The 54,029-nt window shown below is 48.7% G+C and carries 50 protein-coding genes, 1 tRNA gene and 1 pseudogene (1 of these 52 only partly in view); 40 read left to right on the top strand and 12 right to left on the bottom strand.

Annotation, left to right across the window (positions count from 1 at the left end; genetic code table 11):
* The 7 genes from flgG to FDX14_RS06910 form a co-directional block, all read left to right on the top strand.
* On the top strand, nt 1–766 hold the 3' portion of the coding sequence (gene flgG / locus FDX14_RS06880; protein ID WP_042310416.1) for a flagellar basal-body rod protein FlgG. It extends 20 nt beyond the left edge of the window; the window shows 766 of its 786 coding nt (coding positions 21–786); its start codon lies beyond the left edge, outside the window; it ends in the stop codon at nt 764–766.
* Between the two features lie 56 nt (nt 767–822).
* Entirely contained in the window at nt 823–1,488 is a 666-nt protein-coding gene (gene flgH / locus FDX14_RS06885; protein WP_038643004.1) for a flagellar basal body L-ring protein FlgH, read from the top strand.
* Between the two features lie 14 nt (nt 1,489–1,502).
* Nucleotides 1,503–2,624, top strand: a complete 1,122-nt coding sequence (locus FDX14_RS06890; protein WP_137349257.1) for a flagellar basal body P-ring protein FlgI — start codon at nt 1,503–1,505, stop codon at nt 2,622–2,624.
* Between the two features lie 8 nt (nt 2,625–2,632).
* Nucleotides 2,633–2,935 (top strand): rod-binding protein, encoded by a 303-nt coding sequence (locus FDX14_RS06895; RefSeq protein ID WP_094301070.1) that lies wholly within the window; start codon nt 2,633–2,635, stop codon nt 2,933–2,935.
* Nucleotides 2,936–3,033: 98 nt separating this feature from the next.
* Entirely contained in the window at nt 3,034–4,410 is a 1,377-nt protein-coding gene (gene flgK / locus FDX14_RS06900; protein WP_042310409.1) for a flagellar hook-associated protein FlgK, read from the top strand.
* Between the two features lie 17 nt (nt 4,411–4,427).
* Nucleotides 4,428–5,357, top strand: a complete 930-nt coding sequence (flgL, locus tag FDX14_RS06905) for a flagellar hook-associated protein FlgL (RefSeq protein WP_042310408.1) — start codon at nt 4,428–4,430, stop codon at nt 5,355–5,357.
* A 25-nt stretch (nt 5,358–5,382) separates the two neighbouring features.
* Complete coding sequence (locus tag FDX14_RS06910; RefSeq protein ID WP_042310407.1) at nt 5,383–6,384, top strand: hypothetical protein; 1,002 nt, start codon at nt 5,383–5,385, stop codon at nt 6,382–6,384.
* Here FDX14_RS06910 and FDX14_RS06915 read toward each other — a convergent pair.
* Entirely contained in the window at nt 6,381–6,860 is a 480-nt protein-coding gene (locus FDX14_RS06915) for a hypothetical protein (protein ID WP_079225392.1), read from the bottom strand. The genes FDX14_RS06910 and FDX14_RS06915 overlap by 4 nt on opposite strands.
* Nucleotides 6,838–7,788: a transcriptional regulator gene (locus FDX14_RS06920; protein ID WP_061383074.1), complete on the bottom strand. Its 951-nt coding sequence runs from the start codon at nt 7,786–7,788 to the stop codon at nt 6,838–6,840. Before FDX14_RS06920 ends, FDX14_RS06915 begins: the two co-directional genes overlap by 23 nt.
* 543 nt (nt 7,789–8,331) lie before the next feature.
* Here FDX14_RS06920 and lafA point away from each other — a divergent pair.
* From lafA to dinB, 11 genes are all read left to right on the top strand, one after another.
* Complete coding sequence (gene lafA / locus FDX14_RS06925) at nt 8,332–9,237, top strand: lateral flagellin LafA (protein WP_042310403.1); 906 nt, start codon at nt 8,332–8,334, stop codon at nt 9,235–9,237.
* A 195-nt stretch (nt 9,238–9,432) separates the two neighbouring features.
* The gene (fliD, locus tag FDX14_RS06930) at nt 9,433–10,758 is read left to right on the top strand and encodes a flagellar filament capping protein FliD (RefSeq protein WP_079225389.1); all 1,326 of its coding nucleotides are present in this window, start codon (nt 9,433–9,435) and stop codon (nt 10,756–10,758) included.
* A 33-nt stretch (nt 10,759–10,791) separates the two neighbouring features.
* Entirely contained in the window at nt 10,792–11,184 is a 393-nt protein-coding gene (fliS, locus tag FDX14_RS06935) for a flagellar export chaperone FliS (protein WP_003843794.1), read from the top strand.
* A 4-nt stretch (nt 11,185–11,188) separates the two neighbouring features.
* Nucleotides 11,189–11,506 (top strand): flagellar protein FliT, encoded by a 318-nt coding sequence (locus tag FDX14_RS06940; protein ID WP_079225387.1) that lies wholly within the window; start codon nt 11,189–11,191, stop codon nt 11,504–11,506.
* Nucleotides 11,503–12,678, top strand: coding sequence for a flagellar hook-length control protein FliK (locus tag FDX14_RS06945; protein WP_137349258.1), 1,176 nt, complete (start codon nt 11,503–11,505; stop codon nt 12,676–12,678). The genes FDX14_RS06940 and FDX14_RS06945 overlap by 4 nt, the downstream gene beginning before the upstream one ends.
* 7 nt (nt 12,679–12,685) lie before the next feature.
* Nucleotides 12,686–13,156, top strand: coding sequence for a flagellar basal body-associated FliL family protein (locus tag FDX14_RS06950; protein ID WP_061383066.1), 471 nt, complete (start codon nt 12,686–12,688; stop codon nt 13,154–13,156).
* A 20-nt stretch (nt 13,157–13,176) separates the two neighbouring features.
* Nucleotides 13,177–13,893, top strand: a complete 717-nt coding sequence (locus FDX14_RS06955) for a FliA/WhiG family RNA polymerase sigma factor (RefSeq protein ID WP_006685924.1) — start codon at nt 13,177–13,179, stop codon at nt 13,891–13,893.
* 29 nt (nt 13,894–13,922) lie between these two features.
* A complete protein-coding gene (motA, locus tag FDX14_RS06960; RefSeq protein WP_006685923.1) occupies nt 13,923–14,786 on the top strand; it encodes a flagellar motor stator protein MotA in 864 nt (287 codons plus the stop codon).
* Between the two features lie 2 nt (nt 14,787–14,788).
* A complete protein-coding gene (gene lafU / locus FDX14_RS06965; RefSeq protein WP_042310392.1) occupies nt 14,789–15,787 on the top strand; it encodes a putative lateral flagellar export/assembly protein LafU in 999 nt (332 codons plus the stop codon).
* A 56-nt stretch (nt 15,788–15,843) separates the two neighbouring features.
* Nucleotides 15,844–16,485, top strand: coding sequence for a DNA primase (locus tag FDX14_RS06970; RefSeq protein ID WP_137349259.1), 642 nt, complete (start codon nt 15,844–15,846; stop codon nt 16,483–16,485).
* A 66-nt stretch (nt 16,486–16,551) separates the two neighbouring features.
* Nucleotides 16,552–17,607 (top strand): DNA polymerase IV, encoded by a 1,056-nt coding sequence (dinB, locus tag FDX14_RS06975; RefSeq protein WP_061383063.1) that lies wholly within the window; start codon nt 16,552–16,554, stop codon nt 17,605–17,607.
* Nucleotides 17,608–17,709: 102 nt separating this feature from the next.
* Here dinB and pepD read toward each other — a convergent pair whose 3' ends face one another.
* Nucleotides 17,710–19,167: a cytosol nonspecific dipeptidase gene (gene pepD, locus FDX14_RS06980; protein WP_137349260.1), complete on the bottom strand. Its 1,458-nt coding sequence runs from the start codon at nt 19,165–19,167 to the stop codon at nt 17,710–17,712.
* A gap of 261 nt (nt 19,168–19,428) precedes the next feature.
* Between pepD and gpt the strand changes: the two genes are divergently transcribed.
* The 3 genes from gpt (at nt 19,429) to crl (ending at nt 21,691) form a co-directional block, all read left to right on the top strand.
* Entirely contained in the window at nt 19,429–19,887 is a 459-nt protein-coding gene (gene gpt / locus FDX14_RS06985; RefSeq protein ID WP_038637683.1) for a xanthine phosphoribosyltransferase, read from the top strand.
* 100 nt (nt 19,888–19,987) lie between these two features.
* Nucleotides 19,988–21,232 (top strand): esterase FrsA, encoded by a 1,245-nt coding sequence (gene frsA / locus FDX14_RS06990; RefSeq protein WP_079225374.1) that lies wholly within the window; start codon nt 19,988–19,990, stop codon nt 21,230–21,232.
* 57 nt (nt 21,233–21,289) lie between these two features.
* Complete coding sequence (crl, locus tag FDX14_RS06995; RefSeq protein WP_061383058.1) at nt 21,290–21,691, top strand: sigma factor-binding protein Crl; 402 nt, start codon at nt 21,290–21,292, stop codon at nt 21,689–21,691.
* 57 nt (nt 21,692–21,748) lie between these two features.
* Here the strand turns inward: crl and phoE are convergent, their stop codons facing one another.
* Nucleotides 21,749–22,804: a phosphoporin PhoE gene (gene phoE / locus FDX14_RS07000; RefSeq protein ID WP_137349261.1), complete on the bottom strand. Its 1,056-nt coding sequence runs from the start codon at nt 22,802–22,804 to the stop codon at nt 21,749–21,751.
* 289 nt (nt 22,805–23,093) lie between these two features.
* Between phoE and proB the strand changes: the two genes are divergently transcribed.
* From proB to FDX14_RS07055, 11 genes are all read left to right on the top strand, one after another.
* Nucleotides 23,094–24,197, top strand: coding sequence for a glutamate 5-kinase (gene proB, locus FDX14_RS07005; protein WP_003031373.1), 1,104 nt, complete (start codon nt 23,094–23,096; stop codon nt 24,195–24,197).
* An 11-nt stretch (nt 24,198–24,208) separates the two neighbouring features.
* The gene (gene proA / locus FDX14_RS07010) at nt 24,209–25,459 is read left to right on the top strand and encodes a glutamate-5-semialdehyde dehydrogenase (RefSeq protein ID WP_061383056.1); all 1,251 of its coding nucleotides are present in this window, start codon (nt 24,209–24,211) and stop codon (nt 25,457–25,459) included.
* Between the two features lie 279 nt (nt 25,460–25,738).
* Nucleotides 25,739–26,458 (top strand): Crp/Fnr family transcriptional regulator, encoded by a 720-nt coding sequence (locus FDX14_RS07015; protein ID WP_042310374.1) that lies wholly within the window; start codon nt 25,739–25,741, stop codon nt 26,456–26,458.
* 594 nt (nt 26,459–27,052) lie between these two features.
* On the top strand, nt 27,053–27,640 hold the full coding sequence (gene ecpA, locus FDX14_RS07020) for a common pilus major fimbrillin subunit EcpA (protein ID WP_042310373.1): 588 nt from the start codon (nt 27,053–27,055) through the stop codon (nt 27,638–27,640).
* A gap of 52 nt (nt 27,641–27,692) precedes the next feature.
* Entirely contained in the window at nt 27,693–28,370 is a 678-nt protein-coding gene (locus tag FDX14_RS07025) for an EcpB family pilus assembly chaperone (RefSeq protein WP_137349262.1), read from the top strand.
* 58 nt (nt 28,371–28,428) lie between these two features.
* Complete coding sequence (locus tag FDX14_RS07030) at nt 28,429–30,921, top strand: CS1-pili formation C-terminal domain-containing protein (RefSeq protein ID WP_137349263.1); 2,493 nt, start codon at nt 28,429–28,431, stop codon at nt 30,919–30,921.
* Between the two features lie 10 nt (nt 30,922–30,931).
* Nucleotides 30,932–32,539 carry a fimbrial adhesin EcpD family protein gene (locus tag FDX14_RS07035; protein ID WP_042310368.1) on the top strand — a complete coding sequence of 536 codons (1,608 nt, stop codon included), beginning with the start codon at nt 30,932–30,934 and terminating at the stop codon, nt 32,537–32,539.
* Nucleotides 32,536–33,231: a fimbrial biogenesis chaperone gene (locus tag FDX14_RS07040; RefSeq protein ID WP_061383053.1), complete on the top strand. Its 696-nt coding sequence runs from the start codon at nt 32,536–32,538 to the stop codon at nt 33,229–33,231. The genes FDX14_RS07035 and FDX14_RS07040 overlap by 4 nt, the downstream gene beginning before the upstream one ends.
* Nucleotides 33,232–33,879: 648 nt before the next feature.
* A complete protein-coding gene (locus FDX14_RS07045) occupies nt 33,880–35,328 on the top strand; it encodes an EAL domain-containing protein (RefSeq protein WP_137349264.1) in 1,449 nt (482 codons plus the stop codon).
* A gap of 298 nt (nt 35,329–35,626) precedes the next feature.
* Complete coding sequence (locus FDX14_RS07050) at nt 35,627–35,971, top strand: methyltransferase family protein (RefSeq protein ID WP_249357193.1); 345 nt, start codon at nt 35,627–35,629, stop codon at nt 35,969–35,971.
* Nucleotides 35,972–36,136: 165 nt separating this feature from the next.
* A tRNA-Thr gene (locus FDX14_RS07055) sits at nt 36,137–36,212 on the top strand.
* A 156-nt stretch (nt 36,213–36,368) separates the two neighbouring features.
* Here the strand turns inward: FDX14_RS07055 and FDX14_RS07060 are convergent.
* Together FDX14_RS07060 and FDX14_RS07065 are read right to left on the bottom strand one after the other, a co-directional pair.
* The gene (locus tag FDX14_RS07060; protein WP_137349265.1) at nt 36,369–36,761 is read right to left on the bottom strand and encodes a VOC family protein; all 393 of its coding nucleotides are present in this window, start codon (nt 36,759–36,761) and stop codon (nt 36,369–36,371) included.
* 82 nt (nt 36,762–36,843) lie between these two features.
* Entirely contained in the window at nt 36,844–37,839 is a 996-nt protein-coding gene (locus tag FDX14_RS07065; protein ID WP_042310361.1) for a LacI family DNA-binding transcriptional regulator, read from the bottom strand.
* Nucleotides 37,840–38,104: 265 nt separating this feature from the next.
* Here FDX14_RS07065 and FDX14_RS07070 point away from each other — a divergent pair, with 265 nt between their 5' ends.
* The 6 genes from FDX14_RS07070 (at nt 38,105) to FDX14_RS07095 (ending at nt 45,714) form a co-directional block, all read left to right on the top strand.
* Nucleotides 38,105–39,343 carry an MFS transporter gene (locus FDX14_RS07070; protein ID WP_042310359.1) on the top strand — a complete coding sequence of 413 codons (1,239 nt, stop codon included), beginning with the start codon at nt 38,105–38,107 and terminating at the stop codon, nt 39,341–39,343.
* A 19-nt stretch (nt 39,344–39,362) separates the two neighbouring features.
* Nucleotides 39,363–40,796 (top strand): glycoside hydrolase family 32 protein, encoded by a 1,434-nt coding sequence (locus FDX14_RS07075; protein ID WP_061383051.1) that lies wholly within the window; start codon nt 39,363–39,365, stop codon nt 40,794–40,796.
* Between the two features lie 98 nt (nt 40,797–40,894).
* Nucleotides 40,895–42,184, top strand: a complete 1,290-nt coding sequence (locus FDX14_RS07080; RefSeq protein ID WP_137349266.1) for an OmpG porin family protein — start codon at nt 40,895–40,897, stop codon at nt 42,182–42,184.
* 14 nt (nt 42,185–42,198) lie between these two features.
* Nucleotides 42,199–43,692, top strand: coding sequence for a glycoside hydrolase family 32 protein (locus FDX14_RS07085; RefSeq protein ID WP_079225365.1), 1,494 nt, complete (start codon nt 42,199–42,201; stop codon nt 43,690–43,692).
* A gap of 12 nt (nt 43,693–43,704) precedes the next feature.
* Nucleotides 43,705–44,718, top strand: a complete 1,014-nt coding sequence (locus tag FDX14_RS07090; protein ID WP_137349267.1) for an OmpG porin family protein — start codon at nt 43,705–43,707, stop codon at nt 44,716–44,718.
* A gap of 45 nt (nt 44,719–44,763) precedes the next feature.
* Nucleotides 44,764–45,714, top strand: coding sequence for a PfkB family carbohydrate kinase (locus FDX14_RS07095; protein ID WP_079225361.1), 951 nt, complete (start codon nt 44,764–44,766; stop codon nt 45,712–45,714).
* Nucleotides 45,715–45,818: 104 nt separating this feature from the next.
* Here the strand turns inward: FDX14_RS07095 and FDX14_RS07100 are convergent, their stop codons facing one another.
* The 6 genes from FDX14_RS07100 to FDX14_RS07125 form a co-directional block, all read right to left on the bottom strand.
* On the bottom strand, nt 45,819–46,991 hold the full coding sequence (locus FDX14_RS07100) for a MalY/PatB family protein (RefSeq protein ID WP_042310347.1): 1,173 nt from the start codon (nt 46,989–46,991) through the stop codon (nt 45,819–45,821).
* A 12-nt stretch (nt 46,992–47,003) separates the two neighbouring features.
* Nucleotides 47,004–48,455: a Na+/H+ antiporter NhaC gene (gene nhaC / locus FDX14_RS07105; RefSeq protein ID WP_042310346.1), complete on the bottom strand. Its 1,452-nt coding sequence runs from the start codon at nt 48,453–48,455 to the stop codon at nt 47,004–47,006.
* Between the two features lie 140 nt (nt 48,456–48,595).
* Nucleotides 48,596–49,606 carry a LacI family DNA-binding transcriptional regulator gene (locus tag FDX14_RS07110; protein WP_137349268.1) on the bottom strand — a complete coding sequence of 337 codons (1,011 nt, stop codon included), beginning with the start codon at nt 49,604–49,606 and terminating at the stop codon, nt 48,596–48,598.
* Between the two features lie 112 nt (nt 49,607–49,718).
* Complete coding sequence (locus FDX14_RS07115) at nt 49,719–50,309, bottom strand: LysE family translocator (protein ID WP_252182518.1); 591 nt, start codon at nt 50,307–50,309, stop codon at nt 49,719–49,721.
* 236 nt (nt 50,310–50,545) lie between these two features.
* A complete protein-coding gene (locus FDX14_RS07120) occupies nt 50,546–51,352 on the bottom strand; it encodes an AraC family transcriptional regulator (protein ID WP_061383043.1) in 807 nt (268 codons plus the stop codon).
* Nucleotides 51,353–51,470: 118 nt separating this feature from the next.
* Entirely contained in the window at nt 51,471–51,920 is a 450-nt protein-coding gene (locus FDX14_RS07125; RefSeq protein WP_061383041.1) for a GNAT family N-acetyltransferase, read from the bottom strand.
* A 124-nt stretch (nt 51,921–52,044) separates the two neighbouring features.
* Here FDX14_RS07125 and pdxR point away from each other — a divergent pair, with 124 nt between their 5' ends.
* A complete protein-coding gene (gene pdxR / locus FDX14_RS07130) occupies nt 52,045–53,514 on the top strand; it encodes a MocR-like pyridoxine biosynthesis transcription factor PdxR (RefSeq protein WP_137349269.1) in 1,470 nt (489 codons plus the stop codon).
* Nucleotides 53,515–53,702: 188 nt separating this feature from the next.
* A pseudogene (locus FDX14_RS07135) lies at nt 53,703–54,029 on the top strand (GNAT family N-acetyltransferase); the annotation flags it as partial.

A 54,029-nucleotide genomic window follows, 5' to 3' on the forward strand; every position in this document is an offset into this window, starting at 1 on the left:
CAGTAAAACCGGCCTGTCGGCGCAGGATGCTGAGATGAGTGCGATTGCTAACAACATCGCCAACGTCAATACCACGGGCTTTAAGCGCGACCGCGTGATGTTCCAGGATCTGTTTTATCAGACTCAGGAAGCGCCGGGCGCCATGCTCGATCAAAACAACATTATGCCGACCGGTATGCAGTTCGGTAGCGGTGTTCGTATTGTGGGAACACAAAAAACCTTCACCGAAGGGAATGTAGAAACCACCGACAATACGATGAACGTGGCCATCATGGGGCAGGGATTCTGGCAGGTGCAAAAGGCGAACGGAGATATTGCGTATACCCGTGACGGCAATATGCAGGTTAATGCCGACGGCGTGCTAACTAACGCCCAGGGATTGCCGCTACAGCCAGAAATTGATGTACCAGCAGGGGCCACCCAAGTCGCTTTTTCGCCTGATGGCACCGTGACGGCAATCCTGCCCGGCGACAGTGACCCTACTGAACTGGGGCAGCTAACGCTGGTGAATTTCGCCAACCCGGCCGGGCTTTCAGCCGAAGGCGACAACCTGTACCTGGAAACAGCGGCCAGTGGCCAACCGACGGAAGGTATTCCGGGGGAAGATGGCCTGGGAACGTTACAGGATAAAGCACTGGAAGGCTCGAACGTGGACATCGTCAACGAAATGGTGGCGATGATCACCGTACAGCGCGCCTATGAGATGAACGCCAAAATGGTCTCTGCGGCAGACGATATGCTGCAGTTTATTAGTCAGACACTGTAACTCAAGAATGTGAAATGCCGGATGGTTCAGCGCCATCCGGCAGAAATAGGCAGAACGTGAAAAATTATCTCTGGCTGATGGTGCTGCTTCCCCTGTTAAGCGGGTGCGAATCGCAGGCCCTACTGGTCAAAAAAAATGACGAATTCTTTGCTCCTCCCAAAACGGAAGCGCCGCCAACGGCGGATGGTCGTGCGGGTGGCGTGTTTGAAACTGGGTATAACTGGTCGCTGACGGCGGACCGCCGCGCCTATCGGGTGGGGGATATCCTGACCGTGATGCTGGAAGAATCCACCCAGTCGAGCAAACAGGCGAAAACCAATTTCGGTAAGAACAATACCGTTGATATCGGCGCGCCGACGCTGTTCGGACATACCAAAGATAACCTTTCCGCTTCCGTGGATGCTAATCGTGACTTCAACGGGACGGCGACCTCGCAGCAGCAGAACAGTTTGCGCGGTGAAATTACGGTGTCGGTACACTCGGTACAATCGAACGGTATCCTGGAAATTCGCGGTGAAAAATGGCTCACCCTTAACCAGGGCGATGAGTACATTCGCCTGAGCGGTCTGGTGCGCGCCGATGACATTCAGAACGACAACTCCGTCTCATCGCAGCGTATTGCCGATGCGCGTATCTCCTATGCGGGTCGTGGCGCCTTGAGCGATGCCAATGCGGCGGGCTGGCTGACGCGTCTGTTTAACCATCCTCTCTTCCCGATCTAATGCAGGATTTTGATATGCAACACTTAAGCGGGCGCTGGATGAAGGCGTTAAACGGCATCGTTATCGCCCTGAGCCTGGCGCTACCTGGCGCGGTGCAGGCGCAATCTCTGGAGTCGCTGGTTAATGTCCAGGGGGTCAGGGAAAACCAACTCGTCGGCTACAGTCTGGTGGTCGGTCTGGATGGAACCGGGGATAAAAACCAGGTCAAATTTACCAACCAGACTATTACCAACATGCTGCGCCAGTTTGGCGTACAACTGCCGGGCAAAATCGATCCGAAGGTGAAGAACGTTGCGGCGGTGGCGGTCAGCGCGACGTTGCCGCCCATGTACTCGCGTGGGCAGACCATTGACGTCACGGTCTCGTCGATTGGCGATGCCAAAAGCCTGCGCGGCGGTACATTATTACTCACCCAATTACACGGCGCGGATGGGGAGGTTTACGCCCTTGCGCAAGGGAGCGTGGTGGTCGGCGGGATGAACGCGACCGGGGCCAGCGGCTCCAGCGTCACCGTGAATACCCCCACCGCCGGGCTGATACCGAACGGCGCGTCGGTAGAGCGTGAAATTCCCAGCGATTTCCAGATGGGCGATACCATCACGCTTAACCTGAAACGTCCTTCTTTCAAAGATGCCAATAATATTGCGGCGGCGATCAACGCGTCGTTTGGCGGCATTGCGACGGCACAAAGCTCAACCAACGTTATCGTCCGCGCGCCAACCAGCCCCGGGGCGCGCGTTGCCTTTATGTCTCAGTTAGATGACGTCCAGGTGCAGGCGGAAAAAGTCCGGGCACGGGTGGTGTTTAACTCGCGTACCGGTACGGTCGTTATGGGCGATGGTATCACCCTGCATGCGGCGGCGGTATCGCATGGCAGTCTGACGGTCTCCATCAATGAAAGCAGCAACGTCAGCCAGCCGAACGCTTTTGCCGGTGGCCGTACGGCGGTGACGCCGCAAAGTAATATTTCGGTGAATCATGCCCGTCCGGGGATGATTACGCTGCCTGAATCCAGCAGTCTGAAAACGTTGGTTAATGCGCTCAACAGCCTGGGAGCCACGCCAGACGACATTATGTCTATTTTACAGGCCCTGCATGAAGCCGGGGCGCTGGATGCCGATCTGGAGGTGATTTAATGGCCGATATTAAGGTGAATCATAGCGGGGGGATTGACGGCAGCGATGCGTTAATGGGCCCCAAAATCAAAGATAACGATTTGCAGAAAGCGGCCCAGCAGTTCGAAGCCATCTTCTTACGCAACATGCTGAAAGAGATGCGTAAAACCAATGAGATATTCGATTCAAAAGATAACCCGTTTAACAGCGACTCGGTACGCATGATGCAGGGATTTTATGATGATCAGCTGTGCAACAGTCTTGCCCAACAGCACGGCATTGGCATTGCGGAGATGATCGTCAAACAACTCTCCCCTCATCACAAAGGATAAAGATTGCGCGGCGGCTTAAGAACTGCGGTTTTTTCGCCGCTCTTAATCGGCAAGGTTGTTAATGACAGACCGGGTAACTGACCGGCGAGGACGCTTTGATGGACATGATTAACATTGGCTACAGCGGCGCATCGACTGCGCAAGTGGAGCTTAACGTAACGGCGCAAAACACCGCCAACGCCATGACCGACGGTTACACCCGGCAGGTTGCCATCACCAGTACCATTGGCGCCAGTTCTGGTTCGGCGAACAGCGCGGGTAACGGTGTGCAGGTTGACAGTATTCGCCGGGTCTCAAACCAGTATCAGGTTAACCAGGTCTGGTATGCCGCCAGCGATTATGGCTATTACAACACCCAGCAAGAATATTTAACACAGTTGGAAACCGTCCTCAGCGATGATAACAGCAGCCTGAGCGGGGGTTTTGATAACTTTTTTGCCGCGCTAAACGAAGCCACCACCAGCCCGGATGATTCCGCCCTGCGTGAGCAGGTGATTAGCGAGTCCGGCGCGCTGGCGCTGCGCGTGGATAACACCCTCGATTATATCGACTCGCAAAGCAGCGAGATCGTCAGCCAGGAGCAGGCGATGGTGGCGCAGGTGAACACCCTGACTACCGGTATTGCCAGTTATAATCAGCAAATTGCGGAAGCTGAAGCCAACGGTGATAACGCCTCGGCGCTGTACGACGCCCGCGATCAGATGGTCGAACAACTCAGCGGTATCATGGACGTTCAGGTCAATATCGATGATGAAGGTAACTATAACGTCACGCTGCAAAACGGTCAGCCGTTGGTCAGCGGGCAGGAGAGTTCCACCATCGAACTGGATACCAACGCCGACGGCACACAAAGCATGTCGCTGACGTTTGCCGGAACCACCTCATCCATGAGCACCGATACCGGCGGTTCGCTGGGGGCGTTGTTTGATTATCAGAATGAAATACTGACGCCGTTGACGGGAACGATTAACAGCATGGCGGAGCAATTTGCCGATGCGGTTAACACTCAGCTGGCGCAGGGCTATGACCTGAACGGGAATCCCGGCGAACCGCTGTTTATTTATGACGAAAACTCATCGGATGGTCCGCTGGAGGTCAATCCCGATATCACCGCCGATGAACTGGCATTTTCCAGCTCGCCAGACGAAAGCGGTAACAGCGATAACCTGCAGGCGCTAATCAACATCTCGACCGAACCGTTGGATATAGAAGGTCTCGGCAGCGTAACCGTGGGCGAAGCCTGTTCATCGATCATCAGTAACATCGGTATTTACAGCCAGCAAAACCAGACGGAAGCCGAAGCCGCAGCCAACGTGTACTCCGAGGCACAGAATCAACAGAGCAGCGTGAGCGGCGTCAGCATGGACGAAGAAGCGGTCAACCTTATTACCTACCAGCAGATTTACGAGGCTAACCTGAAAGTCATCTCAACAGGTGCTGATATTTTCGATTCTGTGCTGGAAATGTGTAGCTAACCTGGAGGGCTATTATCATGCGAGTGTCTACCCAACAATCCTATGTGTCTATGACGCAGAGTTTTAATAACCTTTCCAGCGATTTGTCGCACGTCGTTACGCAAATGGCGACGGGCAAAAGCATTCTGTTGCCGTCAGATGATCCTATCGCTGCAACCCGTATCACCCAGCTTAACCGCCAGCAATCGGCCCTCGACCAATATCAAACCAATATTGATTCCGCGTCGGCAGGAATGAGCCAGCAGGAGTCTATTCTCGATGGCGTTAATAACGATCTGTTGGCGATTCGCGACGATCTGTTGGAAGCCGCGAACGGCACCAATACCGCCGAGTCATTATCCAGCCTGGGGCAGGATATCCAGTCAATGACCGAAGCGATGGTGGCGGCGCTCAATTACCAGGATGAAGACGGGCACTATGTGTTTGGCGGCACGGTGAACGATCGGCCGCCGATTGTCGCGGTGGATGAGGACGGCGACGGGGTGACCGACAGCTATACCTATCAGGGTAACGACGATCATCGCCAGACCACCGTCTCCAATGGCGTAGAGGTTGATACCAATGTTGCCGTCAGCGACTTCTTCGGCGATAGCCTGGACGTGCTGAACACCTTAACGTCATTATCGAAAGAGCTGCAGGATCCATCGGTAGACCCCGCCGATCCGCAGGTGCAAAGCGATATTCAGAATGCCATCGACACGGTAGACGTGGCCTCTGATGAGCTCAATGCCTCTATCGCCACCATTGGTGAAACGCAGAATACGATGACCATGCTAAGCGGTGCTCAAACGGATATCTCAACGTCCAACGATCAGCTTATTAGCCAGTTGAGCGATCTGGATTATGGCCCAGCTTCCATAACCTTTACTGGTCTGGAAATGGCGATGGAAGCCACCTTAAAAACTTACTCCAAAGTGAGTGAGTTGAACCTTTTCAGTGTGATTTAACAGTTAGCAGTAGCTCAGGAATAGTATGCAGGTCGGTTTAAATACAACATCACTCTCCGGTAGCGGAGCGCTTAATTCTTCTGTGCAACAGCATACCGTTGCGCAGAATGCCCCTGTCCGTCAAAAGTTACCCGCAACGGCGAGTGATTACCCGGCCTCACCGCTTATTACCACCCGGCCTCAGCGCTATAGCGTGCAGCTTAACGATCAGCTCACCACGCTGCAGCAGGCCGATCACTATCTGGGACAACTGGAGCAGCATTTGCTGGATTATCGCCATGCCTCGCGCCGTGGCGGGCAGACGCAGCAGCAAAAGGGCGCCGAACTTACCCAGTGGCTGGATAAAAGAACGGCGTTATCCGGCGGCGCGGTGGACAGGCAACTGCGTCCGGTTTTGCAGGGCGAGGCGCGAGTGACCTTTCACGCGCCTGAACTGGCGCAGATGCTGCAAACAAATGCCATAAGCTCGCGTATGTTTAGTGTTTCCGACGGGCGGCAAACGCAGCACTCGGCGGTGGTGGTGAGTGAGGATATGGATCCAGGCCAGTACAAGATAATGATGAGCAACGCGCTGCGTCGCGTCGGCGTACAGGTGCACGATCGGCAGGGCACGTTAACGTTCTCCACCACGGAAAAGCAGTGGCCGCAGCTCCAACAAACCCTGAGCGTACGCGATGTCGGTGCGAAGTCATCAGCGTTTACCCCGCTGAAAACATTTGCCGATCCCTCACGTTCAGAGGAGCTTCAACAGTATATAGCACAGGGCGGAACCCGAACTCCGGACGGATTACAGCAGGCGTTGGATATTATTGGCGATCAACGTGCGCAAATGGCTGCCCAGCAGGAAAAGGGCCGGCAACTGATTGACGGTATGGCGCGTTTTCCACAGGCAGAGAGTGCGGTAAAAGCCTCTGAATCACTGGGGGGAGTATTGGATCATGCTAATCACAATTATCAGGTATTAGCACAGGCGGTAAATGGACAAGCCCGACTTTCCAGCCAGACTGTCCGTAGTTTATTAAGTTAATTCTGCTGACATGCATTTGTTGAGAAGTTAAATACAGTGGGGTCTGTGATTAATAGACCTCCAACATCCCGTGTAAAAAGCAAATTTTGCTGTGGGTTTAAATGAAGCCACCACGTATGCAGGTTGTGTTCAGAGACAAATACCCCGAAATTAGCCAGCCGGGAATCGTTTTGATCTGTTTTGGTGGTACTAAAGTGAAACTCCCCTTGTTTAGATGAACCTGCATAATGATTTATGCACGATGCGATCTTAAACGTGGATGGCATTTTGTTATTTTGCTCCAGCGGGACGAGAGTGACGGTCATGTTTTTGTTCAGTGGACTCGTAATGAGTTCATAATGTACGTTTTTGCCAGTATTAAGATCGTAATTGGCAATAACTGTATTTTCAATATGGGCATGCGCGATAAAAGTGAAAAATAGCGTTAAAACAGACAGGCCAGGGAAAAAGACATTATTTGCATTTTGGCATTTCATTTAACATTTTCTCCACTTCTTTAATTAAAATACCATTCATTTCATTATCTTTATTTAGCCAGTTATCAAAACTCAGCGCTAACTGCCATTTGTCATTGCATTGATTACTAAGCACAATATCAAGGGCAAGTTTGTTCAGTGAAACCCGATAATACAAGGTCATCGAGGCATTATGGCTTACCAACAATGGGTTGAGCTGCTCTATACCGGGAAGAATATGCGGTGAAACAAACGATGACGATTTCTTATTCTCACCTGAGTCGTACAGTTGATATACGGTAACACGGTTGGCATTTTCAAGCGTCTCTTTAACCAGTTGTGGAGCTTCTTCCATTTTAGTGACAGATGGTGCTTTAAAATAAGAGATTAAAATAAACAACGACAGCGCGATAACGATAACGGGTAAGGTAATCAGAACGGCGCGATAAGGATGCCGCCTGATGGTAGTTTTTCTCTGGCTTCTCGGCAATAGTTGACTGTTAAGTAAGGGTATTTCCCCATGAGTTGTTGACGGAAGCGTTTCAACAAGTGTAAGGGGTTCAATAACCTCGGTACGCTTCTCGGCTTCATCAATAGTACTGTCATCAGCCACAGTTTCATTAAGGTCAATAGTTTCAGTGAGGTAGTTTTTATTAAATAAATACCCTTTTTTGGGTATGGTTTTTATAATTTCCTGCTGCTTGCCGTCATCGTCGATAGCAACACGTAGGGCATGAATGGCTGTCGGCAGGCTATTTCCACCAACGATACGATTCTTCCATACCGCGCTCATTAAATACGACCGAGATAAAACCACATCGGCATTTTTAGCTAATGTCTCTAACAGAATAAAATGGTATTCGCCCAGGCGACGTATCTCACCTGTTTCACAATGGATTAACGCATTAAGCGAGGAATCCATCCGCCAGTTGTTGACTACGATACTCATCGTTTTGTGTACCCGTGCAAGATTTTATATCCCTGGTGTCACACCGTTAAAAATCAGTGCATTAAAATTCTGGAGAAATTGAAATGTCTTTCTGGCTGTGAAGCTGTAGCCGAATCGCTATTGAGTATTTTTTATACTGTCCAAAAAAGGATTTGAAATGTAGCGAAAGTGTCCGAGACTCACAATATAAAAATACAGGCTATTTGCAACGAAATGTAAAATAAAGCCTGAGTACGATACTTTAATGCATTCTTGATTGAGTACAATCTTATCTTTATCATAAAGTTAACCCTTCAGATGCGTAATCAATCAACTCATGATGAGATATTTCTAATAATCTTTTAATTAAACCTTAGGTGAGTTCTTCCTTGGGTGAGGCCTTTTTTGGAGCTAAAGCACGGAAAGCTAAAATAGGAGTGAGCTCTTGCTGATGAAGTTGTAGGAGGCATGAAAAAATTTTTTGTAGCGCTTTAAGTTTTCCGAACGGATGGTCGTTTTTACTGAGTATCGAAACGAAAACGATTATTCCCAAGGAGCAGTACCATGTTATCGATTAATACTAATACCGCATCAATGTCTGCTGTAAATGCTATCAACAAAAGCAGCGCATCACTGTCTACTTCTATGGAACGTCTGGCGACAGGTAACCGTATTAACTCATCAGCAGATGACGCTGCGGGCAAACAGATTGCCAGCCGCCTGACCGCGCAGTCCAGCGGTATGGGCGTTGCGCTGAGCAATATTCAGGACGCAACCGCGATGCTGCAGACTGCGGACAGCATGTTTGACGAAATGACCGACGTACTGGGCCGTATGAAAGACCTGTCCACCCAGGCTGCGAACGGAACTTACAGCAGCGATGATCTACAGGCGATGCAGGACGAATACGACGAACTGGGTCAGCAGATGTCCGATATGCTGCAGAACACCACCTATGGTGGCACTAACCTGTTCGGTACGGCTGCCACAAGTAACACAGGGGTTTCAGGTCTGTTCCAGAGTTCAGTGACCTTCCAGGTTGGCGCTGAATCTTCTGACACCATGACCGTAAATATTTCTTCGCAATTGGGTGATCTGGTCAACGATCTGGATAAAGTCAGCAAATCTTTCTCTTCTGACAACTCATCTAACGTGAGTGCATCTGGTACCGAGCTAACAGCTTCTGCGGGCGCTGCTAACAATATGATCAGCACTATCCAGACTGCAATGGATGACGTGTCTAAGATCCAGTCCAAACTGGGTGCATCCATCAACCGTCTGAACGACACCGCTGCTAACCTGACCAGCATGCAGGACAACACTGAAGTGGCGATCGGCAACATTATGGATACCGACTACGCGACAGAAGCGTCCAACATGACCCAGCAACAGGTACTGATGCAAACGGGTATCACCATGCTGAAGCAGTCCAACAGCATGTCCAGCATGGTTTCCAGCCTGCTGCAGTAATTCCTGACGTGATGCCACTCACAACACCGCCATCCGGCGGTGTTGTGCTTTCAGCGACCAGGCTTTACCTGGAAACCTTCCTGAGGAAGGGAAAATTCATTTCCGCTACTAATTTAACTTACTGAATATAAATACTAAAAAATATTGGCATGCGTTTTGCTAATGCATAAATAACGTTGCACGGAGTCACTGATTATGAGCTTTACGAGTCCGATCCAAAAATTAGCACAAGAATTTGCCTACGCAGATATCGCCACTCAAGCGGCGAATCTGCAGAACCAACAGAACGAATTGAATGCAGAGAGCAGCGGTCTGGAGTCGTTAAGTTCGGCGCTTACTGACTTTCAGTCAGCAATAGACGCGCTTAACAGCGACACCGACGGCCCACTGACGTTTTCTGCCACCTCGAATAATGAGGCGAATACCGTATCTGCAAACTCGCAGGCGCAGGCGGGAACCTATTCATTCTATGTCACTAAACTGGCGCAGGCGCAGCAGACGACCTTCAGCATGAGTGACGATACCTTTAGCGCAACCGGCACGTTTGAGCTCACGATGGATGACGGTACGACCATGGATATCGATCTCGCGTCTGCCGATGAGGATGGCGACAGCTTTATTGATGCCAGCGAACTGGTTGATGCGATTAATGGCTCGGATGACAACCCTGGCGTGTCGGCGGCACTGGTCAAAACCGATGGCACAACCACCATCATGCTGACTTCCGATTCCACGGGAGCGCAAAGCAAATTCTCAGTAAGCGTAACGGGAAACACCTCTTTCTCTGATCAGATTACCGCCAGCGAAAATAACGTCACAGAGGCGCAGGACGCTGAAATTCATCTGGGTAATGCGGGCGGCCCCGCCATTACAAGCAGCACTAACACCTTTGACGATGTGATCCCCGGCGTAACCATGACCTTTTCAGAGGTCAGCGACCCTGACGATCCGAACGATGTAACCACCTTTACCATTGCTGAAGACTCCAGTGGTTCTCAGGCAAAAGTGCAGACCTTTGTGGATGCCTATAACACGCTAATCGACACCATAGATTCTCTCACCAGCTACGGCGATGACAACACGGCAGCCGGGGTTTTTGCCGGTGACGCTGGGATGAATTCACTGGCAAATCAGATGGATGATATCGCACACGCTTCATACGGCGGCGTATCGATTGTCGACTATGGCATTACGCTGGATTCCGACGGCCACCTGCAGATTGACTCCACCCAGTTCAGCGAAGAAATGGAAGAAAACCCGGACGGATTGACCTCCATTTTTGTCGGCGATGACAGCATGGTCGCGCAGATGGACGACCTGATGGAAAGTTACCTGGATTCCAGCAACGGCATCATCGCTATGCGCCAGGAAAACATTGATAACCAGCAGAGCAAAATTCAGGACGAAAGCGATCAACTGACCGAAACCTATAACACCAACTATGACCGCTATGTGGAAGAGTACACCAATACGTTGATTGAAACGTATACCATGAAAGTGAGTATGGCCGCGTTTATGTAACCGGCTGATTTAAAAGAAGGATTGGGAACCAATATGTACGACACGCAGGATGGTTATTCGCAATATAAAGAGATGGATCTTGCTGCGCGTACGGCAGCAGCATCGCCGTTAGAGCTGGTGCTGGTGCTGTTTTCGGGACTGATGGACGAACTGGAACGCGCGAAAAGCCACATTGAAAACAAACGCTACGAGCGTAAAGCGCAAAGCATCAATAAATGTATCGATATTCTCAACGCCTTAACCAGCTCGCTGGAGTTTGAAACCGGCGGTGAGCTGGTGGTGAATCTCTCCCGGCTTTATGACCACTGCGTCTACCGTCTGTATGAAGCGAGCGGCGAATTGTCGTTAGAAAAAATTGATGAAGTGATCCTCATCCTGACGAATCTGCGCACAGGCTGGGAAGGTCTGTCGGCAAAACTTGGATAAGGCGATGGAAAGAGAGCGTCAGCAACAGCAGCTTTATGCCCTGGTGGCGGCGATGAACGATGCCCTGGATCAAAAACGGTGGCGTCGATTACCGGGGCTGCATCAGCAGGTGATGCGTGACTTTCATGCCTATGCTGCCTGGGAAACTGACGCCGAGTCGCTACGGGAAGTGAAGAGCAGACTACTGGTCGCGTTTGAGGCATTGATTGCGCGGCGAACGCAGCGTGCGGAAGAACTCAAAGCGCGTATGGAGAAACATCAGCAAAACCAGGAAGGAATGCTGGCGTATTCAATGGTTAATTTAATTTCGGAGAAGGCATGAATCCTGTATTACTGGCCTCGGTCAGTGCATCGGCAGAGGCCACACCGGAAAAGGCGACTATTTCGGCGTCGGCGGCCCCTGCAAGCAGCGGCACATTTTCTTTACCCCAATCGGGGTTTAACGCCGCGGCTGAGCGGCTGATTGGCGCAAAACTGAGTCATCAGCTGACATCGGCGGCTGCACATAAACCAGACGATGCGAATCCGGCAGCCATGCAGGCATTGCTGGCGATGCTGTTGGCGCAACCGGCTCAGGCGTCAGCGTCTGCACCAACCCAGAAGCAGCCGGACGGTGAGATGCTGAAAATGCTGGCGCAGGTGCAAACCTCTGATTCCGGGTCATCGCTGCTGCGTCAACTGGCGGGTGCGATGGCTCAACAAGGAAAAACGTCCTCGCCGTCGGCTGAGCAGCATGCCACGGATTTATCGTCACTGCCGCCTAAGCTGCAAACGTTGCTGGCGTCGATCGGCGAGGATTTGCCTCAGGCAACGCCGGATCAGCAGGCCAAACTGGCGACATTCTCCGCTCAGGATCTGCGCGCGATCGCGCCTGAACCTGCTTCGCTTTCAACGTCACAGCAAATTTCCGCCCGCGTGAAGTCTGAGGATCATAGCGTTCCTCGCCCAATGGCGGTGAGAAAAACGGATGGCGTGGCGGTTAACCCAACGCTTGCGACGCAAAGTTTGCTCAATACGGCGGCACAGGGAAATCAGCCGGTGAATGCCCTGAGCGATCATAGCGTGGTGTCGACGCAAGTTTCGACGCCGACCACGCTGTCAACAGAGGAACTCGGAGAGAAGCTTACCGCGCTGCTCAAAGACAGAATTCAATTCCAGTTGGGCCAGCAACAGCAGGTGTCGACTATTCGTCTTGATCCTCCTTCGCTTGGCAAACTGGAAATTGCCGTGCAACTGGATGCAGGCAAGCTGATGGTTCACATCGGCGCAAATCAGAGCGATGTCTGCCGCTCATTGCAACAATTTAGCGAGAACCTACGCCAGCACCTGACGGCGCAGAACTTCATGGAAGTCAATGTTCAGGTCTCCTCCGAGGGGCAATCGCAGCAGCAAAAACAGCAGTCAGGTCATCAACAGGATGAGGTGACGTCGGCATTAGTGCTCAATGATGAACCTCAATTTCAACGGAATGAATCCGTTCTGATCAAAGTGTAAAAGTAAAATGAAGAAAATTGTTATCGCGTGTGTGATCAGCTCCGTTGTGGCTCTGGGTATTGCGGGGGGCGCAGGATGGGGTATTTATCATTCTATGAATAAGCGAACTACGGCTGCAGCAGAGGTTCCTGCCCATGAAGCGGAAGACAGCCAGGATGAATCCAGCAGTATTTTTGTCTCTCTGCCGGAAACGGTGGTTACGCTGCATGATGATGAAGGGGGCGATCGCTATATGGTCGCTGAGCTGGTAATGGTCGTTGATTCAGAGAAAGACGCTGAAAAAATTAAGAAGGACGAACCGCTCTATCAAAGTATTACCGTAGATGAGCTTTCGAATATGAAATATGAAGATATTCGGGCGCTGAAGATCTCCGATATCAGAAAGAAAGTATTTGAGAATCTGAAAGTCGAATTAGCGAAACGCAAAATGGCGACACCTTATAAGGACATATTGGTGAAAAAAGTCGTGTTCCAATAAGCGACAAGCCAGGAAATAACATGATACAGGATGCTTACGAGTCAGAAGACTTTAATGCCACGCCCGTGCTCACGCCAAAGCAAGAGAGCCATTATTTACAGGCTTATCTACCTTTGGTGCGCAAAGTGGTGCGTCAACTTGCGCCGCAATGTACCTGCGTTATGGACAGGCAGGATATGGAACAAACGGCGCTGATGGGATTGCTGAACGCGATTCGCCGCTACGGTCAGCCAGACGAAGGTTTTGCCGGTTATGCTGTCCACCGCATACGCGGCGCAATTCTGGATGAGCTGCGCAGCCTCGACTGGCGGCCTCGCCAGTTACGGCAAAAATACCATCAGATTAAAGATTTGATTCGTGATGCGCGCACACAGCTTGGGCATGAACCCTCATGGGAGGAGTTGTCCCGGTTGGGGTTATCGTCTGAGGATTATCAGGAATATCAACAGTTGGAAGGCGCCGAAACGCTGGCCAGTCTGGATGAATTACTGAATGGCGATATGCCGATTGCACCGCTCGAAGGGCGGGGACTTGAGGAGCAATTCGTCACCCAGGAAATGTTGAGTTACGCCCTGAGCCAACTCAGCGAAAAAGAGGGCCTCGTGCTCTCAATGTATTACCAACACGATATGAATTTAAAAGAGATCGCGCTGGTATTAGGGCTGACCGAAGCCCGAATTTGTCAAATGAATAAAAAAATCACGCACAAGATTCGTGATTGTTTATATCCAGACTAACAATTCCGAATCAACATGCGGAGGACGTAATGCAAAAGATTTTTGGTTTATTAGTGGTTTTGGGCTGCGTATTTGGCGGCTACTTTGAGGCTGGTGGGCAGTTAATTGCTATTTGGCAGCCAGCAGAAATTATTATTATCGTCGGTGCTGGTCTGGGGGCGATGATTATTGGTAACCCGGTACATGTCCTGAAAGAGATCGCCCACCAGATTAAAGGGGTGATCAGTAAAAAGAAAATGGGACCGGAGTTTCAGCGTCAGTTACTGATGTGCCTGTATGAGCTGCTGGAAATGGTGCAGAACGGTGGTCTGCGTATGCTGGATCAGCATATCGAGCAGCCGGAAGAAAGCACCATTTTCCAGAAATACCCGCTGGTGCTGACTCAGAAGAGACTGGTGACATTTATCGCCGATAACTTCCGTCTGATGGCGATGGGGAAAATCGATGCCCATGAACTGGAAGGGATCCTCGATCAGGAACTGGATACCGCCGAAGAGTCTTTGTTAACCCCTTCGCGCTCCTTGCAGCGTACCGCCGAGGCGATGCCTGGATTTGGCATTTGTGCTGCGGTACTGGGCATTATCATCACCATGCAGTCTATCGATGGCTCCATTGCGCTTATCGGTTTGAAAGTGGCGGCGGCGTTAGTGGGGACATTCTTAGGGGTGTTCATCTGTTATTGCCTGATGGACCCGCTGGCAAACGCCATGGAACAGCAGGCGCGGGCAGAGCATTCGCTGCTCGAATGCGTTCGTACCGTGCTGGTGGCGCAAGCGGGCGGTAAACCGACGCTACTGGCGGTCGATGCTGGCCGTAAACTTCTCCATCTGGCCTCTAAACCCACTTTCGCCAATCTGGATGCGTGGGTTAATGCGATGCTGGAGCAGGAATAAGCATGAGGAAGGGGCCAAATCGTCGCGATCGCGGCGCGAAAACCACCATTATCCGCCGACAAATTAAAAAGAACCATGCAGGTCATCATGGCGGGGCGTGGAAGGTCGCCTTTGCTGATTTTACGCTGGCGATGATGGCGCTGTTTATGACGCTGTGGATTGTGAACAGCGTCAGCAAGGCTGACCGCGAAAATATCGTGGCGGCGCTGCATGGCCAGTCAATCTTTAACGGTGGCGGTATGGCACCGTTAAACAAGCTGGGCAAGCAGCCGATAGCGCCAGGCGCGCAGAAGAAAAACGTCACGCGCAACAAGCTTGATAAAACCGTGAATCCACAGGAGACGGCGAGGATCACGGAAGAGAACGCTAAAAAGGCGCTGGATGTGAACGAGAAAACGGCGTTACTGAAACAAAAATCAGCCCAGGAGCTAGGCGAGCTGGCGACCGACATTAACGTCATTGCCCGCAATGCGCATATGGAGACCAACCTTGAAATGGAGATTGTTCCTCAGGGGTTGCGTGTTCTGATTAAAGATGATCAGAACCGTAATATGTTCGAACGCGGTAGCGCCAAAATTATGCCGTTCTTTAAATCGCTGCTGGTTGAGCTGGCCCCCGTGTTTGACTCGCTGGACAACAAGCTCATCATTACCGGGCATACGGACGCGATGAGCTATAAGAGTAACATTTACAACAACTGGAACCTGTCAGGCGACCGCGCATTATCGGCCCGTCGTGTGCTGGAAGACGCCGGGATGCCGCAGGATAAAGTAATGCAGGTCAGCGCAATGGCTGACCAAATGCTGCTGGATGCGAAAAATCCGGAAAGCGCCGGCAACCGCCGCATTGAGATCATGGTATTGACGCAAAGCGCTTCCGATACGCTGTATCAATATTTTGGTCAGCATGGCGAGAAGGTTGTGCAACCACTGGTTGATAAGCTCGACAAACAAAAGCAGGTGACTTCTTTACGCCAACATTCTGCTCCCGTCGCTCATTAATTCTGTTCCCCGTCCCCCACGCAATGTGGGGGCAAATTATCCCGCAGGAAGGCAATATGATAGATATAGCCCATATTATTCCATTGGATATTCATACTGATAACGTCACGGATGTGGCCTGTCAGGGCGCGCATTTCGACAAAGTTTCCGGGATCTGGTACACCGAACCCCATGAGCTAAACGAGGCGCTTCGTGACTATGTCTACAACACCGACAGTTTTAACATCGTCGCGCCGTACTATCTGGTGATTACCTCGAAGATGCACTGTTGGAACTGCCACCAGCTTACCCATATTCACGGAGTGATGTTTACCCGGTTTATCAGAAAAAATCAGGATGGCAAAGGCTGGCAATCTATTCGACGGAATACCTTTCTGTTCCACATTAATTCTCTGCCTGAAGAGATAAAAAAGAACATCAAAGCCAGCAATTACTATCTGGATAAAAGTAAAACCACCGGGCTACGTTACTGGATGAATCATTGTGAAATTTGTGGAGAGCGTCTGGGCGACTACGAGCTTTTCTGCGTGGAAAATGACGCCTTTCGCCTGATGACGATCGAAAAATTGCTGCGGGCAAAGATTCGCAAAGTGAATAAGCTTTTTGTCAGTACGGCGGGCAATCCAGCGGAGCATACGAAAACGGATATTGTGCGTTACCTGTGTGATGCGCGCTTCGTTATGAATGGTCCCGCGTAAGGCATAATCAGACTTCTCACACTATAAAAATACTGTATACTTAAACAGTGTTGTGGGAGGCGAGTGATGCGCAAAATCATACATGTTGATATGGACTGTTTTTTCGCAGCGGTGGAAATGCGTGATAATCCAGCCCTGCGCGACATTCCCATTGCTATCGGCGGCAGTCGTGAACGCCGGGGGGTTATCAGCACTGCCAATTATCCGGCGCGTAAATTTGGCGTGCGTAGCGCAATGCCGACCGGAATGGCGTTAAAACTGTGCCCGCATCTCACGTTATTGCCTGGTCGATACGAGGCTTATAAAGAAGCCTCCCGCCAGATTCAGGCGATCTTCTCCCGTTATACCTCGCTGATCGAACCTCTTTCGCTGGATGAAGCCTATCTGGATGTGACCGACAGCGCTCACTGTCACGGTTCCGCCACGCTGATAGCGCGGGAGATCCGCCAGACAATTTTCAACGAGCTACAGTTAACCGCCTCCGCCGGGATTGCGCCGGTTAAGTTTCTGGCAAAAATAGCCTCCGATCTCAATAAACCCAACGGGCAATATGTCATTACCCCCGCCGATGTTCCTGAATTTCTCAGAACGCTGCCGTTAGGGAAAATACCCGGCGTTGGCAAAGTTTCTGCCGCTAAGCTGGAAGCGATGGGGTTGCGCACCTGCGAGGATGTTCAAAAATACGACCTGGCCATGTTGCTCAAACGGTTTGGTAAGTTTGGTCGCGTGTTGTGGGAACGCAGCCAGGGTATTGATGAGCGCGACGTCAACAACGACAGACTGCGCAAATCAGTCGGCGTCGAGCGTACGCTGGCAGAAGATATTCATGAATGGGCTGAATGTGAGGAGATTATTGAGCGTCTATATCCCGAACTGGAACGGCGTCTGGCAAAGGTAAAACCGGATCTGTTGATTGCCCGGCAGGGAATAAAACTCAAGTTTAATGATTTTCAGCAAACCACGCAGGAGCACGTCTGGCCGCGCTTAAGTAAAGATGACTTAATTGCGACGGCGCGCAAAACCTGGGATGAACGTCGGGGAGGGCGAGGCGTGAGACTGGTGGGATTACACGTCACGCTGCTGGATCCACAGTTGGAAAGGCAACTGCTGCTGGGAATTTAACTCTGATGTATTGCCGGATAGCGGCGTAAACGCCTTATCCGGCCTACAAATCAGCGCGTAAGCCGGATAAGCGCAGCGCCATCCGGCATTTATTACAGAGACTTACTTCGCCGGAATCGACTTCAACAGTTCAGTCAGCAGCGTCCAGTAGTGGCCGACGCTTTCAATATGAACCTGCTCATCCGGGGAGTGCGGACCGGTGATAGTTGGCCCGATGGAAACCATGTCCATATCCGGATACGGTTTCTTGAACAGACCACATTCCAGACCGGCGTGGATAATCTGGATGTTCGGCGTTTTGTTGAACAGACGCTGATAGGTTTCGCGAACCAGGTGCATAACCGGAGAGTTAGCATCCGGCTGCCAGCCAGGATACGCGCCTTTGGCTTCGGTTTTGGCACCGGCGAGCTTGCCCAGTGAATCCAGCATGCTTACCACGTAGTCTTTACCGCTGTCGATCAGCGAGCGAACCAGGCAGTGGATCTGTACATTATCGTCAGTCATGGTCACGACACCGACGTTCAGGGAGGTTTCCACCACGCCTTTCGCTACGTCGGAATTGCGGATCACGCCGTTCGGGGTGGCGTTCAGTAGACGAACAAAGCTATCGCGAGACTGTGCGGTCAGCGCGGCTTTATCGTTGGCTACGGCATCCAGAAGCAGAGCCAGATTCTTCTCTTTGGCTTCCAGTTCGTTTTTCAGGATGTCCTGGTAAGTGTTAACCAGCGCTTTTAAGGCATCAACCTTATCAGTAGCCACGGCGAGGGTCGCAAAAGCTTCACGTGGAATCGCGTTACGCAGCGTGCCGCCGTTAAAATCAATCAGACGCAGATCCAGCTCTTCAGCGTGGCCCGCCAGGAAGCGTACCAACAGCTTATTCGCGTTACCGAGGCCGACGTGGATTTCGCCGCCGGAGTGACCGCCTTTCAGACCTTTTAAGGTCAGCTTAAAGCTCTGGAAACCAGCCGGAACCGCCTCACGGGACAGCGGCAGGTTTGAGGTAAAGTCGATACCCCCTGCGCAGCCCATGTAGATCTCACCTTCTTCTTCAGAGTCGGTGTTGATCAGGATATCTGCCTGCAGCCAGTTTGCCTGCAAACCGAACGCGCCATCCATACCCGCTTCTTCAGTCATGGTCAGCAACACTTCCAGCGGACCGTGTACCACATTGTCATCCGCCAGTACGGCCAGCGCGGACGCCATACCGATGCCGTTATCCGCGCCCAGCGTGGTGCCACGGGCTTTCACCCATTCGCCATCAATATAAGGTTGGATAGGATCTTTGGTGAAGTCGTGCACGGTGTCGTTGTTTTTCTGCGGGACCATATCCAGGTGCGCCTGCAGAACGACCGGTTTGCGGTTTTCCATGCCTGCAGTGGCAGGTTTGCGAATCAGGATGTTACCGACCTGGTCGCGCTCGACGTGAAAACCTTTCTCCTGGGCCCAGCTCAGAATATGTTCAGCGAGCTGCTCTTCATGGTAGGACGGATGAGGAATAGAACAGATTTTGGCAAAAATATCCCACAACGGTTGCGGGGATAATTGAGACAGTTCAGACACGTTGAGTCTCCTTGGCGATGTCCTACAAAACTTGCTTGCAGGGCACGGGGTTAGCTGAATAAAAAACACCACAAGTCAGGCTTGCGCGATGCGATTGAGAATACCACTTTCTCCGCTGACGGCTAGCATAAAGCATGCAAAAAGAGGCGTGGATTCTGCGAAACACTGGTTTTTAGTGCGTCAGATCTCTATAATCTCGCGCAACCTGGTTCACCCTCAATTTATTAATTAGCCGTAGATAAACAGGCTGGGACACTTCACATGAGCGAAAAATACGTCGTCACCTGGGACATGTTGCAGATCCATGCACGTAAACTGGCAAGCCGCCTGATGCCTTCTGAACAATGGAAAGGCATTATTGCCGTTAGCCGTGGTGGTCTGGTGCCGGGCGCATTGCTGGCGCGTGAATTGGGTATTCGTCATGTCGATACCGTATGCATCTCCAGCTACGATCACGACAACCAGCGCGAGCTGAAAGTGCTTAAGCGTGCTGAAGGCGACGGTGAAGGTTTTATCGTCATCGATGACCTGGTTGACACCGGCGGCACCGCGGTTGCGATCCGCGAAATGTATCCTAAAGCGCATTTCGTCACTATTTTCGCTAAGCCGGCAGGTCGTCCGCTGGTAAATGATTATATTGTTGATATCCCTCAGGATACCTGGATTGAGCAGCCTTGGGATATGGGCGTAGTGTTTGTCCCGCCGATCTCTGGTCGCTAATCAACAGCGCTTTCAACGCCTGGCTATGCCGGGCGTTGTTCTTTATTAATCCCCATCAGGTTACACTATGCCTTAATGAGTATTCATGGAGGCTGCAAGAATGTCACAAGCTAACCTCAGCGAAGTCCTGTTCAAACCCCGCTTCAAACACCCTGAAACGTCTACGCTGGTTCGTCGTTTTAATCACGGCGCGCAGCCGTCCGTACAATCTGCCCTGGATGGCAAAACAATCCCACACTGGTATCGCATGGTGAATCGCCTGATGTGGATCTGGCGCGGCATCGATCCGCGTGAAATCCTCGAAGTACAGGCGCGTATCGTGATGAGCGAAGCCGAACGCACGGATAAAGAGCTCTACGACACGGTCATTGGCTATCGTGGTGGGAACTGGATCTATGAGTGGGCAAAGCAGGCGATGGAATGGCAACAGAAAGCGTCTATGGAGGAGGATCCGCAGGTGAGCGGGCGCCACTGGCTGCATGCCTCTACGCTGTACAACATTGCCGCTTATCCGCACCTGAAAGGCGATGAGCTGGCAGAGCAGGCGCAGGCTCTGGCCAATCGCGCCTATGAAGAAGCCGCTCAACGGCTGCCGGGCACGCTGCGTGAGATGGAATTCGCGGTCGCTGGCGGCGCGCCGATAACCGGCTTCCTGCATATGCCAAAAGGCGAGGGTCCGTTCCCGACGGTACTGATGTGCGGCGGTCTCGATTCCATGCAAACGGACTACTACACCCTGTATGAGCGCTACTTTGCTCCGCGCGGTATTGCCATGTTGACGCTGGATATGCCGTCGGTCGGATTCTCATCAAAATGGAAACTGACTCAGGATTCCAGCCTGCTGCATCAGCATGTATTAAAGGCGCTGCCTAATGTCCCGTGGGTGGATCACACCCGCGTGGCGGCCTTCGGTTTCCGTTTTGGCGCTAACGTGGCGGTACGCCTGGCGTATCTGGAGTCGTCACGGCTGAAGGCGGTGGCCTGCCTGGGACCGGTTGTGCATGCGCTGTTGAGTGACCCGCAGCGTCAGGCAAGCGTCCCGGAAATGTATCTTGACGTTCTGGCCAGCCGCCTGGGGATGCATGACGCTTCCGATGAAGCGCTGCGCGTTGAGCTTAATCGCTATTCATTAAAAGTGCAGGGGCTGCTGGGGCGACGCTGCCCGACGCCAATGCTGTCGGGGTTCTGGAAAAATGATCCGTTTAGCCCGGAAGAGGAGTCGCGTTTAATCACCTCGTCATCTTCTGACGGTAAGCTGCTGGAGATTCCATTCAACCCGGTGTATCGCAATTTTGACAAAGGACTGCAAGAAATAACCAAGTGGATCAATCAGAGATTGTGTTAAAAGTTTGCTAAATTTTATCGATTTGGTAAAACAGGAGCTTCACCTAAGGAGATCGTAATGACGTTACCGAGTGGGCATCCGAAAAGTAGATTGATCAAGAAATTCACCGCGCTTGGCCCGTACATCCGGGAAGGGCAGTGCGAAGATAATCGCTTTTTTTTCGATTGTTTGGCTGTTTGCGTCAACGTGAAACCCGCCCCTGAGAAACGCGAGTTCTGGGGCTGGTGGATGGAGCTTGAGGCGCAGGAAAAACGCTTTACCTACAGCTATCAATTTGGTTTGTTTGATAAAGATGGCAACTGGACGGCGGTGCCGGTGAAAGAGACTGAAGTGGTGGAGCGACTGGAATACACCTTACGTGAGTTTCATGAAAAATTACGTGGGTTGTTAACGTCGCTGGATTTGGCGCTGGAGCCTGCTGACGATTTTAAGGATGAGCCGGTTAAATTAACCGCATAATGAACAGTAAAATGCCGGATGGCGGCGCAACCCCATCCGGCATTTTTTTATACTAAATCAGAACTGATAAACCATACCGACAGCAACGATATCATCATCGTTGATACCCAGCTTATTATCGCTATCGAGCTGGTTGATTTTATAATCGACAAACGCGGACATGTTTTTGTTGAAATAATACGTGGCGCCAACGTCGATATAATTCACCAGATCCTCATTGCCGACGCCTTCAATATCTTTACCTTTTGACAGCACATAACCCAGTGACGGACGCAGACCAAAGTCAAATTGGTACTGAACAACCGCTTCGAAGTTCTGCGTTTTATTGGCGAAGCCACCAGAAATCGGCGTGATATTGCGCGTTTCAGAATAGAACGTCGCAATATAGATATCGTTAGCATCATATTTTAAACCCGTTGCCCAGGCTTCTGCTTTATCGCCTGTACCGCGAGTTTGCAGATTCTGCTGATTGGTACGATCGGAGTTGGTATAAGCGCCGCTTACGGCGAAATCGCTACCGCCAAAGTCATAAGTAACGGACGTACCAAAACCATCGCCGTTCTGTTTTTTCACATCGCGGTCCTGGTTTTTACCCTGATATTGCAGGGTCAGATCCAGTCCATCCACGACGCCGAAGAAGTCGGTGTTACGGTAAGTCGCCAGGCCGCTGGCGCGTTTGGTCATAAAGTTATCGGTCTGCGCAGATGAATCGCCACCGAATTCCGGGAACATATCGGTCCACGCTTCAACATCGTACAGCGCGCCCAGGTTACGACCATAATCAAACGAGCCAAGATTTTTTAATTTCAGACCGGCAAAGGCCAGACGTGTTTTTTGCTGGTTGGAATCACTTTCAGCTTTATTGCCAGCGAACTCCGCTTCCCAGCGACCGTAACCCGTCAGTTCATCATTAATTTGCGTTTCGCCCTTAAAGCCTAAACGGATATAGCTTTGGTCGCCGTCCTTGCTGTCATAATCCGTCATGTAATGCATGGCTTTCACTTTGCCATACAGATCCAGTTTATTGCCGTTCTTGTTATACACTTCAGCTGCCTGTACGGATGCCGACGCCACAATCCCCATCACCACTAATGCCAGAGTGCTCTTTTTCATTTTCATTCCTGATTAAAAGTACGCGCTAATATTCACTGGGTGTGATCCCCGTTAAAAGACAGGAAGGTTTTTAACGTCTGGCAATGAACGTTTTATGACAAAGTAAGAATATTTTTAAAAAAGAGTGTTTTTATGTTTCTGTAATCAATGCGTCAAAATCTGCCGCTACGCTTGCTGATCCTGCGCAATAAAATTTCATGCTTTGTGCGCTGGCTGTTGGCAACCGGGGCCAGTCCTGCTAAAACGTTCGTTTGATATCATTTTCCCCAATTTTGAATGGCAGAGAATCATGAGTGACAGCCAGACGCTGGTGGTAAAACTTGGCACCAGTGTGTTAACGGGCGGATCGCGCCGCCTGAACCGCGCCCATATTGTAGAACTGGTTCGCCAGTGCGCGCAGCTCCATGCAGCAGGGCATCGTATTGTTATCGTTACCTCAGGCGCGATCGCCGCCGGGCGTGAGCATCTTGGTTACCCTGAGCTCCCGGCGACGATAGCCTCGAAACAGCTGTTGGCGGCGGTAGGGCAGAGCCGATTGATTCAACTGTGGGAACAGCTGTTCTCTATTTACGGTATCCATATCGGGCAGATGCTGCTGACACGTGCGGATATGGAAGACCGTGAGCGCTTCCTTAATGCCCGCGATACTTTACGCGCGCTGCTGGATAACAACATCGTTCCTGTCATCAATGAGAATGACGCGGTGGCGACCGCCGAAATTAAAGTCGGCGATAATGACAATCTCTCGGCGCTGGCGGCAATTCTGGCCGGAGCCGATAAGCTACTGTTGCTGACCGATCAGCAGGGACTTTTCACTGCCGATCCGCGCACCAACCCGCAGGCGGAGCTGATTAAAGACGTTCACGGTATTGATGATGCGCTGCGCGCCATTGCCGGCGACAGCGTTTCTGGCCTGGGAACGGGCGGTATGGGCACTAAATTGCAGGCCGCAGATGTCGCGTGCCGCGCCGGAATCGACACTATTATTGCCGCGGGCAGCAAGCCGGGCGTGATTGGTGATGTGATGGAAGGCGTTTCCGTTGGGACGCGTTTTCATGCTCAGGCCTCTCCGCTGGAGAACCGTAAACGCTGGATTTTCGGCGCGCCGCCTGCCGGGGAAATTACCGTCGATGAGGGGGCTACCGCTGCGATCCTGGAACGCGGCAGTTCATTACTGCCAAAAGGCATTAAAAGCGTGACAGGCAACTTTTCTCGTGGTGAAGTGATTCGTATCTGCAATCTCGAAGGGCGCGATATCGCCCACGGCGTGACCCGCTATAACAGCGACGCGCTTCGCCGTATTGCCGGACACCACTCACAGCAGATTGACACCATCCTTGGCTATGAATACGGCCCGGTTGCTGTCCATCGCGACGACATGATTACCCGTTAAGGAACAGGCATATGCTGGAACAAATGGGCATTGCTGCCAAAGCTGCGTCATACAAGCTGGCGCTGCTCTCCAGCCGCGAAAAAAATCGCGTGCTGGAAAAAATAGCCGATGAGCTGGAAGCGCAAATGGAAAGTATCCTTAGCGCTAACAAGCAGGATGTAGAACAGGCGCGTGAAAATGGTCTGAGCGAAGCGATGCTCGACCGCCTGGCACTGACCCCTGCGCGCCTGAAAGCGATTGCTGATGATGTGCGTCAGGTGTGTAATCTTGCTGACCCGGTCGGGCAGGTGATTGACGGGGGCCTGCTGGATAGCGGCCTGCGTCTCGAGCGCCGTCGCGTCCCGCTGGGCGTGATTGGCGTGATTTATGAAGCGCGTCCTAACGTTACCGTTGATGTTGCCTCCCTGTGCCTGAAAACTGGTAATGCGGCGATCCTGCGCGGCGGGAAAGAGACTTACCGGACTAACGCGGCGACCGTGGCGGTGATCCAAAAGGCGCTGGAAGCCTGCGGTTTACCCGCAGCAGCGGTGCAGTCGATCGACAACCCGGATCGCGCGCTGGTCGCTGAAATGCTGCGTATGGATAAGTACATCGATATGCTGATCCCACGCGGTGGCGCGGGCCTGCACAAGCTGTGTCGTGAGCAGTCGACTATCCCGGTCATCACCGGCGGCATAGGCGTGTGTCATATTTATGTGGATGATTCTGCTGAAATCGCTCCAGCGCTGAAGATTATCGTCAACGCCAAAACCCAGCGTCCGAGCACCTGTAATACTGTGGAGACCTTGCTGGTGCATCAGGATATCGCTGAGCGTTTCCTGCCTGCGTTAAGCCAAAAGATGGCGGAAAGCGGTGTTACGCTGCACGGCGACGAAATCGTGATGCAGGTACTGCATGGCCCGGCCAAACTGGTGCCGCTGAAACCGGAAGAGCTGGATAACGAGTTTCTGTCTTTGGATCTGAACGTTGTGGTGGTCGAAAATATGGATGGTGCTATCGCGCACATTCGCGAACACGGCACCCAGCACTCAGACGCTATCCTGACGCGCACGCTCAGCAACGCCAACCGTTTCGTGAATGAAGTTGATTCTTCTGCCGTGTACGTGAATGCTTCCACCCGTTTTACCGATGGCGCCCAGTTTGGACTGGGGGCTGAAGTGGCGGTGAGTACGCAAAAACTGCACGCGCGTGGCCCAATGGGGCTTGAAGCACTGACCACATATAAGTGGATTGGCTTCGGCGACGACACCATTCGCGCGTAATTGAAACCGGGTGATGCAAAACAGGCGTTTGATTCGCAAGGCCAGTAATGCATCGCCCGGTTTGTTTTAACCTTCTTCGCCATACCTGCGTTCGTTTCAGCTCTGCGTTTTTAATCATCCGCAGCAGACTATATTTATTCATATTCTCGTTTGTGCCAGAAAAGTGAGCTAGCACAGAATTTTCCCTGTCTGGAATGAATTTTCCTGGTCTGCGGTTCACGTATTGTTCCTAACGCCCGTTCTATTAGAATCAGTCTCATTTTTATGAGGAGTTGTTGCGTGAAATCGGATATTCACAAACTTAGCATTCCTGTTGTGCCGCTCGGCAATCCGTTTCCACCCCGCCATTGTTCGCTGTGTCCAAAGGGATCGGTGATTGATCGTGATAATGAGTACAGGTTAATAGACAAAAGAAGGAAGTTTAAAGCAGGTGAGATTCTCGCTCGGCAGGATGAAACCGCTGAGATGCTTTTTGTGATTCATGAGGGGTATTGCAAGTCCAGCGTGGAATGTGGCGATAACGTTTTGATCAGCCGCTTTTATGTTCCAGGGGATATCATGGCGCTGGATGCAGTCGAAGGGAGAACGTATCTGACCACCATCAGGGCTGCAACGACTGCGGAAGTTTGCCATATCGACATCGCGCGGTTGTTCAAGGTCGCAGAGAAGGATCCTTCAGTGGCCGCAGCAGTCATCAAGTTTCTGTGCAGAGATAATGGGTTCATTGTGGAGAAATTGCGGCGTTATGCGAATAAGCACGCGGAGGCCAGAATCGCCGCTTTCCTGGTGGAGTTTTACGAGATGCATTTGCGCATTGGCAGACCGGAAACGACGCTTCGATTGCCTTTTTCCCGGGAAGAAATTGCCAGTTATCTCGACCTTAAAATTGAGACCGTCAGCCGCTCATTAAAATCACTCGAACAACAGGATTTGATTACCATACATCGGGTACGTACGGTAACACTTAATAGTTACCTTGGTTTGAAAAGCTTCATCTAATTCTCTCCTTTATGCACATAATTTTTATCTGGTAATACCAGGAATATTCTTTTTATATGGAAAATTCCTGGTATTACTTGTGTGAAATAATTATCAATTCGAATATTAATCCTCCAGACTTGTGCTTTGTTTATAAGAATATTCCCCTTCAAACGAAAGTTTTATGAGAATTTTCTTGTGAAGGATAAATTTTAGCAAAATTGCAACAAAGAATAAGCATTCTGGATGAAATATGGATGTTTTGATTATCTTTATGTTTTGTAAGGATTTTGGTGTGAATTTATTTGTATGACATTTTTGATAAATATCAAAAACATAAAAAAGATGAATTGTTTGCTGTGACTTATTTGTTTGGGTGATAATTCTGGAGCGAGGCTTGTTTTGAGTAAATATATCTTAGGAAACTTCTTAGAGGTCTTTTTTTGTGGGAAAATTCTTAGTCTTTTACAATTTCTGCGTTTCAGGGTTTGTTGAGATGTTACTTAATTCAAATGATAATTTTTGGGCGCGGCAATTCTGGCTCGCAATAATGGAACCGCTGGAGTGACTTAATAATAAGACTCGGTGGTGAGTTTGTTCTTAGGAGAAGATAAAATGAAAAAATTATTATTAGTGACCTCTCTGGCTTCTGTATTTGTTGCGGCAAATGCAATGGCGGATGTTACTGCTTCTGCAACAGCCTCGTGGGATGCGACGGCAACAAAAGATACCTCCAGCATGTTGGTTGTCACCCCGCTGAATTCTTTAACCTTTCAGTATGCGGAAGGTCTGAATGGCTTCAACTCCCAGGACGGTGCTTTTGATGTGACTATTCAGGGCCAGGAGACCGCCACTGATTTTGAACTGACTGCTCAGATTGTTAGCAATACTCTGACTAACGCCAGTGGCGATGCTTCTACCCTGAACGTCGGGGTGGCATGGAATGGCACCCCGCTGACTAATTCATCAGATACCGTCCTGGTCAACTCCAGCTCGACTTCTGGTCTTGAAAGCCTGATGGCTGATGGCGCTTATAATGGTGCTGCTCGTGTCAGCGATCAATCCAACTTCAAATTCACCATCGCGTCAGCGACTTCTGATGGTACCCAGGCAGTAACGGATTACTCTGCCCTGCCGGACGGCTATTGGACTGGCGATGTAAAAGTACAGTTCAATGCAACCTGGACGACTCCGTCTGCCTAAGCAATAAAGATTCGGGAGAATATTTTCTCCCGAATTTATCAGGAATGGTGTCATGAAAAAATATTTACCGGCAGCAATGTTGGTAGGGTTAGTAACATCTTTTTCCAGTTGGGCAATTAATGTCGGTGAGATTACATCGATAATGACTTCTGCTGAGAGTTCATTATCGAAAGAAATTGCCAATACGACAGATTCGGCACGTTATGTCAGTGTTTCGGTAAAACAATTGTCATCACCTTTGGCGGGTGGTATCGAAATAAAGCCTGTTAATTCCGGAGAGTTACTTTCTACACCTGCCAATCTTATTCTGCCTGGTCAGGCGAAGGATGTATTTCGTTTCTTCTATAAAGGACCTGCAGATGATGTCGAGCGTTATTATCGTCTGCAATGGATTGATGAACCGGTCACCGAGAGCGCAGAAACCCGGGCCAATAAAATGGCGGTTGCAACAGCGTCGGCTGAAATTGGAACTATTTTGGTGGTTGCGCCGAGAAAGGAGCGTTTTGAATATAGCCGAAATGGCGATGTTATTACCAATACTGGCAATGTTTCGTTTCGAGTGATCGCCTATGGCACGTGTAAAGAGAAGGCCCGCGATCGAGGACGAGGCTGTCGCGAACGTTATTACATTATGCCAGGTACGAAAATAAAATTACAGTTTACCGATATTAATAATAGCCGTTCACGGATCGGTATCTGGCACGGTAAACAGTTTATTACAGTGAAGTGATGGTCGATTGCAGCCATCTGTACGGGATAAATAAAAATACCGGAATGTAAGGATGCATATGACAACAAATAATATTGTCGGCGGTAGCTTTTGTCTTTTTCTTGCGCTGACACCAGGATTTTCACATGCAGCCCCAGTAAAAGTGGGTAATTACGTTATTCCCAGCGCTTTCGCCCGTTCACTGGAGCAGGGAATGACGGTGCCGGTATATATTCGTTACAACGAGACTGACGAGAAAAGTCAGCAAAAAATTGCCGATGCGGTTATTGCGCTTGTTGATGGCAATATTACCGTTAAAGCCCTGACGCTTGCTGAATTGCCCAACAATGCGGTGCTCTCTGAGAAAACCCGCGCGATGGTGGAAAAAATTCGTGATGTGAAATTTCATGACAACACGAATATTGAACTGTCAGATGATGTGTGCCTGCAACTCAATGTCTCTTCATTTCACCTGGAGATGATCGTCAGCAAAGATGCATTAACTGAAGCGATTGTCGCACGCAGCAGTCTGCTCGGGCCTTCCAGCGTGGAGACGCTCTCCAACATCCTGAATTATAACTTCGGCACTTACTACAACGACTATCGTAACGGCAGTAGCACCCGCAGTTATCTGACGATGGACAATACAACATCGCTACGTGAACACCACATCAACATTAACGGTTCGTTTTACGGCATAGGCGACAGCAATGGCACCAGTAAACTCTATCGGGCGATGTATGAGCGCGATTATAACGGGTATCGACTGGCGCTCGGGATGCTTGACACCTGGAATGTCCAGTCTATTGCCAGCCTGAATGCGTTGAATGGCGGTAAAATTTACGGCGTGAGCTACGGAAACAAAGGAAATACGGTGGTTGAAAACACCGCGCTTTCACTCACGCCGATTACCGTATTTTTGCCAGCAGCTGGCGAGGTTCATGTCTTTCGTGACGGGCGATTGCTCAGCGTGCAGAACTTTAATATGGGCAGCTATGAAATTGATACCAGTCGTTTTCCGTATGGAGTTTATGACGTCACGGTAGATATCGTGGTCAATGGCCGGACGATTAATAGTCGTATCAGCCGGGTTAATAAAATCTTTGCCCGCCAGCAGGCTGCCGGAATTGATCAGCTCTCGTGGCAGTTTTTTGGCGGCTCACTGGATTATGATCGGGTGAGCTATAAGCGTAACCATTATCGTGATTTGGGCAGCGAGCAGACATGGATTGCCGGCGGGGCCGCATCGGTAACGCTGGCGATATTGTCGGGGTTAGGTCTGAAGTCGACGATCTACGGTTTTGACAACAATGCGGTCAATGAAACGGATGTCACACTCAATGTGAATGAATACGTCAGCATTGGCGCTCAGACGCTGGTAGCGAACGATTCGTCATGGCGAAACATCAGTAACATTAATCTCAATGTGCCTGAGGGGTATGGTTCTCTTTGGGCATCTCGTGAAGACAGTAAAATTGGCGATCGTCTGCCGGTGCAGGAACGTGACAATTATTCTATTGGCGGCACGCTGAACCTCGGAAAGTTTATTCCTCATGGCGGTTCGCTCACAGTGAGTCAGACGGAGAATCGTTATTCCGGCAATAAATACCGTAACCTTGATTACAGCACTACTCTATATTCTGGCAGGTATGCCTCGGTTGGACTGCGTGCTGGGATCCAGCGTTATTACTACAACAACCGAAATGACGATGGGAGACAGGAACGTTATGTCAGCCTGGATTTATCGTTGCCGTTGGCTTCCTGGCTGAGCATGGGGGTCTCCCGGGATCGCTATGGCAGCACCCAGGGGAATCTCAGCGCGCGCAAGCAGTATGCTGAAGGTCCCATTAAATCGGTCGGCCTGGCGGCGTCAACCCGTCTGAGTGGTGAACAATATTACGACAACAATTATTCGATAAATGGCAATCTGAGTTATGACACGAAATATAACGCCGGTACCGTATCGGTAACGCGTTCCGCGGATAACTCCACCAATATGAACTTCTCTTCTCAAGGCTCTCTGGCGTGGGCTGGCAAAGACTTCGGTCTGAGTAAAGAGAGGCAGCGGTCTGGTGTCATCGTGAAAACAGATTTGACCGGCGAGGGGAAACTGGCTGCGAAGATTAATAATCGTAATTATCTTCTCAGCGGTAAATCCAATTTCATTGCACTCCCGCCCTATGCTCAATACAAGCTGGAGATCCTCAATGATAAGAACTCTGAGGACAGCTTCGATATTGTTTCAGGACGCAAACAGGAACTGACGCTTTATCCGGGGAACGTTGGCGTTATTAACCCTGAAATTAAAAGCATGGTCACCGTGTTCGGGCGTATTCGCTACCCTGATGGGCAATTGGCTGCAAATACCGATATTCATAACCATATTGGTAAAACGCGCACGGATGAAAAGGGTGAGTTTGCTATCGATATTGATAAAAAATATCCGGTCATCACGTTAATTTCAGCCAATGGCAGCGTATGTGAAGCTGATCTTGATCTGGAAAAAGCACGCGGCGCGGCGTGGGTTGGTGAGGTGAAATGTGCAACGCAAACCACCATGGCACAACGATAAGGTATTAATAATGAATAAATCTCTGTCTCTTATTCTCGGGAGTGTCTTCGTTGCGTTATCCCCCTCGGCATGGGCGCTTTCTGCGTCCACACAGGCGGCTGTGAACAATAATTATTTATTTATAGAAAACAACGTTGATAACGAATATTTTATTACACCTTCTTCCCTCGATCCCCGTATTAGCGGCTCGAATACTTGGGTAAAATATGGAAATGACCAGGATAGCCTTGGATACATTGGTATCGTTGGTTGGGTAGCTAATACTACATACTACAAGGATATGTGGATTGATAATTCGCCAATCAGCGAACCATTCCGTGGTATTCGTTGCACAACTGGCGCTAATTGTCCGGCATCTGGCTACATACCTGCAGAACTAACCGATCAATTTGGTTTTTATCATACCAAAGCAACCGGAGCGGGGATTGCCGGTGGATACTATGGTTTTGCATCGCTGACTGACTCGGCGTATGAATATTTTCGCAATATGTCAGTCGGTGGCTCAGAGACCTACAATCTCAATTTTTGCAGAACAACGATTGACTATGATTATGCGGCTGGACAACGTTGCAAAGACCAGAGTAGTGGTAATTGGTACATCAGACCCTATACATTAAACAAAAGAGGCCATTTATCTTTAGTTTCTACCAACGCATTTCAGGAGTTGTGGGTCGCCAGCGATGGAACGCCGAGCATCACCAAAGACTCTGGTTATTGTGAACTTGGCGTGGTAGGCGGCACCGATGGTGTGATTTGCAAGATGGTAAGTTATAACCTGCAACAAACGGCTAATCTGACCGCCTCTCTGACGTTTCGAGCTTATGTTGACACAGCAATGCTTGGTTTTACGCCGGGTTCGACTACGGTGAAATACTCCGGGAATGGTTCAAACTGGTATAACTATGGTACTTCAACAGCGTATTACAACGTTTTCACAACGTCTGGGGAATATATTTATATTTTTCTGTCGAAAGCATTTCTGAAAAATCTCGTCGATTCAGGAATCAGCATTACTAATAGTCAACCGTTTACTTTTGGTTTTTATAATGGATTAACACCAGAGTCTGGATATTACCAGTTTACACCTTCACTACAGCTTAATATTGTGCCGAAGGAGTATGGGATCAGTATTATCTCTGCGAATAATACTACTTCTGCAAGCGGCAGCGGTACGATTGGCGATGCCGCTCCGATTGAGATGGATTACACCGTGACTGTCTCCGGACCCCGTCAGGCCGATAGCATTACCGCCCAGGTTATTGGGGATAGTACAACGATAAACAATGTGCCTTATTGCCTGTTTACCTCTACGCAAGGAGGGCTATCCGTCCCAATTCCCGCCTTTCTTCAGTACAACAGTCAGTCGGGGGGCGTGGTGCAGAAACGAAACAGCTGTAGTGAGGCGGCAATCAACATGAGTGATGCGCAGTGGCAACAGACGCCCTGGGACGCAAATAACAACGATGATGGAAGCTATTATGCAACTGATTTGAAACTGCTTTTCCCAATGAATGATTCACGTTCGCTGTTAACCGTTTCTGGTGCGGACTGGGAAGGTGTCGTCAGTGCCAGTGGAGAGATAAAAGTCACGGCGAATTGGGTGGGAGTCACGCCATGAATCGCTGCCATTTGGCACTTAGATGGGTATTTGTCTTGCTGTCTGCGCTGACTGCATGCTCTGTACAGGCTGTTTATCTGGAGTCGACTATTTATGAGATGCCATCGGATAAATCGTTTATCAGTAAACGAATCTATAACGATAGCCAGAAACAGAATTTGTACAGTATTAGCGCAGTAAAAATTGATAAACCGGGGCCAGGTGGTGAAAACAGAAGCGCTATTGCCGAAGGCGAACTTTTATTTACACCACTGAATTTTTCACTGGCACCGCAGGCGAGCGAATTTTTTAAGATTTTCTACCGTGGTCCACAGGATGATAAGGAACGTTATTATCGAATTCTGTTTCGCGAAATGCCGATAACGCTGCTTACCCAGCGCAATCAAGGGAAAGGCGGAGCGGCGCTCCCGGTAATCGCCATGGATACTATACTGGTTGTTCGTCCGAGAAAAATCAATCTGGCATACTCGGTTGATGAGAGAAACGGGACACTGAAAAACACCGGGAATACTTTTTTTAAGGTCATCGTACACCGGGGGTGCCATTCAACAGATGATGAAGCCATCATGCGTTATGTGTTACCCGGGGAGACCTGGCATAGTAGTGAACTAAAAACACAAAACAGAAAATTTATAGTTGCCTTGCAGAAATATTTACCTGTGGGGCAGGGGTGCTTCAAACTCAATCGTTAGTATGTATCTTTATAAAATACAGTCATAAGCTCAGAATAGATGAAATTTTTCATACGTACTCAATATTACGGTATTTAAGAGTCAGATTGCATGGGGTGTATAATTAATGATCAGGTTGAGTGTGATTGCACCAGAAAAGCCTGAAGCAGCGTGATATCAAAGATTCGTCGTGCGGCTATCGTCAAAAAATTAAATGATAATGTTCCTGATGATATTACTGAGTAGCTCATGTTAAGCCATTTTTTTTTCTAATGAAATGTGATCCATATCGCTGGAAATGGTTATGGGATAAGAAATTTATGACATGTGTTCATGGTTTGTCTGGCAGAATAATTTTTTTAGTTACATATGTTGTCGTTTTTTGATTTTATGGTTTTATATTTTGACTTGCTGTCAACGTGAGCGATTTTATTTGTGCTGCTTAGGAATCAGGAATATTCCTTTTTCAACTTTTAAAAGGCCTTACTATTTTACGGGGATACTCATATGGACAGTTGTGATTATAAATTCCTAACCTGCATGAGATAACTTATGGAAAAAGTTAACTCACGCGTCGCCTTATAATTATTGGAGGTTGAAGGTGTTGTACATGCTCTCGTGTATAAAACGAGGGGCCTGCTATGCCATAAATTAAAGTTGGTGATAACTATGAATACGAAAAAGGTTTTTCTTCTCAGTTATGATATTTTCCTTTTCTCAGGAATAAAAGCGTGGTTGCCAAATCTGGTGCTGGTTGATGCGCGATCATTTATTTCTGGTACTCAGTCAATTATTCCACGGTATCCATCCTGTTTGCTGATTATCGATAATCGGTTACCATTATTTCTGGTCAGGAAATGGTTTCAAAGAAATAGTACACAATTTATCAATATAAACTGTATTGTTCTGCGAATGAATGAAACGCGTTCTGTTAATCGAGGGTACGAAGAGTATGCTTTCATTAATGGACGGGAATTATCGGAACAGTTGATTTTTCAGCTAAGAGCCAATTTGATGGCACCCATTGAGGTTGTGGAAGTCACTAAAGGTTCAACGATGTTTACTTTTCATTTGTCTGAATTTGAGGAGGAAATGCTGTATGCATCATTTACAAAAGAAAAATTGCACGATTTTTGTATTGCTAACTCGCTAACCATTAAATCAGTGTATAGATACCGGGAACGAATTACCGCTCGTCTGGGTTTTTCACATTTTAATGAAACTATCATTTTTTTAACCAGAAATAATTTATTGCATGATGGTTGTCCGACGAACAGTCATTCTGGTGAGAATGTAATATACGGCGATGCATATGATATCTCAGATTCTGGTCGACTGAGTATGGCAATAAGGAATGAAGAAATCATTCCTTATTTTCAACCCATCGTAAATATCAATGGAGATGTCTGTGGTGTTGAGGTTTTAGCTCGCTGGCCACATGGGCATAACTATGCAATTTCTCAACGTGAGTTTATACCACTGGCTGAAAAAAGTGGCTTAATGAATGAGTTAACGAGCTATTTAATGACTACCGTCGCGCGTAATCTGGTCGATGGAAGTGAGGATATCAATAAAACTCTATTTGTCTCTTTTAATGTCAGCCCATCAGGTTTAAGTAATCCCGTTTTCTATTGGGAATGCCTTAACTTTATGGAGATAACACAAAGGCTACCGATTAAATTGATGATTGAAATAACCGAAAACCAGACGCTCACTATTACTCCTGCCATCAAAGAGCTGATACGATCGCTGCGAAACAAAGGGGTTTTGTTTGCTTTAGATGATTTTGGGACGGGATATGCTAACCTTTGCTATCTCAATGAGTTAGACCTGGATGTTATAAAAATTGATAAAACTTTCATCAAGGCTATTAAAGATGTTGAGCAACATATCCCTATGCTCGAGTCAATCATTCACCTTTCTGGACTCCTGGGATTACGTATGGTGGCGGAGGGGGTTGAACATGGTTATCAGCAGCAATGGTTAGGAAAAAATAATGTTGATTACCTACAGGGTTATCAATTTTTACCGCCAGTGATGTTTGATGATTTTATGCGTTTTTACAAGCAGTCGGTAGGTCTATTTGAATCAGCGCCGGATTCCACTTTCTCAGCATGAAACCTGACGGGAACATCAGGGGCGTATGCCTCTGATGCCAGTATTTTTGCCGAGGTTAGTACTACAGAGTCTGCCTGGTGAAGGCGATAGCCTGTTGTGAGTGAAACATCGTTTGTCTATGTGTTTTTTACAGGGTATTTATAGCGGTATCAGCGTTCATCAAGCCGGTTCAGTCGTTATGCGCCATTTCCTGCAAAAATTAAGAGTCTGGTTTCCGCCACCACTCATCTTAGTACTTTTCCTCGCAGCGGATGCGATGACGGCGAGTCCACGTTTCATATTCGGTGCGGTGAATATCGTGATCAGCGCATTACTGACCAGCGTCAGTCTGTGGGTGATACTGCATACCGCGTGGCAAATGCTAATGAAACGCACGACGCTGAATCCGCTTCATGCAGATAAATCGACCACGCTTGTTACCGGTGGATGTTACGCCTGGAGCCGCAACCCTATTTACCTTGGAATGAGCGGACTCCAGTTGGCCTTCGCTTTCTGCGTCGGCAGCCTCGCCGGGATACTGGCTGTACCATTATTTATGCTGGTGATAGCCAGATTGCATATCGATTTTGAAGAAGAACAGTTGCGAAAACATTTCGGGCCGGAATGGGAACGATATGAGCAACGGGTTCGTCGTTGGCTATAGTCATAACCAACCGTGTACAAGCGTTCTTGTGTTGACACGATTCGTGCGTAATTGAAAGCGGATGATGCAAAAATAGGCGTTTGATTCACAAGGCCATTGACGCATCGCCCGGTTAGTTTTAACCTCCTACCCCGTGTTCACATTCGTGGACATGTCCTTTTCAGGGCCGATATAGCTCAGTTGGTAGAGCAGCGCATTCGTAATGCGAAGGTCGTAGGTTCGACTCCTATTATCGGCACCATTTCAAGTCATTACGTCCTCCGGCCTTTAAGAAAACCACGTTTCTCCTCTCGCGCCGCACGCATACTTTTTGACTCGGGTTAAAGATTTGAACTGCTTTTGGGTTCTGAGCCTGTCGAGTTCACGCCGATAACAGAATTACCGGATAAAGACTCCTTCAGGCTACGTTCGCGTAATAGATAAACGCGAGCTTGTTGCCGTCCGGATCGCGGACGTAGGCGCTGTAAAATCCCTGACCATACTGCGGCCTATGACCCGGCGCGCCTTCATCTGTGCCGCCCAGGCTGAGCGCGAGGGTGTACAATTGCTCAATATGTTCGACGGAACGCGCATTCAGCGCCACCATCGTGCCATTACCAACGCTGGCAGGTTGTCGATCAAAGGGGCTGCCGATGCACAGCCCAACGGTGTGGTTGCTGTTGAATGTTCCCCACGACGCCCCTTCTTCATTACGCCCGGCCTGCGGTTGCCCAAGCAGTTCCATTAGCGGATCATAAAACTGAATAGCGCGCGGGAGATTGTTGGTACCTAACATAATGTAAGAAAACATACTTTCCCTCATATTTATGATGCCAGGAGTCTCAGTGGTTTTCCCGTCGTGGTGATGTAGATGGGGTAACCTGTTGGCATGTTCAGAATGATTCGCGTAACAGCCAGGGGCTGTCGACCAGAACTTTCTCCCGGTGGCTGTCGCCGTTGATAATGTGCAACGTACTTAAACGCCCAATCTCATAATGCGGTAACTGGACTGTGGAAAGCGGGGGTAAGAACAAATTTCCGATCCCAACGAGATTATCATACCCAAGAACAGCAATGTCCTGTGGGATGCGAATCCCCTGTGTTAACAGCGTTTGATATACCATAAATGCGATACGGTCATTGCCACAAATTACCGAATCAAATTGCGGCATCCCCCGATCAATATATCTCAGCAAAATGTCCGGAATATCACGATAGTGTTCATCTCCATATTGCATATAGCAGTGTTCGAGCGCGTCAGGATTAATATTGGCTTCACGGCAGGCGCGATCGAGCCCCTGACGGCGGCGTCGCGTCGCCAGATGGTTGACAGGTAAATGCAGGCAAAGAGGGCGACGATATCCCGCTGCTAATAGCGCCTGCACTGCCGTATATTGCCCTTGTTCATCATTGGGGATATAGCTGGCAACTGCTTCTCCCTTGTTCTCGCAGTTGGCCAGAACGCAAGGGTGCTTCAGTAGCCTGGAAGGGACGTTCACCTCACGCAATCCCATCGTGGTGAAAATGATCCCTCCGGGTCGGTGTGCGAGCAGCAGATCGACAATATCGTCAGGATTATCATCGGCAAACATGTTAACCACGAAGCTATTCCAGCCGTAGGCGCGCGCGGTTTCCTCGATAGACAACGTAATGTCGACTGAAAAAGGGGTTGTGACAGTATCCAACGCGAGCACGCCAATCGTTTTATTTCTGGAACCGACACGACGAACCTGCCGGGCAGAGAGGTCCGGCACGTAATTTAGCTGTAAAATAGCCTCCTGTACCCGGGACAGGGTTTCAGGCTTCACACGTTTCGGATCGTTCAGCACCCGAGACACGGTCATTAGCGATACATTGGCCAGTCTGGCCACATCTTTTAAAGATGCCATAGTCTTCCATTAAAGAAACTAACTACCCAATCCAGATATTGTACGCAATCCATCTATTAACGGGTTGTGAACAAAGACAAATATTTATTCCAGACATCGAATCCCAATGAATGGCAAGCGACGATAAAAAATGTGATCTTGATCCGAGCATAAAAATGTTAACGTTAACTTTTGTGATTAACATCGATTATCGCATCAAAATCAAGTGTACATGCAAAATGTTAACGTTACCATCTCGGTATGTCATTTCCCTGAGATTACGTAGATGAATAAAAGATCTTCTCGCAGCTATCTGCTGCTCAGCGCGCTGCTGTTCTTTTTCTTTGTGACCTGGTCCTCATCAAGTTCACTTCTCTCTATTTGGCTGCATCAGGAAGTGGGACTAAAGGCGTCGGAAACCGGAATTATCTTTTCCGTGCTATCCGTCTCCGCGCTGTTTGCTCAGGTTTGTTATGGCTTTATTCAGGACCGTCTTGGCTTGCGTAAACATCTGTTATGGTGCATCACAGCGCTTTTGATCCTCTCCGGACCCGCTTATTTGTTATTTAGCTATTTGCTGAGTATTAATATTTTGCTGGGAAGTGTGTTCGGCGGTTTGTTTATCGGTCTGACATTTAACGGCGGTATCGGCGTTCTGGAGTCCTACACCGAACGCGTTGCGCGTCAGAGTACCTTTGAGTTTGGTCGGGCACGTATGTGGGGGTCTCTGGGCTGGGCTGTGGCTACCTTTTTTGCCGGGCTACTGTTTAACATTAACCCTGACCTTAATTTCCTGGTGGCCTCTTGCTCCGGGATTATCTTCTTCTGTCTGTTGGCCCGTTTAAAAGTCGCGGCTCCGGCAAGCATGGAAAAACTTGAAATCGGCGCTAAAAAAGTCTCTCTGGAAGATGCGCTGAATTTGCTTACTCTGCCACGTTTCTGGGCGTTGATATTCTTCGTGGTCGGTACCTGCATTTACGGCGTTTACGATCAGCAATTCCCAGTCTATTTCTCTTCACAGTTCCCGTCATTAAGAGAAGGGAATGAGATGTTTGGCTATTTAAACTCTTTCCAGGTTTTTCTGGAGGCGGCAGGCATGTTTTGTGCACCCTGGTTGGTTAATCGCATTGGCGCTAAAAATGGTCTGATATTCGCCGGAATGGTGATGGCGATGCGTATGATCGCTTCCGGGCTGGTGGAAGGACCGCTACTTATTTCCATTACTAAATTACTTCACGCTGTCGAACTACCGATATTGTTAGTCGCTATTTTTAAATACAACAGTCTGAATTTTGACAAGCGTTTGTCCTCCACGATTTATCTGGTGGGATTCGCCTGCACCAGTTCCATTATTGGCACCGTTTTATCCCCGCTGGCAGGCTTTAGCTATGAGAAATTTGGCTTCGCCCAGTCCTATCTAATCATGGGCATTATGGTGTTCTGCACCACGTTCATTTCAATTTTCCTTTTGCGCTCAAATAAGTCTTCATCTGAGCCATCCTTTCTGCAGCAAAATGCTGTGTAATGTACTGAGAGTAAAGACGATGACATCCTTATTAGAACAAGCCGAACAGACGCTTGAAAAAGCACAATCCAGTATTAATCCGCGATGGTATCCACGGTATCACCTCGCTGCTCGCGCAGGCTGGATGAACGACCCTAACGGCCTGGTTTGGTTTGACGGTTGGTACCACGCGTTTTATCAACATCACCCTTATTCTCCTGAATGGGGGCCAATGCACTGGGGACATGCCCGCAGCAAAGATTTGGTGCACTGGGAGCATCTGCCAGTCGCGCTGGCGCCAGAAGGTCCGGCGGATGTGGATGGCTGTTTCTCCGGCTCCGCCGTGGTGGATGGCGATATGCTGGCGCTGATTTATACCGGACATAAATTTCACGGTTCGCCAGACACAGACGACAATCTCTACCAGGTGCAGTGTCTGGCCACCAGTCGTGACGGTATCCATTTTGAGCGGCATGGGATGGTGATTGATACGCCCCCTGGACTGCATCATTTTCGTGACCCGAAGGTATGGCGTGAAGGGGAATGCTGGTACATGGTGGTCGGTTCCCGTGTAGAGAATACGGGGCAAGTGCGTCTGTATAGTTCATCCGATCTCCGCAAATGGCAAGACGAAGGGATATTCGCTGAGGCTGATGAGGGGAAGGGCTATATGTGGGAATGTCCTGATTTCTTTACTCTGGGAGGGAAGCGGATCCTGATGTTTTCTCCGCAAGGGATCGCGGCGAAAGGTTATCACCATCGCAACCTTTTTCAGAGTGGCTATTTACTCGGGGAATGGCGGCCCGGTCAACAATTCACCCATGACGGACAATTCATTGAACTGGACCATGGCCACGACTTTTATGCTCCGCAAAGTTTTCTGACCCCGGATAATCGCCGCATTGTTATCGGTTGGTTGGATATGTGGGAATCACCGATGCCCGAACAGCAGGACGGCTGGGCAGGCATGCTGTCTCTCCCGCGCGAACTGAGCCTTGGTGACGACCATCGGGTGAGGATGAAACCCGCTGACGAAGTCTCTGCGCTGCGTGGCAGCTATTATCCAACGCCTGCTTGTTGCCTGCGGAATCAGAAAGTCCTTATGACGGCTGATGCCGAAGCGGTCGAGGTGCAACTGCTATGGGATCTAAACGCCTCTACAGCGGAACAGTTTGGTATGTCATTAGGGGATGGGCTGAGAATTTACGTCGATAATCAGGCCCAACGTCTGATAGTGGAGCGTCGTTATCCAGAATATTCGCTGGAAGGAACTCGCAGTATTTCGTTGCCAGCAGACGGTGTACTGTCATTACGCATTTTTATCGACCGCTCATCAGTAGAGGTTTTTGTGAATGAGGGTGAGGCATGCTTAAGTAGCCGAATTTATCCTCATCCGGCGCAGCGCGATCTTTCGCTGTTTGCGAATCATGGTGTTGCCTCATTACAGGAAGCCGGATATTGGTCTTTGGAGTAATAATTTAGTCCTGATTCGCCTTACCTCTTACCTAGTGAGCTTTTATTTCTGCCAGTCTTAGGCTGGCATGTTATTGCCTGGAATAATGAGATAATGAAATGGATGAAATATTAATACCTCACTATCGCGTTACCGCGATAAACATCAAAAAATTTGTTTTAAAACAAAAAATCCTGGCCTGTATGATAACGTCAGTTACGGCATTTCCCGCTATTGCAGAGGATAATACCGAACAACCAGCTACCTATATCGGTAGTTATCAAAGCTATTTTTCTGATGAATATGATACGCCACAAGAGAATATTGGCCAGCCAACAAAAGGAGGTGAACAATCGACCAATCGCGTCACTGCTCCTCCTGTTACTACAGGGGCAGAAAATAAACTGGCAACTTCGTCGATGCCGACAGCCTCGCATCGAGAAACTGAAAATAAAACAACTGAGGTGAAAAAGAGTAATACTTTAGATAAGTCTGATGATGTCAGCGTGTTGCGTTTAAGACAGGAAGATCCTCCTGTTCACTGGGACAGTATTGGTCGTAATATGGAGGCTGGTGGCCTGCATGGAAACATCAGCACTCAGATAGAAATTGATGATGTTCGTTGGAGTGATAATAAGAAAAATAGCGGGAAATTTAAACTCGCCACCATTCAGGCTTTTTTAAGACATGATGAGTTACCAAACTGGTACTTTGGCTTCTGGAATGCCCGCGAGGATAGCTATAAAGGACAATTTAGTAATCAGGATTACAAAGGCACAAATACGATCAATGAGTTTTTTGTCGGCCATATTTTTGAAACCTGGCGCGGTAATATCGGTACGGAGGTTATGGTTGGTTCGGAAACAGCAACTAAACGTTGGAAAAACAGGTACAAAATCTGGCAAGACCTGCGACTAACCAACAAATGGAGCCTGGCCGGTTACGCCTATGGCGAATATCAGCCACAGGGCAACGAACCGGGAAATGGCGATCTTGAGCAGTACATTTTTGAAATTGAACCCGCCATTCAATACCGTGTGAATCCCGATCTCGGTCTGTATTTGCGGCCTTATTATTACTATAACCGTCAGGAACGTGAGAGCTGGGGCGACATTGTAGAAGAAGAATGGAAGGTGACGGCTGGACTCTGGCGAAACTGGTATCCTCTGTTAACCTCCCTGTATTTAGGTTTCGGTCAGGACAAAATAGATAACGCCAGCAATGGCAAAGAAGTTTTCTATGATGGTCGTTATAAATTCATTGGTGGCACAATTAGTTATCCAGTTTTTGGTGAAGTTAGATTATATGGTGAGTTCAAAGCACAATTCACGAAAGAAACGGGGCTCTGGACTTCTAGCGGCCATTCGTGGAATCCCTTTACCGTGGTTGGCGTGAATTATAACTTCTGATATTCAGGTGTAACATGAAAAAAATAATATTAGTGGTATCTGCCGCTCTGTTGGCACTTTCGTTTATCAATATGCCAGCCTGGTCGCAGCCTTCTAAAGAAACATTACACAATAAAAGTATTCGCTATATTAATGATTTTTTTCCCCGGGTGGAGGGATCATTTATTGGTGATCCAATGCCGGTCTATAACGATGGTGAATTTGATATTTTTTATCTCAATGATGTGCGCGGCGGTAGCGATTTAGGCGTACATGCTATTCATTTATTATCGAGCACCAATTTATATAACTACCAGAACCATTCTGAAGTGATACCCTACGTTAACGACGTTGACGATCCTGAACTGCTATTGGGAACCGGCTCGATTATTAAAGTCGGCAATACCTGGCATGCCTGGTATACCGCGCACAATGAAAATGTGTTCCCGGTTGAGTCCATTATGCACGCGACCAGTAAAGATCGTCTTCACTGGGTAAAACACCCGCAGGATACGATTCTGCCAGGTGATAATTATCGCGGTAATGACTTCCGGGATCCTCATGTTGTTTGGGTTGCAGAAAAGAAAGAGTACTGGATGTTAATTACCACGCGTAGCGAGGGGCGCGGTGTCATAGCCCGGTACAGTTCAACCGATTTAAAGAACTGGGAAGACCGTGGTGTATTTTTTGATAATGACACGATTACCAGTAACTCTAACCTGGAATGCCCAACGCTGGTTTTCTTTAACGGACGTTGGTATCTCAGCTTTAGCGACCAATGGCCACTACGCCTGACCCAGTACCGGGTTGCGGATAATCCGGATGGACCGTGGCGAAAGATGGACAATTATGTGGTTGATGGCTCGGGGTTTTACGCAGGAAAACTTGTACTTAAAAACGATCGCCTGTTTGTTTTTGGTTGGATCCCAACCAAAGCAGGAAGCAGTGACAATGGCAATATTGACTGGGCAGGAAATCTGGTTGCTCATGAGCTCATCGCAGATAAGCAGGGGCAGCTTAGCAGCATCCTTTCACAGGAACTTCAGACGGTCATTAATGATAACCCCGGTCCGGTGACCAGCTTAACAAGCAGTAAAATGATAAAAACAGCCACACAGTTTGGTCCATTACAGTCTGTTGTGTATCCACCTCTGCCCAAACGAGGTGAGTTAAGTGCAACTGTAGATATTCCTTCTGCCGGAATGGTGATGAGTTTTGGTCTGACTGACGACAGAGTAAGCGATGCAAAGCTTAATGTTGTGTTCAATAAGAGCAAAGGCAAGGTCTACTTTTTCAATGCGCCACTCGCATCTATTCACCATGCGAATGCGGAATCATGGGTAAATGTTCCTCTGGATGAAAAAATTGAGTTACGTGTGCTGATTCAAAACTCAATTGCTGTTTTTTATATAAATAATAAAGCCGCATTCAGTACCCGAATGTATTCCATGCCAGAGAAACCATGGAGTATCAGTTTGCCACAAAATGATAATTTTCACGCCACATTGAAAATAAAAGAAATAATATAACGAGATATCACTATGAAAAACTATCATGCCCTGTCTGTTATTTTTGTTCTTCTTTTTCCGGCGCTGGCGAATGCGAGCATGAGCATCATGAAAGATGTATCGGGAAAGGTGATTGCTGTGGATCCGTGGTCATATCTGGATGAAGACGTAATGTGGACCTCAACCCGTTCCTCAAATCCTGCTGGCGGTCGTGTTCATGGTCAACTGAAAATGAAATATGCTATCGAGGATAATAACTGGCGTAACAGCCATTTCCATAACGGAAATGATTCACTGACATTTGTACAAGGGGTGATGCGTCATGATGCGTTACCCGGTTGGTATTTGGCATTTTCTGAGGGCCGAACTACCAACTATAACGGGACATGGGAGGATCAAACATACCTCAGCCAAAATCAGTGGACGCAGTTGATTGTTGGCCATGAATATTTCTACAAGCGTCTACGTTATGGTTGGGACGTGATGGGCGGAAGTTCATCACTTGATGACCGTTGGCAGGGGCGCGTCAAGTTCTTTACCGATTTGCGTGTTACGGACAACTTCTCGTTCTTTAACTATCTGTATCAGCAGATTGATCATCGCCGTGATGGCGGTTCCCAAAATGACCGGGATAGACGTTCATTTCAGATTGAACCTGGCGTTCAATACATTATTAACAATACCACTGGAGTCTGGTTCCGCCAGCAATTCGCTTCTGCAATTTTAGACCGCGCGCAATGGGGGGATATTGATGAAAAAAGTTGGACAACATCACTTGGCGTCTGGCACAACTGGGGGAAATTATCCACGACATTCAGCGGTGGATATGGACATTACAAAAAAAATAATGCGCGAGTTGAAGATGGCGAGGTATTCCAGAATACCCGTAACCGCTTTCTTAAATTATCAGCGAATTATCCATTAACCTCTCGTTTTACGGTGTCCGGGGAAATAACCGGTTCGTTAATAAACCAGAGTGGCAGTTGGGTCACTAATGGTGATGCCATAACCACCGACTATAAGCTGATGCTGGATTATAACTTTTAACCGTCACGTTTAAATAAATGCGTTAATTACCATTGAGGAAATGTCATGAATATCTGGACGCTTGGCGATGCGGTGGTTGATCTTTTGCCGCTTTCAGACATGCAATATCAAGCTTGTGCAGGAGGAGCGCCATTCAATGTGGCAATTGGTACTGCGCGTTTACACAGGAAAAGTGGTTTTATTGGTCGGGTAGGTGATGACGACTTTGGCCACTTTCTAAAAAAGACGCTGTCTGATGCAGGCGTCTCAACTGCAAGCCTTCAGATGGATAATCAGCACAGAACCAGTACGGTGCTGGTCTCGCTGGGTAACGGTGGCGAACGTGGATTTACATTTTTAACCAATCCCTCCGCGGATCAATTTTTAACATCTGCCGCGCTACCAGATTTTAGCGACGATATTCTGCACTTCTGTTCTCTGGCTCTGGTGGCTGAAGGTTGCCGTGATACATTGGCTTCTGCCATCGCTCAGGTTAAACAACGGGGCGGATTACTGAGTTTCGATGTAAATTTACGCGAGCAAATGTGGCCCGATAAGAAAGAAATGCTCAAAGTGGTACGCCACTATTCTTTACAGGCTGACATTCTTAAGCTTTCGGAAGAAGAGTGGTACTGGATGACCGGTACACACGATTTTGCCCATGCGCTTGACGGCCTTAAAGCGCTCCCTGCACAACTGAAAGTTGTAACCTACGGAGCGCAGGGCGCGATGGTACTTTGGCAGGATAATGTGATCCATTTCAACGGCTATACCGTCGACAGTATTGATACGACTGGGGCGGGGGATGCTTTTGTCGCCGGTTTGCTGGCCTGGCTGGCAGACAACCGGATGCCGGAGTGTGTTGAACAGCTTCGCCAGGCTATTGCCTGGGCCAGTGGCTGCGGTGCGCTCGCGACAACCCGCAAGGGGGCGCTGACCGCACTGCCGGATATCGAAACGCTGAATGCTTTTATTACGCAATGTCATCTACCGGACTACGAAATAAAAGACCTTTAAGCATGATATCGGCGAGCTAAGTAATTTTAGCTCTCTATGATTTTGTGAATGTCCCCGCATCCTCATCGGATGGCGGGGATTTTTACTTTATTTTTGCAGGAAGATTAAACTGTAATACGCTTCAACCCCGCTATCGCTTTTTCGAGGTAGGCGCGTGGACATCCCATGTTCAGGCGAATAAAACCTTTGCCAGCCGAACCAAAGCTATTTCCCATTGAAGGCGCAATACCGGCAACATCAAGCATAACCCCTTTGAGTTGCTCATCATCCAGTCCAAGCGCTTTGCAATCGATCCACAGCAGATACGTACCCTGGGAAGGAACAACCCGAGCCCACGGGAGATATTCATTAATCTGTTGAATAAACCAGCGTCGATTTTCAGCCAGATAATCGAGCAACTCGTCTAACCAGGGCGCGCCATGTTGCCATGCTGCCGTACTTGCCTCGACGGATAGCGCATTGAACACATCCAGCCCATGCGCATCCAGACGGCGTAAAAAGTGTTCACGCAATGCCGGTGCCGGTATCAGAAAATTAGCAATGCGTAGTGTCGACAAACCAAACGTTTTACTGGCGGAGGTGGCAGAGATAACGCGCGAATGCCAGCGCGCTCCCAGATGCAGAACTGAAGTAAATTTTTCCCCTGGCAGTAATAAATCAGCCCATATTTCATCAGACAGCAACGTAACATTATAGGTCTCACATAAGGTGAGTAGCTGTTCCAGCTCCTGCGCAGACCAACAACGGCCAGTTGGGTTATGCGGATTACATAAAATCATCAACGGTGGGCGTTCAGCCCGGAATAACATTTCCAGGTGCACAAAATCCATTTGATAACCCGTAACCGGATCCTCAGATAATGGGTTTTCCAGGAGCTGCCTGCCGTTCAGAGAGATAATTTTGGCGAATGAGCCGTAGTACGGCCCCTGAACGACCACGCCTTCACCGGGTTGACTCAACATTTGCACCAGTAGAGATAACCCCGGAACGACGCCTTCAATACTGCAGACCCACTCCTGCTTAATTTCCAGTTGATGGCGGGTGGAGAACCATGAGTTTAATGAATCAAAGTAACTTTGTGGGCGTTCGCTGTAACCAAAAATGCCGTGCCCAACGCGGAGTGTTAAAGCCTCCTGAACGGCAGGGGGGCAAGTAAAGTCAAAGTCAGAAACCCACATTGGCAACAGTTCATGTGTATCTTCGCCGAAATATCGCGTCATAAAGTCCCATTTCAGCGAACCGGTATTGTGGCGATCGATAACCTTATTAAAATCCATTGCATGCTCTCCCTATTCTGTTGCCGTAATATTTTTATCTGTTCCTGCCGCCGATGGCGCTTTTGCGATACCGATTCCTGTAAAACCATAAATCAAGGCGAAGAAGATTGCGGCATAGCACTGAATCGCCCATGGCAGTAAATCAAGCGTACTCACGCCTAATGTCGTTGCCATATAGACACCGGCAGCGGTCCACGGTAACAGTGGTTCAATGACGGTGCCTGCGTCTTCAATGGTGCGGGATAGATTTTTGGTATCCAGTCCCATACGACGGTATGCGTCTTTAAATAATTCAGCAGGGACCAGAAGCGCGAGTTTGCCGTCGCTTGTCGCACCGGTCACCAGAAGAGTTGTGCCAATGGTTGCCGCAATTAACTGACCGACACTGTGAATGACTGTCAACAGGCGGTTAATAATAATGTTGAGCGCCCCCGTTAACGTTAAAGCACCAGCAAAAGAGAATGCGCAAAATACCAGAAGGATAGTGCTCATCATTGAGAACATTCCGCCACGGTTAAGCAGGCGTGGTACATCCGCAATAATGCCCTCGCTCCCTTGCGGGAACATCGTAATATTAAAGCCATCTATAAAGGCATCCAGTCCCTGCTTGATGCTAAGTCCCTGCATGGCAACACCCAGAATCAGGGCTAATACGCACGCGCTCAGCATTAAAGGAATGACCGGTTTTTTACGAATCGCCCCCCATAAAACGATTACTGGCGGCAAAATCAGAATGATATTGAAGTGGTATAGCGACTCCAGAGCGTTGACAATATCGGTAACCCGTTGTGGCGTGGCGACCTCGCCGAGCATATTGCTGTGGCCGGCAATAAGATAAACCACGGCGGCAAGCAGAAAGCTGGGAATGGTGGTCCACAATAAGTGCTGGATATGCTCGAAAAGGGTGGTATCTGCAACAATGGCCGCAAAGTTGGTGGAGTCTGACAGCGGAGATATCTTGTCACCGAAGTAAGCGCCAGAAACAACGGCACCTGCCGCTGCTGCCATCGAGACATCCAGTCCGGCGGCAACGCCCATCAATGCTACGCCAACCGTTCCGGCGGAACCCCAGGAGGTTCCGGTACACACCGATACGACGCTGGTCAAAAAGAACGCGGCGATGAGAATGTATTCGGGGCTGATGAGTTTCAGTCCCCAGTACACCATATAAGGGATGGTGCCGCTAAACATCCATGTTCCAATCAGGCCGCCAACGCAGATAAGAATCATAATAACCGGCATTGCTTTGGCGAGTTTATCGACCACCGAATTAATGATGTCTTCCCAGCAATACCCTTGCCACCAGGCCATACCCGCGGCGACTGCAGCAGAACATAGCAACAAAGGCTCAATACGTAGCCCCATGATGCCGTAGCCAATAATTAACAGCAGTAGCATGGCTAAAATAGGGATCACTGCCAGTCCAAATGAGAGTGTTTTTTTCTGATTTTGAGAGGCATTCATTCATGAATCTCCAGTCTGTAAGGTCGCTCAAGAGTAGAGAACACCCTTTTGCCTGACTGTGATCGTTCATTGGCCCTCATGTAAGCGATTACATGAGAGCGTTAAACTTGAAGTCGATCACAATTCAGGGGCTTGACGATTTACGCATTGATTACGGGGGGAAGAACAGAATCGCGGATCACCAGATCCGCAGTAAAGCTATTCACACTGGGACGCTGGGGGGCGCCCTTAAAAAGCTGTATCGCCAGCTGCGAAGCACAGCGCGCCATCCGTTCAACGGGGTAATGCATTGTTGTCAGCGCGGGATAGAGATAGCGCGCCATCACCACATCATCGAACCCAACAATTGAAAGCTGCTGTGGAAGTGTAATTCCTTGTTGATGAAGGATGCGCATAATCCCGGCGGCCATCACATCATTAAACGTCACCGCTGCAGTGAAAGGCATGCCGCAATTTAGCAACTGATGCGCTGCGCGTTCGCCCCCCTCTTCATTGAAGGGGACGCTAATAACCCAGTTTTTGTCTGGCGTAATGCCATATTCGGCCAGCGCCAGCTGATAGCCTTCCAGCCGCTCACGACGATCAATAATCGGTAAATCACTTGTCACGCAGGCAATACAACGGTGTCCTTGTTCCAGTAGATGTAGCGTGGCTGTTTTGGCTGCTTGACTATTTTCCAGCCATACGCAGCGATTGGCCATCCCGGCAATATAGCGATTCACGACGACCATGGCCGGGAAATGAGCGGCATATCGCAACAGTTCTTTTTCGGAGAGCCTACTGGCATGGACCACAATAGCTTCACAGCCCTGGTTGATCAGGAAATCGAGTCCTGATTTTTCCATTCCTTCATCGTGGCCACCGCTGCATACCATCAGCCGAAATTGCTGCTGGCGTGATATTTCTTCCACGCCTCGGGCAAGCCTGGCAAAAAAAGGATCGGCTAGATTGCCGGTCAATAACCCGAGCATGTCCCCGCTGCGTTTCGCTAATGCAATAGCGGCGGCATTGCGATGATAGTTCAGCTCGCGCATGGCTTTTTCAACACGCTCTCGCGTCACGGGTTCAACCCATGCAGTTTGATTAATAACGCGTGAAACGGTTGCGGTTGATACTCTTGCTAACTCTGCAACATCCTTTATCGTTGCCATACCGGCTCTTTACCTTTTTGATGCTTGAGAATTTGCTTATCACTGGATTTTATTTGGAAAATTAACTATTGGCTTTTATTTATCATGAGTTCATCTGATGTCTAGATTTGCATCAGTGCCAGTTTAACGGCAAGCCCGGCAAACGCAACAGCAAAGAAACGCAATACCCAACGTTGCACTGCAGCATTAGCAACCACATGCTGGCTGCACTAATTCCATATACGGTAAATACAAAGAAAGTCATAACCATAAATATCAGGCTCATCTCCAGCATCTGAGAAACAGGTGAGATCTCACCTTTAATAACGAACTGTGGTAAGAATGCCAGGAAAAACATGGAGAGTTTGGGGTTGAGTAGATTGATAAGTATCGCCGAGGTTATAACTTGCCTTAAACTCTGTTTTTTAGTTTTACTGGCTATATTCAGATTTTTATTTTCATTAAGCGTTTTCCATGCCATATAAAGCAGATATGCTACTCCCAGATATTTAATTATCTCAAGGGAAATTTCACTGGTATGCAGTATTGCAGCAAGTCCTGTAATAACTGTTAATATGTGCGGAACAATACCCAGTGTGCAACCCAATGCAGCAATTATACTTACGCGTGCACCATCTGAAATGCCCGTGGCGACAGTATAGAGTACGCCAGTCCCTGGAGACGCCACGATAATGAGAGTGGTAAGTAGAAACTCAAGCGTCATAATGAATTTCCCCCACAGACTTGTACTTCGGACTCGATGTAACAGGGCGACTGAGTCTGCGCAGTGAGGTTGGTACGGGAAATAATGCCATCTGCATGAATTATTCCAGTGTAGAGTCGTTCAACATGATTACGAATGATGGGAGGGTGGAATAGTGACATTGGCAAATCTCTCTTCCGGAATGTTTCCAGCAGCATGCCGAGTGTCACGATTGGTGTATTGAACAAAATTGCAGCTTACTTTATCGCTGCAGCATAGGCGCCGGGCGTTATGCCATAAGTACGAACAAAAAGTCTCGTCATATGACTTTGATCTGCAAAACCGGCGGTATAGGACGCATCAGTTAGAGACATTCCTCCAGCGATGAGCTGCCTCGCTTTTTGCAGTCTCCGCTGTATAAGATAAGCATGTGGAGTAAGCCCTGTGACTGTAGAAAAAACACGTAGTAGCTGAAACTGACTCACGCCTCCCAGAGCTGAAAGCTCATGGAGTGATAACGGTAATGAGGGGTCATCATCAATACGCTCCTTTGCCAGAGTAATTGACTTTGGCACACCCTTTTTCTCAATACGCGGGCTTGCGAGTAAGCCTGCCAGTAAAAAGAGGAGGGTTTCTTCCTGTTCAATTTCGCTGTGCCCACCGCGGGAATCCGTCAGAATTCGAAAGAGTGTCGAGAAATGGACTGCAGGCTCACGATTGCGAAATACTGGGCTGGATAGCTCAACGCAGCCAGAGCGACTTTCTGTCAGAATTTGCATGGCGCCGGACAAAACGGTGGGGTCGAAATAGAGCATGCGCCACGACCTGCTTTCTGTTCCCAAAGGTGAGCCATCATGGACTTCACCAGGATTAACGGTGATCACATTTCCCACTACAGCTTCAACCCTACCGTGCCCGCTCATCGAAACCTGAGCTCCGCGATCGATTAAGCCAATACCGAACTGATCATGAGTATGACGCCCAAACCGGAAGGACGTATCGGCAGATACCGCATGGACACCTGCCATCCCACATCGAAGGGTTGCGAAACGTTCTTTCTTCATCGAATTAAGATCGGGGTAATGAGTTATCAGTACATCCTCTGAGTATATCTACTCAGAGGCTAATCTTTGATTTTTTTTAAAACTGAATGATTAACGTCTGTTCGAAGTGTTATTTCGCTCACATACGATATTCAATCATCCCGCTCTTTTTGGCCACCCAGTCATACAGTCGTTGTCCACGTAGATTGGTTTCATGCGTGTGCCAGTATAATCTTGACGCGTGGTTTTTTTGGGCTTGTTGTTGTACATACTCGATAAGCTGTTTACCGATATGTTGACCGCGTACATCTTCGCTAACAAATAGATCTTCGAGATAGCAATAATTTGATTCTGCCCAGGTCGAACGGTGAAAGAGATAATGCACCAGTCCCACTATTTTTCCATCATATTTGGCAACTGCACAATAAACAGGTTCGCCAGGCGTCAGAAAACGCTCCCACGTTAATTTTGTTACTTCATCTGAAATTTTAGTGCGATAAAATGCCTGGTAGTTTTCCCATAAAGGAAGCCAGCTGGCGTAATCTTTTTGTTCTGCACTTTCAATAGCAACGTCATTCATGTTAATCATATATATCCTGATATTTTATACGAATAGTGTGTTAGTATGATGATACTAAGAACTTTATAAATTCTCGTAAAGAGACACTTTCGATATATTGATAGGATCCACTTTTAGTATAAAGGTTAATACAATGAAGAAAAACAATGCGCCTTTATTTCAAGGATTTGTTTTAGGGAAAGGTGCGGTTAAGGAGCAGGTCTACCACATCCTCCGCGATCACATCCTCGAAGGGCGATTGCCGCCAGGAACAAAAATGCCGTCAACCCGGGCGTTGTCCGAGATGATGTCAATTTCACGAAATTCAGTGATTGCCGGTTATGACCGGTTATTAGATGAAGGGTATATTCTGACCCGGAAAGGGTCTGGAACCTATGTTGCGCATCATATTCCGGATCGAAGTATCAGCAATTGCTATCCAATAATGGTGCCGGAGAAAGTCGTCACGCCTGATGAACAGCTAAACAGCCAAAATAATCCTGTGCGCGATTTATGGTCGAATGAGTATGAAGGGCGCGGCATGAACCGTCTATTTGCGGTTGGTGTTGGCTGTACGGATCTCTTCCCGCACGCACTATGGGGCAAATTACTGCAACGGGTCTGGAGACAATCCCGGCACCAATTGGGGGCCCACACTCACCCTGGTGGATACTTTCCTTTGAGAAAAGCGGTTTGTCGCTACATTAAAACAACGCGTGGAGTGAACTGTAACGAAGATCAGATAATCATCGTAAATGGTATTCAACAGGCATTGAACATTACCGCACGAGCGTTGCTGTCGCCAGGAAGTGACGTTTGGTTGGACGAGCCGGGTTACAAAGGTGCCCGCGGAGCCTTCTTGTCTGTTGGCGCGATGGTAAGGCCGGTACCGGTAGACAGCGAAGGAATGAACGTCTGCTATGGTATTGAGCATTTCCCTGACGCTAAGCTGGCCTATGTTGTCCCGTCGGATCAATATCCATTAAGTGGAACGTTGAGTTTATGCCGGCGTTTTGAGCTGCTGGAATGGGCGAAGTCGAATCAGGCATGGATATTTGAAGATGACTATAATAGCGAGTTCCGCTATGCCGACCGTTCTTTACAGGCATTGCAGGGATTAGATCACAATCATCGTGTTATTTATGCTGGTACATTTTCGAAAATGATGTATCCAGAATTTCGTTTAGGTTTTTTAGTTGTCCCGCCCGGTTTACAAGAACAGATTATGGTGACGAAATATTTTACAGATCTCGGTACCAGTTATCTTGAGCAGGCCGTGATGGCGAATTTTATTGAGGATGGGCACTATGCCAGTCATGTACGCCGAGTTCGCAAAGCGTGTTATGAAAGAAGAGCTGCGCTGGTCAATGCTATTCAAGAATACCTTGCTGATAAAATGATTGTTCAGCCTTCTGACTCTGGCGTTCATATTGTGTGCTGGCTACAAAACGGATTGACCGGAAATGAAGTCGAGGAAAAAGCCAGGGTACTTGGGATGGGAATATTATCACTGGGCCGTTATTACCAGGGAGATATCACCCGACAGGGGATTTTGATTGGTTTTGCAAATCATCCTGCTGAGGCAATTGTTGATGGGATACGCCGTCTGGCTCAGGTTATTTAAAGAATATTTTATTCAGCTCTTATCATTAATGCTGCAATACGCTTGTTTGGTTCCGTCTAAGATATTATGCCTTTTTTGTACAATGAAATGCTGTGGATCCGTAAAAAACACGCATTGTGGTTCTTTTGGTCTGGTTAGTTTGATCATACTCTGCGCGGGTTTAGTCCTGTTTTGTCAGAGGTACGGATATGTCGGGCATCTTTAATCAATTCCATCAACCTGTAGGTATGTCTTTGTCGGACTGGAAAGGCGCACCCTTTCCACAGGCTCAGCAAATTACAGGTCGCTATTGTAAGCTTGAACGTATTAATGCCGAACGCTATGCCAAAGAGTTGTATGAAGCGTACTGCGAAGCGAGTGATTTTCGTGACTGGACATATCTGGCGGCAGGGCCTTTTGAAACTTTTGACTCCTTCCTGAACTATGTAAAAAACATGGAAGAACAGACAGATCCGATGCATTTTGCCGTGATTGATTTAGTCACTATGTGGATTTGCCCCTATATTTCCAGACAC

This window comes from Citrobacter sp. wls710 (assembly GCF_005281115.1).
Lineage (GTDB): Bacteria > Pseudomonadota > Gammaproteobacteria > Enterobacterales > Enterobacteriaceae > Citrobacter > Citrobacter werkmanii.

Excerpts from the sequence above, each read along its gene's own strand:
- FDX14_RS06890 (WP_137349257.1), top strand. The coding sequence starts at position 1,503 with ATGCAACACTTAAGCGGGCGCTGGATGAAGGCGTTAAACGGCATCGTT.
- flgK (WP_042310409.1), top strand. The coding sequence starts at position 3,034 with ATGGACATGATTAACATTGGCTACAGCGGCGCATCGACTGCGCAAGTG.
- flgL (WP_042310408.1), top strand. The coding sequence starts at position 4,428 with ATGCGAGTGTCTACCCAACAATCCTATGTGTCTATGACGCAGAGTTTT.
- FDX14_RS06910 (WP_042310407.1), top strand. The coding sequence starts at position 5,383 with ATGCAGGTCGGTTTAAATACAACATCACTCTCCGGTAGCGGAGCGCTT.
- FDX14_RS06915 (WP_079225392.1), bottom strand. The coding sequence starts at position 6,860 with ATGAAATGCCAAAATGCAAATAATGTCTTTTTCCCTGGCCTGTCTGTT.
- FDX14_RS06920 (WP_061383074.1), bottom strand. The coding sequence starts at position 7,788 with ATGAGTATCGTAGTCAACAACTGGCGGATGGATTCCTCGCTTAATGCG.
- lafA (WP_042310403.1), top strand. The coding sequence starts at position 8,332 with ATGTTATCGATTAATACTAATACCGCATCAATGTCTGCTGTAAATGCT.
- fliD (WP_079225389.1), top strand. The coding sequence starts at position 9,433 with ATGAGCTTTACGAGTCCGATCCAAAAATTAGCACAAGAATTTGCCTAC.
- fliS (WP_003843794.1), top strand. The coding sequence starts at position 10,792 with ATGTACGACACGCAGGATGGTTATTCGCAATATAAAGAGATGGATCTT.
- FDX14_RS06940 (WP_079225387.1), top strand. The coding sequence starts at position 11,189 with ATGGAAAGAGAGCGTCAGCAACAGCAGCTTTATGCCCTGGTGGCGGCG.
- FDX14_RS06945 (WP_137349258.1), top strand. The coding sequence starts at position 11,503 with ATGAATCCTGTATTACTGGCCTCGGTCAGTGCATCGGCAGAGGCCACA.
- FDX14_RS06950 (WP_061383066.1), top strand. The coding sequence starts at position 12,686 with ATGAAGAAAATTGTTATCGCGTGTGTGATCAGCTCCGTTGTGGCTCTG.
- FDX14_RS06955 (WP_006685924.1), top strand. The coding sequence starts at position 13,177 with ATGATACAGGATGCTTACGAGTCAGAAGACTTTAATGCCACGCCCGTG.
- motA (WP_006685923.1), top strand. The coding sequence starts at position 13,923 with ATGCAAAAGATTTTTGGTTTATTAGTGGTTTTGGGCTGCGTATTTGGC.
- lafU (WP_042310392.1), top strand. The coding sequence starts at position 14,789 with ATGAGGAAGGGGCCAAATCGTCGCGATCGCGGCGCGAAAACCACCATT.
- FDX14_RS06970 (WP_137349259.1), top strand. The coding sequence starts at position 15,844 with ATGATAGATATAGCCCATATTATTCCATTGGATATTCATACTGATAAC.
- dinB (WP_061383063.1), top strand. The coding sequence starts at position 16,552 with ATGCGCAAAATCATACATGTTGATATGGACTGTTTTTTCGCAGCGGTG.
- gpt (WP_038637683.1), top strand. The coding sequence starts at position 19,429 with ATGAGCGAAAAATACGTCGTCACCTGGGACATGTTGCAGATCCATGCA.
- frsA (WP_079225374.1), top strand. The coding sequence starts at position 19,988 with ATGTCACAAGCTAACCTCAGCGAAGTCCTGTTCAAACCCCGCTTCAAA.
- crl (WP_061383058.1), top strand. The coding sequence starts at position 21,290 with ATGACGTTACCGAGTGGGCATCCGAAAAGTAGATTGATCAAGAAATTC.
- phoE (WP_137349261.1), bottom strand. The coding sequence starts at position 22,804 with ATGAAAAAGAGCACTCTGGCATTAGTGGTGATGGGGATTGTGGCGTCG.
- proB (WP_003031373.1), top strand. The coding sequence starts at position 23,094 with ATGAGTGACAGCCAGACGCTGGTGGTAAAACTTGGCACCAGTGTGTTA.
- proA (WP_061383056.1), top strand. The coding sequence starts at position 24,209 with ATGCTGGAACAAATGGGCATTGCTGCCAAAGCTGCGTCATACAAGCTG.
- ecpA (WP_042310373.1), top strand. The coding sequence starts at position 27,053 with ATGAAAAAATTATTATTAGTGACCTCTCTGGCTTCTGTATTTGTTGCG.
- FDX14_RS07025 (WP_137349262.1), top strand. The coding sequence starts at position 27,693 with ATGAAAAAATATTTACCGGCAGCAATGTTGGTAGGGTTAGTAACATCT.
- FDX14_RS07030 (WP_137349263.1), top strand. The coding sequence starts at position 28,429 with ATGACAACAAATAATATTGTCGGCGGTAGCTTTTGTCTTTTTCTTGCG.
- FDX14_RS07035 (WP_042310368.1), top strand. The coding sequence starts at position 30,932 with ATGAATAAATCTCTGTCTCTTATTCTCGGGAGTGTCTTCGTTGCGTTA.
- FDX14_RS07040 (WP_061383053.1), top strand. The coding sequence starts at position 32,536 with ATGAATCGCTGCCATTTGGCACTTAGATGGGTATTTGTCTTGCTGTCT.
- FDX14_RS07045 (WP_137349264.1), top strand. The coding sequence starts at position 33,880 with ATGAATACGAAAAAGGTTTTTCTTCTCAGTTATGATATTTTCCTTTTC.
- FDX14_RS07060 (WP_137349265.1), bottom strand. The coding sequence starts at position 36,761 with ATGTTTTCTTACATTATGTTAGGTACCAACAATCTCCCGCGCGCTATT.
- FDX14_RS07065 (WP_042310361.1), bottom strand. The coding sequence starts at position 37,839 with ATGGCATCTTTAAAAGATGTGGCCAGACTGGCCAATGTATCGCTAATG.
- FDX14_RS07070 (WP_042310359.1), top strand. The coding sequence starts at position 38,105 with ATGAATAAAAGATCTTCTCGCAGCTATCTGCTGCTCAGCGCGCTGCTG.
- FDX14_RS07075 (WP_061383051.1), top strand. The coding sequence starts at position 39,363 with ATGACATCCTTATTAGAACAAGCCGAACAGACGCTTGAAAAAGCACAA.
- FDX14_RS07080 (WP_137349266.1), top strand. The coding sequence starts at position 40,895 with ATGGATGAAATATTAATACCTCACTATCGCGTTACCGCGATAAACATC.
- FDX14_RS07085 (WP_079225365.1), top strand. The coding sequence starts at position 42,199 with ATGAAAAAAATAATATTAGTGGTATCTGCCGCTCTGTTGGCACTTTCG.
- FDX14_RS07090 (WP_137349267.1), top strand. The coding sequence starts at position 43,705 with ATGAAAAACTATCATGCCCTGTCTGTTATTTTTGTTCTTCTTTTTCCG.
- FDX14_RS07095 (WP_079225361.1), top strand. The coding sequence starts at position 44,764 with ATGAATATCTGGACGCTTGGCGATGCGGTGGTTGATCTTTTGCCGCTT.
- FDX14_RS07100 (WP_042310347.1), bottom strand. The coding sequence starts at position 46,991 with ATGGATTTTAATAAGGTTATCGATCGCCACAATACCGGTTCGCTGAAA.
- nhaC (WP_042310346.1), bottom strand. The coding sequence starts at position 48,455 with ATGAATGCCTCTCAAAATCAGAAAAAAACACTCTCATTTGGACTGGCA.
- FDX14_RS07110 (WP_137349268.1), bottom strand. The coding sequence starts at position 49,606 with ATGGCAACGATAAAGGATGTTGCAGAGTTAGCAAGAGTATCAACCGCA.
- FDX14_RS07115 (WP_252182518.1), bottom strand. The coding sequence starts at position 50,309 with ATGACGCTTGAGTTTCTACTTACCACTCTCATTATCGTGGCGTCTCCA.
- FDX14_RS07120 (WP_061383043.1), bottom strand. The coding sequence starts at position 51,352 with ATGAAGAAAGAACGTTTCGCAACCCTTCGATGTGGGATGGCAGGTGTC.
- FDX14_RS07125 (WP_061383041.1), bottom strand. The coding sequence starts at position 51,920 with ATGATTAACATGAATGACGTTGCTATTGAAAGTGCAGAACAAAAAGAT.
- pdxR (WP_137349269.1), top strand. The coding sequence starts at position 52,045 with ATGAAGAAAAACAATGCGCCTTTATTTCAAGGATTTGTTTTAGGGAAA.